At 62.2% G+C, this 57671-nt stretch carries 50 protein-coding genes, 1 pseudogene and 1 riboswitch (1 of these 52 running past the window's edge); of the genes and pseudogenes, 29 read left to right on the plus strand and 22 right to left on the minus strand.

Translation table 11 applies throughout. The features are described from left to right. The 7 genes and pseudogenes from QD408_RS13090 to QD408_RS13120 all read right to left on the minus strand — a co-directional run. Positions 1-529: pseudogene (locus QD408_RS13090) on the minus strand (hemagglutinin repeat-containing protein); the annotation flags it as partial. A gap of 53 nt (positions 530-582) precedes the next feature. After that, positions 583-1110, minus strand: coding sequence for an Imm42 family immunity protein (locus tag QD408_RS13095; RefSeq protein WP_414139584.1), 528 nt, complete (start codon positions 1108-1110; stop codon positions 583-585). 2 nt (positions 1111-1112) lie between these two features. Beyond that, positions 1113-8978: a hemagglutinin repeat-containing protein gene (locus QD408_RS13100; RefSeq protein WP_414139585.1), complete on the minus strand. Its 7866-nt coding sequence runs from the start codon at positions 8976-8978 to the stop codon at positions 1113-1115. Between the two features lie 99 nt (positions 8979-9077). After that, the gene (locus QD408_RS13105) at positions 9078-9629 is read right to left on the minus strand and encodes a hypothetical protein (protein WP_088683670.1); all 552 of its coding nucleotides are present in this window, start codon (positions 9627-9629) and stop codon (positions 9078-9080) included. A gap of 48 nt (positions 9630-9677) precedes the next feature. After that, positions 9678-11399 (minus strand): ShlB/FhaC/HecB family hemolysin secretion/activation protein, encoded by a 1722-nt coding sequence (locus QD408_RS13110; RefSeq protein ID WP_414139586.1) that lies wholly within the window; start codon positions 11397-11399, stop codon positions 9678-9680. 12 nt (positions 11400-11411) lie between these two features. Then, on the minus strand, positions 11412-12005 hold the full coding sequence (locus tag QD408_RS13115) for an invasion associated locus B family protein (protein ID WP_414139587.1): 594 nt from the start codon (positions 12003-12005) through the stop codon (positions 11412-11414). A gap of 163 nt (positions 12006-12168) precedes the next feature. Then, entirely contained in the window at positions 12169-12420 is a 252-nt protein-coding gene (locus tag QD408_RS13120) for a hypothetical protein (protein ID WP_414139588.1), read from the minus strand. A gap of 95 nt (positions 12421-12515) precedes the next feature. Here QD408_RS13120 and QD408_RS13125 point away from each other — a divergent pair, with 95 nt between their 5' ends. The 13 genes from QD408_RS13125 (at position 12516) to QD408_RS13185 (ending at position 25759) form a co-directional block, all read left to right on the plus strand. After that, the gene (locus QD408_RS13125; RefSeq protein WP_414139589.1) at positions 12516-14183 is read left to right on the plus strand and encodes a S8 family peptidase; all 1668 of its coding nucleotides are present in this window, start codon (positions 12516-12518) and stop codon (positions 14181-14183) included. A gap of 8 nt (positions 14184-14191) precedes the next feature. Further along, a complete protein-coding gene (locus QD408_RS13130) occupies positions 14192-15517 on the plus strand; it encodes a hypothetical protein (protein WP_414139590.1) in 1326 nt (441 codons plus the stop codon). A gap of 89 nt (positions 15518-15606) precedes the next feature. Then, positions 15607-15703, plus strand: a riboswitch (TPP riboswitch). Between the two features lie 48 nt (positions 15704-15751). Continuing rightward, positions 15752-16555 (plus strand): hydroxyethylthiazole kinase, encoded by an 804-nt coding sequence (thiM, locus tag QD408_RS13135; RefSeq protein ID WP_414139591.1) that lies wholly within the window; start codon positions 15752-15754, stop codon positions 16553-16555. Then, positions 16552-17187 carry a thiamine phosphate synthase gene (thiE, locus tag QD408_RS13140; RefSeq protein ID WP_414139592.1) on the plus strand — a complete coding sequence of 212 codons (636 nt, stop codon included), beginning with the start codon at positions 16552-16554 and terminating at the stop codon, positions 17185-17187. Before thiM ends, thiE begins: the two co-directional genes overlap by 4 nt. Beyond that, positions 17184-17993, plus strand: a complete 810-nt coding sequence (thiD, locus tag QD408_RS13145; protein WP_414139593.1) for a bifunctional hydroxymethylpyrimidine kinase/phosphomethylpyrimidine kinase — start codon at positions 17184-17186, stop codon at positions 17991-17993. Before thiE ends, thiD begins: the two co-directional genes overlap by 4 nt. Before the next feature lie 192 nt (positions 17994-18185). Beyond that, entirely contained in the window at positions 18186-18665 is a 480-nt protein-coding gene (locus tag QD408_RS13150) for a GNAT family N-acetyltransferase (protein ID WP_414139594.1), read from the plus strand. Positions 18666-18689: 24 nt separating this feature from the next. After that, complete coding sequence (locus QD408_RS13155; protein ID WP_414139595.1) at positions 18690-19712, plus strand: glycoside hydrolase family 3 N-terminal domain-containing protein; 1023 nt, start codon at positions 18690-18692, stop codon at positions 19710-19712. 43 nt (positions 19713-19755) lie between these two features. Then, complete coding sequence (locus QD408_RS13160) at positions 19756-21402, plus strand: ABC transporter substrate-binding protein (RefSeq protein ID WP_414139596.1); 1647 nt, start codon at positions 19756-19758, stop codon at positions 21400-21402. A 56-nt stretch (positions 21403-21458) separates the two neighbouring features. Then, positions 21459-22436, plus strand: a complete 978-nt coding sequence (locus QD408_RS13165) for an ABC transporter permease (RefSeq protein ID WP_414139597.1) — start codon at positions 21459-21461, stop codon at positions 22434-22436. Position 22437: 1 nt separating this feature from the next. Then, positions 22438-23316: an ABC transporter permease gene (locus QD408_RS13170; protein ID WP_414139598.1), complete on the plus strand. Its 879-nt coding sequence runs from the start codon at positions 22438-22440 to the stop codon at positions 23314-23316. Further along, positions 23313-24116: an ABC transporter ATP-binding protein gene (locus QD408_RS13175; protein ID WP_414139599.1), complete on the plus strand. Its 804-nt coding sequence runs from the start codon at positions 23313-23315 to the stop codon at positions 24114-24116. The genes QD408_RS13170 and QD408_RS13175 overlap by 4 nt, the downstream gene beginning before the upstream one ends. Next, the gene (locus tag QD408_RS13180; RefSeq protein WP_414139600.1) at positions 24113-25012 is read left to right on the plus strand and encodes an ABC transporter ATP-binding protein; all 900 of its coding nucleotides are present in this window, start codon (positions 24113-24115) and stop codon (positions 25010-25012) included. Before QD408_RS13175 ends, QD408_RS13180 begins: the two co-directional genes overlap by 4 nt. Positions 25013-25081: 69 nt before the next feature. Further along, positions 25082-25759: a spermidine synthase gene (locus QD408_RS13185; RefSeq protein ID WP_414139601.1), complete on the plus strand. Its 678-nt coding sequence runs from the start codon at positions 25082-25084 to the stop codon at positions 25757-25759. A 21-nt stretch (positions 25760-25780) separates the two neighbouring features. Here QD408_RS13185 and QD408_RS13190 read toward each other — a convergent pair whose 3' ends face one another. From QD408_RS13190 to QD408_RS13205, 4 genes are all read right to left on the minus strand, one after another. Then, the gene (locus QD408_RS13190; RefSeq protein WP_245313600.1) at positions 25781-26257 is read right to left on the minus strand and encodes a CatB-related O-acetyltransferase; all 477 of its coding nucleotides are present in this window, start codon (positions 26255-26257) and stop codon (positions 25781-25783) included. Positions 26258-26511: 254 nt separating this feature from the next. Further along, positions 26512-27306, minus strand: a complete 795-nt coding sequence (locus QD408_RS13195; RefSeq protein WP_414139602.1) for an HpcH/HpaI aldolase family protein — start codon at positions 27304-27306, stop codon at positions 26512-26514. 62 nt (positions 27307-27368) lie between these two features. After that, a complete protein-coding gene (locus QD408_RS13200; RefSeq protein ID WP_414139603.1) occupies positions 27369-27569 on the minus strand; it encodes a hypothetical protein in 201 nt (66 codons plus the stop codon). 91 nt (positions 27570-27660) lie between these two features. Continuing rightward, a complete protein-coding gene (locus QD408_RS13205) occupies positions 27661-28566 on the minus strand; it encodes a choline sulfate utilization transcriptional regulator (RefSeq protein ID WP_414139604.1) in 906 nt (301 codons plus the stop codon). Positions 28567-28661: 95 nt separating this feature from the next. Between QD408_RS13205 and betC the strand changes: the two genes are divergently transcribed. Beyond that, positions 28662-30176, plus strand: coding sequence for a choline-sulfatase (betC, locus tag QD408_RS13210; protein ID WP_088683690.1), 1515 nt, complete (start codon positions 28662-28664; stop codon positions 30174-30176). Positions 30177-30184: 8 nt separating this feature from the next. Here betC and QD408_RS13215 read toward each other — a convergent pair whose 3' ends face one another. Beyond that, the gene (locus tag QD408_RS13215; RefSeq protein ID WP_414139605.1) at positions 30185-31045 is read right to left on the minus strand and encodes a sugar phosphate isomerase/epimerase family protein; all 861 of its coding nucleotides are present in this window, start codon (positions 31043-31045) and stop codon (positions 30185-30187) included. Between the two features lie 66 nt (positions 31046-31111). After that, on the minus strand, positions 31112-32482 hold the full coding sequence (locus tag QD408_RS13220; RefSeq protein WP_414139606.1) for an amidase: 1371 nt from the start codon (positions 32480-32482) through the stop codon (positions 31112-31114). Positions 32483-32756: 274 nt separating this feature from the next. Between QD408_RS13220 and QD408_RS13225 the strand changes: the two genes are divergently transcribed. Together QD408_RS13225 and QD408_RS13230 are read left to right on the plus strand one after the other, a co-directional pair. Beyond that, positions 32757-33035 (plus strand): hypothetical protein, encoded by a 279-nt coding sequence (locus QD408_RS13225; RefSeq protein ID WP_414139683.1) that lies wholly within the window; start codon positions 32757-32759, stop codon positions 33033-33035. A gap of 103 nt (positions 33036-33138) precedes the next feature. After that, complete coding sequence (locus QD408_RS13230) at positions 33139-33576, plus strand: DUF1810 domain-containing protein (RefSeq protein ID WP_414139607.1); 438 nt, start codon at positions 33139-33141, stop codon at positions 33574-33576. Between the two features lie 37 nt (positions 33577-33613). Here QD408_RS13230 and QD408_RS13235 read toward each other — a convergent pair whose 3' ends face one another. Both QD408_RS13235 and QD408_RS13240 read right to left on the minus strand, forming a co-directional pair. Continuing rightward, a complete protein-coding gene (locus QD408_RS13235; RefSeq protein WP_414139608.1) occupies positions 33614-33802 on the minus strand; it encodes a hypothetical protein in 189 nt (62 codons plus the stop codon). Between the two features lie 69 nt (positions 33803-33871). Beyond that, complete coding sequence (locus QD408_RS13240) at positions 33872-34495, minus strand: TetR/AcrR family transcriptional regulator (RefSeq protein ID WP_414139609.1); 624 nt, start codon at positions 34493-34495, stop codon at positions 33872-33874. A 127-nt stretch (positions 34496-34622) separates the two neighbouring features. Here QD408_RS13240 and QD408_RS13245 point away from each other — a divergent pair, with 127 nt between their 5' ends. Further along, positions 34623-34838 carry a hypothetical protein gene (locus QD408_RS13245; RefSeq protein WP_414139610.1) on the plus strand — a complete coding sequence of 72 codons (216 nt, stop codon included), beginning with the start codon at positions 34623-34625 and terminating at the stop codon, positions 34836-34838. A 56-nt stretch (positions 34839-34894) separates the two neighbouring features. Here the strand turns inward: QD408_RS13245 and QD408_RS13250 are convergent, their stop codons facing one another. Beyond that, a complete protein-coding gene (locus QD408_RS13250; RefSeq protein WP_088683697.1) occupies positions 34895-35425 on the minus strand; it encodes a winged helix DNA-binding protein in 531 nt (176 codons plus the stop codon). 87 nt (positions 35426-35512) lie between these two features. On the opposite strand from QD408_RS13250, the gene QD408_RS13255 reads away from it, so the two are divergent. Continuing rightward, positions 35513-39121: a hydantoinase B/oxoprolinase family protein gene (locus QD408_RS13255; RefSeq protein WP_414139611.1), complete on the plus strand. Its 3609-nt coding sequence runs from the start codon at positions 35513-35515 to the stop codon at positions 39119-39121. 87 nt (positions 39122-39208) lie between these two features. On the opposite strand, the gene QD408_RS13260 is transcribed toward QD408_RS13255, so the two are convergent. Next, positions 39209-40066 (minus strand): SDR family oxidoreductase, encoded by an 858-nt coding sequence (locus QD408_RS13260; RefSeq protein WP_088683789.1) that lies wholly within the window; start codon positions 40064-40066, stop codon positions 39209-39211. A gap of 194 nt (positions 40067-40260) precedes the next feature. Here QD408_RS13260 and QD408_RS13265 point away from each other — a divergent pair, with 194 nt between their 5' ends. Continuing rightward, complete coding sequence (locus QD408_RS13265) at positions 40261-41109, plus strand: IclR family transcriptional regulator (RefSeq protein ID WP_088683699.1); 849 nt, start codon at positions 40261-40263, stop codon at positions 41107-41109. Between the two features lie 8 nt (positions 41110-41117). Here the strand turns inward: QD408_RS13265 and QD408_RS13270 are convergent, their stop codons facing one another. Both QD408_RS13270 and QD408_RS13275 read right to left on the minus strand, forming a co-directional pair. Then, positions 41118-42326 carry an amidohydrolase/deacetylase family metallohydrolase gene (locus QD408_RS13270; protein WP_414139612.1) on the minus strand — a complete coding sequence of 403 codons (1209 nt, stop codon included), beginning with the start codon at positions 42324-42326 and terminating at the stop codon, positions 41118-41120. A gap of 235 nt (positions 42327-42561) precedes the next feature. Beyond that, on the minus strand, positions 42562-43425 hold the full coding sequence (locus QD408_RS13275; RefSeq protein ID WP_414139613.1) for a sigma-70 family RNA polymerase sigma factor: 864 nt from the start codon (positions 43423-43425) through the stop codon (positions 42562-42564). 125 nt (positions 43426-43550) lie between these two features. On the opposite strand from QD408_RS13275, the gene QD408_RS13280 reads away from it, so the two are divergent. After that, complete coding sequence (locus QD408_RS13280; protein ID WP_414139684.1) at positions 43551-44009, plus strand: carboxymuconolactone decarboxylase family protein; 459 nt, start codon at positions 43551-43553, stop codon at positions 44007-44009. Between the two features lie 49 nt (positions 44010-44058). Here the strand turns inward: QD408_RS13280 and rhaI are convergent, their stop codons facing one another. Together rhaI and QD408_RS13290 are read right to left on the minus strand one after the other, a co-directional pair. After that, on the minus strand, positions 44059-45351 hold the full coding sequence (gene rhaI / locus QD408_RS13285; RefSeq protein ID WP_414139614.1) for an L-rhamnose catabolism isomerase: 1293 nt from the start codon (positions 45349-45351) through the stop codon (positions 44059-44061). Between the two features lie 195 nt (positions 45352-45546). Further along, positions 45547-47643: a bifunctional rhamnulose-1-phosphate aldolase/short-chain dehydrogenase gene (locus tag QD408_RS13290; protein ID WP_414139615.1), complete on the minus strand. Its 2097-nt coding sequence runs from the start codon at positions 47641-47643 to the stop codon at positions 45547-45549. 201 nt (positions 47644-47844) lie between these two features. Here QD408_RS13290 and QD408_RS13295 point away from each other — a divergent pair, with 201 nt between their 5' ends. The 9 genes from QD408_RS13295 (at position 47845) to QD408_RS13335 (ending at position 56868) form a co-directional block, all read left to right on the plus strand. Then, complete coding sequence (locus tag QD408_RS13295; RefSeq protein WP_088683704.1) at positions 47845-48657, plus strand: DeoR/GlpR family DNA-binding transcription regulator; 813 nt, start codon at positions 47845-47847, stop codon at positions 48655-48657. A 47-nt stretch (positions 48658-48704) separates the two neighbouring features. After that, positions 48705-49700: a rhamnose ABC transporter substrate-binding protein gene (rhaS, locus tag QD408_RS13300; RefSeq protein ID WP_088683705.1), complete on the plus strand. Its 996-nt coding sequence runs from the start codon at positions 48705-48707 to the stop codon at positions 49698-49700. 160 nt (positions 49701-49860) lie between these two features. After that, a complete protein-coding gene (locus QD408_RS13305; RefSeq protein ID WP_414139685.1) occupies positions 49861-51393 on the plus strand; it encodes a sugar ABC transporter ATP-binding protein in 1533 nt (510 codons plus the stop codon). Between the two features lie 10 nt (positions 51394-51403). Then, positions 51404-52393 (plus strand): ABC transporter permease, encoded by a 990-nt coding sequence (locus tag QD408_RS13310; RefSeq protein ID WP_088683791.1) that lies wholly within the window; start codon positions 51404-51406, stop codon positions 52391-52393. Then, complete coding sequence (locus QD408_RS13315) at positions 52390-53400, plus strand: ABC transporter permease (protein ID WP_414139616.1); 1011 nt, start codon at positions 52390-52392, stop codon at positions 53398-53400. The genes QD408_RS13310 and QD408_RS13315 overlap by 4 nt, the downstream gene beginning before the upstream one ends. After that, a complete protein-coding gene (gene rhaM / locus QD408_RS13320) occupies positions 53397-53717 on the plus strand; it encodes an L-rhamnose mutarotase (RefSeq protein ID WP_414139617.1) in 321 nt (106 codons plus the stop codon). The genes QD408_RS13315 and rhaM overlap by 4 nt, the downstream gene beginning before the upstream one ends. Next, entirely contained in the window at positions 53714-55093 is a 1380-nt protein-coding gene (locus tag QD408_RS13325) for an FGGY-family carbohydrate kinase (RefSeq protein ID WP_414139618.1), read from the plus strand. Before rhaM ends, QD408_RS13325 begins: the two co-directional genes overlap by 4 nt. 77 nt (positions 55094-55170) lie before the next feature. Then, positions 55171-55929 carry a fumarylacetoacetate hydrolase family protein gene (locus QD408_RS13330; RefSeq protein WP_414139619.1) on the plus strand — a complete coding sequence of 253 codons (759 nt, stop codon included), beginning with the start codon at positions 55171-55173 and terminating at the stop codon, positions 55927-55929. Between the two features lie 159 nt (positions 55930-56088). Beyond that, the gene (locus tag QD408_RS13335) at positions 56089-56868 is read left to right on the plus strand and encodes an ABC transporter ATP-binding protein (RefSeq protein ID WP_414139686.1); all 780 of its coding nucleotides are present in this window, start codon (positions 56089-56091) and stop codon (positions 56866-56868) included. A gap of 8 nt (positions 56869-56876) precedes the next feature. On the opposite strand, the gene mmsB is transcribed toward QD408_RS13335, so the two are convergent. Further along, positions 56877-57671, minus strand: the 3' portion of a protein-coding gene (mmsB, locus tag QD408_RS13340; protein WP_088683711.1) for a 3-hydroxyisobutyrate dehydrogenase. Its footprint extends 87 nt past the window's final position; only the last 795 of its 882 coding nucleotides appear in the window; the start codon falls outside the window, past its right edge; the stop codon is at positions 56877-56879.

A 57671-nucleotide genomic window follows, 5' to 3' on the forward strand; every position in this document is an offset into this window, starting at 1 on the left:
TGGAGAGGGTCCTGGTGTAGCCGGATTGGTTGTTGCGGGCGACATCGGTCGACACGACGGCCACCGAGCCCTTGTCGGCAATCACATCGAGCGTCGTGCCCGCCTTGGCGGAGCTGCCGATGACGTTGACATTGTCGGTGGCCTTGATCGTCAGAGCCTTGCCGCTGGCGATCTGGCTGCCGGTGGCATTTTGCTGACCTGCGTTTTCGACCTTGGCGGCAGCCAGCGTCACGTTTTGGCCGGTGAGCGTGGCGTCGCCTGTTGCATTGACCTTGACGCCCTTGAGAGCGAGATCGCCACTGCCGCTGGCGAGCTCCAGAGCGCCGCCGGCCGTCACGCCTGCATTGGTATTGACGACGTTCTGGTCACCAATCGTCATCGTCTGGGCGGCGAGCGTGATGCCGTTGGTGGCATTGAGCGCCGTGTCGCCGCGCGACAGGAACGTGCCGCTGCCCTGGATGGAGCTGCCGGAGACGGTAAGGCTGCCGGCCGACGCAATCAGGCCGGAATTGTCGAGATTGCCGACATCATTCGATCATGATCTAAAACAGACGACCTCTCGCAAAGTCGGCGCAACGCAGGTCAGCTTACCTCACCTTCCGACCGTTCCGCCGCATCATATATCTTATCAAGATAACCATATGCAGCGAGCGCCACTTTGTCGAACTCACCTATATCTAAAAGAAAATGCTTTAGTTCTTTTCTTTCCAGGTTAAAATATAAAATTTTTGACGCATATCTATTCTCTACCAAATATATCTCATAATTATCCATAACATCGACATGGACGGAAACATCAAACCGAGCAAATGGAAATTCTTCAGATATATAATTATATATTTCATCATCGTCATCTCTCAGCGCAGCTGAAATAACCGAAAACATCTTTTCAGTTGATAGCTTCATAAGCTCTGGGCATGCGCGCTGTCCCCTATCGCTATGGAGGTATCGCATTCGGAAAAGTATATCTCGCAATGAAGTGACTTCATTATAATTTCCTATAGATTCTCCTGCGATCCAATAACAAAAGCGTCCGTACATCCATAGGCCACCATGTTTCTCATTGAGTTCAACAGTTATTGCGAAGCGAGTCCTATCTCCGAACTCCATATCTATTCTCCTAGAAGCTTTCGAACGCTGTTTGGAACCTGTGAGGCAGAGATCGTCCCACTAAAATGGGCCGTTCCCGCGTTATCCGAGAAGTATCTATAATATCCACCATCACCTCGAGCATACCATGTTCCGAAATCAGCTCGGACCAGGGTTCTGTTTTCATAAGCAAATTTCGCATCGGGCGGCTCAGGTGTTTTACTTGGGTTGTATAGAGGAGAGTTTACGTCATGTGCGGCGTTTGCCTTGTACGGTGGCCTTATGCGGTTGTTGACTGCTTGAGGATGATAGGGATTGCCAATGAGGGCCGGACTTCCAATCACCCCTCCCGCGATGGCCATCGCGATCACAGCATTCATGTCGAGGCCGGTATCTTCCAACTTCTGGAATTTTTCTGAGAGCGTCGTTGAGGGGTCGTTCCAAATCGCCCATTGCTCTCGGTCCAGTTGCTTTTGGATCTGAGCTGCATCGTACGTTGCTTGAAGATAAGCGTTATAAGCCGCGCCGTTGGACCCGCCGTCAAGCTTAGCAATTGCGTTTAATAGCCAACCATTCTTTACCCAGCTTTCACCATCGTTGGGATGGTCGGTATAAGATGCAAAAGCGGCAGCTTTGATAACGTTCAATCGTTCCTCGGTGCCAAGCGAGTTAAGATAAGCGTAGATGGCGTCCTGGCAGGCTTGGTAAGTCTGGATGCCCAGATGGATAAACTCGCCGTTCTTCTGTCTGATGGTGCAATCTGTCAGGTAATCATCGGCATAGGCCGGCGTGAAGAAAAGGTCGAGAAGATTAAAGCCCTGCTTCTGCCCGCAGCCTACAAACTCTCCGCCGTTTACCAATGCGTCCACGCCAGCTTTGACATCGGCGATCTCCCCTGCCGTAAGCCGCTTGCCAAGAAGGTATCGGTCGATAAGTCCGCCTGGGGCAAACGCATTCTTGATGCCCTCTGCAAGCGCATTGACGCTTCTGGTTGAAAGGTAGATCTCCAGATCAATATGCCTATCACGTGTGATCTCATAGGCCTTACCAGGGTCTCGGTTGAGGTCAGCGAGTGGCGCGGTGGCGGCGGATTGCTCCAGTGCCGCCTGCTTTTCTTCGTTGCGGACGGTGATCGAGCCAGGGCCGACAGTGGCGCGGACGGTCTGGCGCGTATCGTCGAGCTGATACGTGCCTTCGAGGGTGTTATTTGCCGGCGGCGCACCGGGCAGTTCGTTGCCCGGAATCTCGATGCCGATTTGGGCACTGAAGCCCTCATAGCCCTTCTGTCCGAGGAAATCGCTGTAGGTCAGCGTATCGGTTGACAGCGACAGATCGCCGCTATCGGAAATGATCTTCCCCGCCTGTAAATCGGTATTGCCACTGACTTCGATGTCCATCTTACCAGTGGAGAGCAGACCGGATTGCTCGTTAATCCAGTTCGTTGCGCCCGAGCCGAGGCCCCCTCCGAACTGCAAGCCTGACAGCTGAGTGGTCAAAGGCAGAAAATTACCGCCTACCGCACCGCTCAAGGAGAACCCGGCGGAAGCAGAGCTGTTGGCGCTGCTGCCGGTATCCGGCGTAGAGATAATACTGAGATCACCTCCGACATCGGCCGTGATCGTGTCGCCGGAAACCACAGCGCCCTTGAGGGTCGTATCGTTGCCGGAACTGATCGTGATGTCGCCGCTACCGGCAACATGGCTGTTGACTTGTGTGACCGAAGTAGCATCGGATTTCGACGTTCCCGCGCCGGCGCCACCGGTGACACCTACGCCGACGCCTTGCAGGCCGATACCCGCGCTTACGCCGAAGCTGGCGTTTGCCGACTTGCTGTCGCTGCCCGTCTCGCTGGTCGCCTGGGCGCTTTCAAGCTTGATATCATGACCGGCTTTCAGCGTGATGTCGCCGATCTTGTCGTCGCCGACTACAGCAGCAACGCCGTAATCATMCCCCGCCGTTATCTGCGCGCCGTGCCCTGTTAGATCACCGGAAGTCGCTTCGATGGTGACCGAGCGCCCGGCCTCCACGCTGGTGACGACCGGTGTGGAGGTGGAAGCGGAGGCGCTGCTCTTTTCGTAGTTGAAGCCTGCTGTCAACGAGACAGAAGCGATGCTGCCGCCGTCCTTGACGATACCGGAAAGCTGCTGGAGGGCATCATAGGCCTTGAGCGAGGCGAAGGCGGCGTTGGCTGCGGTGTAGCCGTCCGAAATACCGGCGATCTTCTGTGCAGCGCCGGCAATGCTCTGGGCTGCACTGACCAGCCCTGTCGAAACCGACAGCGTCACACCGGCAAAGAACTGCTCATGCACACTCTCGTAGTTTGACTTGTCCTCAGCGCTCAGCAGGTTGACATCGCGCTCGGCAGTGATCGCTACATCGCGATCGGCGGAGACGTCGGCGGCCTGCAGGTTGGCGTCGCGGCCGGCCTTGATCGTCAAGTCGTTGCCGGCGGAAAGCGTGGCCATCGCGTTGGTCTGCGAGCCTTGCTTCGTCGTATCGGAAACCGACGACACGCCGATGCCGACCGAGAAGCCGCCGCTGCTCGAACCAAAGGAAATGCCGAAGCCGGAGCGTTTTTCCTTTTCCTCGGACGAGGCGCTTTCGGCGCCCGGCGTTATGTTGACATCGCGGGCGGCGTCGAGCGTGATGTTGTTGTCGGCGTAGATTTGCGAGCCGAGGATGTTGACGTCGGTATCGCGCGACTTGAGCGCCACGTCCGCTCCGGCCGACAGCACCGATGCCACGTTGAGTTCCGAGGCCTGCTTGCCGCTCTTCTGCTCCTTGCCCCAGAGCGAGATGAAGCCGTCACCGGAGCCGACGAAGAGGCCCGATTCCTTGCGCGTGACTTCAAGCTTGTGCGTCTCCTGTGCGCCGATGATCGAAACGCTGTCGCCCTCGACGGAAATCGAGCCGTCGGCATTGGCGCTGGAACCCGCGATCACTGCCGCGCCACCAGCGTTCAGGCTGATGTTGCCGGATGCGCCGAGTTCAGAGCCAACGGTGGTCTCGTCATAGCTCTTGTGGCTGGACGAACCCTTGGATAGGAAGCCGCTGCGCGAGCCCTTGTCGTCCTTGGCGCTGGTATCCATTCCGGAGGCGATGATCAGGTCGCCCTTGGTGGTGATGTTCAGATCGGCATCATGGTCCTCGTCGCCGGCTATCACCTTCGAGGCCGAGATGACCGTGTCCTTGCCGGAGGTGATGTCGACGCCGCCAGCGCCGCTGATCGATGAGCCGACGGCTGTCGTCGTTTCGAGATGGGTGGTCGTCTTCTCGCTCTTGCCGAGGAAACCGCCTTTGGTGCTGAGCCTGGTGTCGAGGGTCGCGGTGTCGGTGGCCTCGGCGATCGTCACGTCGCCGTCGGCCTTGAGAGCGAGCTTGCCGTCGGCKGMAAGCTTGCTGCCGACGATGTTGAGGTCGTGATCGCCGCTGCCGTTGCCCGCCGTCACCGAGAGGTCGCCGCCGGCCGATATCTCCGAGCCGACATGGGTGATCGACGAGGCGGACTTCTTGCCGAAGGTGGATGCGGAATGCTCCTGCGCGGCYGTGATGTTGATATCGTCGCCGGCGGTGAGCGCGACATTGCCGCCGGCCTTGACGGAGGAGCCGGAGAGCARGATGTCGTCGTCGGCCTTGATGGTCGCATTCGTGCCGGCGGAAAGCTGCGATTGCTGCTGGTCGGTGGAGAGGGTCCTGGTGTAGCCGGATTGGTTGTTGCGGGCGACATCGGTCGACACGACGGCCACCGAGCCCTTGTCGGCRATCACATCGAGCGTCGTGCCCGCCTTGGCGGAGCTGCCGATGACGTTGACATTGTCGGTGGCCTCGATCGTCAGAGCCTTGCCGCTGGCGATCTGGCTGCCGGTGGCATTTTGCTGACCTGCGTTTTCGACCTTGGCGGCAGCCAGCGTCACATTCTTGCCGGTGAGCGTGGCGTCGCCTGTTGCATTGACCTTGACGCCCTTGAGAGCGAGATCGCCGCTGCCGCCGGCGAGCTGCAGAGCGCCGCCCGCAGTCACACCTGCATTGGTATTGACGACGTTCCGGCCGCCGATCGTCATCGTCTGGGCGGCGAGCGTGATGCCGTTGGTGGCATTGAGCGCCGTGTCGCCGCGCGACAGGAACGTGCCGCTGCCCTGGATGGAGCCGCCGGAGACGGTAAGGCTGCCATTGGATGCGATCAGGCCGGAATTGGCGAGATTGCCGACCGTCATGTTGACCGAGCCGCCCGCCATGGCGGCGCCGGCGCCGGTCAGCTTCTGCCGGTCGGCGGCGGCGACGTAGACGACAGGCGCCAGCACCTGGACGCCGTTGACGGTCTGCCACTGATAGAGGACGATCGACTTGGTCAGCGCCGCCGCCTGCTCAGGCGTGAGGCCTTGGCCGACGGCCAGGTGGTGATCCTTGGCATAGGTGGCACCGTTGTCGAGCAGCGCCTTCATCTGCTCGATGGCGCTGCCGCCGGCGATGAAGGTGCTTCTGCCGAGCCCCTCGCCGACGAGCTGCCGCAACTGCGTGTCGATCAGCTGGTTCTCGAAATAGGCGTCGCCGAGGAACGGCACCGTCGTCTCCGGCTGATAGCCGATTTGATCCATGAAATAGCCGGAGCCATAGAACTTGCCGACATCGAGGTAGGCTGCGCGGGTTTCGAACAGGAAGGTCTGGTGGGCTATGCTGCCGCCGAAGCCGCCGGAATCCGGATTGGTCGGGGGCGAAAGGGCGGCACTGCCGAGCCCCGAATTGACGTTGAACAGCGCGCCGCCGGCCGTCAGGCCGGTGAGCGCCGACAGCGGATCGCCGGGATTGCTTGCGGCGGTGACGCTGGCGCCACCGGCCATCGAGCCGGCCGCCGATGTGTTGCTGACGCTGCCGAAATCGACGGAGAGCGCGCCGCCGGCCTTGATGTTGGCCGATACGCCGCCGATCGCCTCGACGGAGCTGACGATCGTCGAGCCGTTGGCGATGTTCTTCGAGGGATTGGCGGTGCCGTTGGCATTATAGGCGGTGCAGGCGCCCTGGGCATGGCAGGTCGTCGTCGTCGTGCGGAAAAGGCTGACGCCGGTGTTGGTCAGCGTCGAGCCCTCCAGCGTCGCGTCGCCGCCGGCCTCGATCGAGCTGTAGGAATTGGTCAGATTCGTGGCGTCGATGGTGAGGTCGCGGCTCGCCCGGATCGTCGCTTCCGGGCTCAGCGTGCCGACCAACCGGTCCTCGTAGACCGACTGGCTGAGATTGGACGACCAGTCCCACGTGTAGGTCGTGCTTTCGTCCGAGCCGCTGAAATTGACCTCGTCGACGATGAAATAGCGCGAGGGATTGTTTGGATCGACGACGGGATTGCCGTTCGCATCCCTCGGCACGCGGTCCCTGATCCAGTCGATGATCGGGCCGACCTTCTCGGGTCCGTCGGCCGAAATCCAGGTCCACGCATGATAGACGGTGCCGTCGGCGAGCGTCGCCTTCGACCAGAGCAGCGGTTCATAATCCTGCCACAAGGCCGGATCGACGCCAGCATAGAGCTGGTACATGTTCTGATCTGCGGTCTCGAGATAACCGAAGGGCAGGCCGGCAGCGACGGGATTCAGCGTGAAGCCGCTGACGATGCCCGAGGAGACCAGCGTCGCGGTCGTCCATTGCGGCGTGACGGCCCGCTGATTGGTCAGATTGCTGGTCAGGATGGACATGTCGTTTCCAGCCTGGATCAGCCCGGAAACATTGGTGACCGCCGCATTTCTCTGTAACGCCGTCACCCCGGCAATCGTAAGATCGTTGCCTGATAAGATGGCGCCCTGATTGTTTGTGAGCACGCCGCCGACGAACAGGCTGGCGTCTTGGCCGGCATAGGTAAGCCCCGTGGCGCTGTTGGTGAAATCGCCGGAAATGTTGAAGGTGAGATCGCGGCCGGCGGCCAATTGCCCGGCATTGGTCAGCGACGGCAGCGTCAGGGTCAGGTCGTTGGCGGCGAGCAGCGCCGTGCCGGCCGAGGTGGAGAGGCCGTTGGCGTTGATGTCGATGTCGCCGGAACCGCCGGCATCGGTAATGGCATTGATCCTGGTGCCGCTGAGATCGGCAGCACCTGAGAGATTGAGAGTGAGCCCCCCGAGAGTGATGCTGTTATTGCTGAGATTGGCGCTATCGGCGTTGAGCGTCAGCGTGCCGCCGGCGGCGATGTTGCCGGCGGCGCCGTTGGAGAGATCGATGGCGGTGGTGGTGAGCGTCAGGTTGCCGGCAGCGCTGGTGGGATTGCCGTAGCTGATCTGGCCGCCCGAGGCCGTGAGCGCTGCGCTGCCGAGGCTCTGCATTTGGGCATAGGCGAGATTCTGGCTGGCATCGGCCGAAAGATCGCCGCTGCTCAGCAGTGCATTGGAAACGGTGATCGAACCATTTGTGGCGGCAAGGCTCATGTCGCCCGCCGGCTGCAGCACCAGTGCGGCATTGGCGGATTGGGCGGTGGCGGCGAGATCGACGCCGGAGGCGATCGTGGCAGCAGCGATCGAGCGGCCCGAGGCCGTGACGTTGCCCTCAGCCAGGACATCGCCCGATATGGCGATGTCGGCGCCGGCGGATAGCGTGAGATTGTTGCCGCTGACAAGCGAGGCCGCGGCGATCGAGCCTGACGTCGCCGTGATCGCCAGCGCATCGGCGCTTTTTACCGCACCGGCAATCTGGATGTCGCCCGAGGTGGCGGACAGGGCGAGCGCATCTCCGGCCATGACGCTGCCGGCCGCAATACCGGCTGACGACGTCATCTGGACGCTGGCGGCGCTGTTCACCTCGCCTGCGACACTCAACAACCCGCTGCCGCTGGACAGCAGGATATCGTCATCGGCGGCAACCGTATCGAGGGTTATGCCCTGGTCCGCCTGAACGGCGACCTTTGCCTTCGACGTGACCTTGGAAGCCGTCACCTTCGCCTTCGAGGAGATCGAAACGCCCTGCTGGCCGGAGACGTTGCCGAGCGAGATCTTGCCATCGGCCGACAGAGACAGTTCGCCCGCATTGGCAGCCAGATTGCCGCTCATGCGCACGCCGGCGCCCTGCTCGGTGACGACGATCTTGATGCGGCCGGCCTGCATGGCACCGAGCGCCGTGCCGTCGATCGCATATTCCGGCGTGCCCGACGTCGCCGCGAGCGGCGTGGCATTACCGGTGGCATAATTGAACTGATTGCGGCCGGCCGTGACGCGAAGATCCTTGCCATAGACAGGACCGTTGACGTGGACGGCGCGCGAGACGATGTCGAAGAGATCGACCGCACCAGGCCCGGCGGCGAAATTGCCGCCGTTCGGTCCGATGGTGACGTCGCCGCCATTGACGGTAAAGCCGTTGAGCTTGCCGTCGGCGCCGATATCGGGCGCACCCGTGGTCAGCGTCGCATGCGGCGTGTTGATGAAGCCGCAGCCGTCGCAGGTGATACCGTTCGGGTTGGCGATGATCACGTCGGCTTTCCCGCCGAACACCTCGATCGCGCCGTTCAATGCCGAGCGGTTGCCGCTGATCACCTCGTTGAGGATGACCGATGCCGGACCGGATGAGTTGAGATTGGCATTGCCGGGTGTTACGCCGCCAAGATTGGAGTTGCCGATCTCGCCCTTGAAGTTGTTGAGGATGAGGCCCGGTGTGCCGACGTTGAAATTGTCGTATTTGTTATGAGAGAGGCCCTGGCTGTTCGGCGTGACGATGTCGATGAGCGGCACGCCGTTCGGCGCGGTGCCGACACCCGGCTGGTTGGCGGCGGGCACCGTGCTTGCCGAGACCGACTGGGCATTGGCAAGCATCGGCTGGAAGACCAGCAGCGCGCTGAGTACGACGGCAAGCGATCGATTGGCAAGCCTGCCGAGTCGGCAGCCAAGACCCCTTGTTTCAGAACCAGGACCGGTTTTCTCACGCATCGTTTTGTCTTTCCAAACGCACAACTGGTTTTGTGTCTCGACATCCATCGCGGCTCGGCGCCGCGTTGACTGCGGCGGCGCCGAACCTCATCGCAGGGCTTATTTCTGGGTGAGCCAGGTTTTGACGTTGCGCGCGAAGGACTTGGACAGGCGCTGCGCCATGACATCAGGCGCTCCCGATGTTGTCGCCGCGTTGATTGCGACGGCGACAATCACGCCGTAGCCGCTCCCGCGCATGGAGAGGTCTTCGCCGTGGATGTTTTGCGCTTGGGCAATCAGTTGTCCTGTCTGGGCGTCCTCCAATCGGACTGTCCCGTCGATCATGCTGTCATGGCCGCCGATGATCCTGGCCTGCTTGGTGGTAACATCGAAAACGTGCAGCGTCACGACCAACCTGCCGCGCGTGGGACCGCCCGGCAGACCCACCAATTCCTTGTTCATCGTCGCTTGAAGGGTTCGGATCGCATCCGCCACCTGCTGATCGGGCTTGTCCCCGAAACCAAACGTCTTGACGTCGGGAGCCATCTCGATTCGGATTTCACGGACCGAAGTTCGCTGAAGAGCAGCGATCAGCCGAGGATCGGTTGTCGTGACGCAGGACGCCAGGGTCGCCGCCAGAAGAAGAAGGGTCAAAAAACGCACGATACGCATTAAAAACTCCGGAATTCTCTTAAAAATCAGGTTGATAGTTGTTGTTCGTCACCACCGCATCGACGTGCTCGCGTAAAACAGGCCGTCGGCCCCGTTGTCGACGCTGCCGGCCATGAGGTGCGAATAGCCGATGTCGAGATTGACGGTGCCGCCGACCGCGCGGGCGCCGACCGTCCAGCTGGCGAGGTCGCCGCCTGTTATGTCGAACCGCTTCTGCGCGTAGACGTGGCCATAGTCGAAGCCGAGATAGGGGCGGAGTTCGCCGAACAGCTTCGCGACCGCGCCGCCGCTTTCGTTGGATTTGGTTCGCCAGACGATCTCGTTGTGAGTGAATATGCCGTTATTGCCGAAGAGTACGCTTTCGCGCATGCCGCGGACATTGCTGTAGCCGCCAAGCGAGATCTGCTCGGCGCCGAGCAGATTGTCCGGCGAATATTGGCCGCTGACGAGCGAGGTCAGCTCGAACTGCCGGCTGGCGGCCTCGAATGGCTGCGTCACGCTGATCGTGGCGTTGAACTTCGAAAATCGCGGGTCCGCGTCCCCTGCCCCCGGCTCTCCGGCCTTGACGGCGTCGAAAAGGCCGAGCCCCCTGTCATAGCTGGCGTCGAACACCCAGATGCCGCCGAACATGCGCCGCGAATGGGAAATGCCGAGATCGCCGACCGTATAGCGGCGGCTGCCGACTTCGATCAGGTTGCCGAGCAGGAAGTTGTTCGTCTGCTTGTAGGTCAGGCTGCTGCGGACGGTGGTGATCGAATCCTTGTCGCGCAAGATGACACGGTCGATGCCGAGACCCACCTGCCCCGAATTGCCGGATGTATCGAGCGATGAGAAGTTTCCTTCGACCGCACTTTCATACTGGTACCAGGAACCGTTCAGCGAGACGGTGGAGTAGCCGTAGGGAATGCTGACACTGCCGGAATAGCTGTTGCCAAATCCCCTGCCGTCATCGTCCCAGGGATAGTCAGGGCCGCTATGTTCGTATGAAAAATTCCACTGATCGTTGATATCGAGCAGATCGTCGAAACCGAGCGACGCCGAGCTTCTGGAAAAGCCGGTGCTTTCCTGCCCCATGTTGTTGTTGCCGAGGGAGACGTGCCAGGGCCTGCCCTGACGGTTTTCGATGTTCAGGATGGATGTTCCGTCCTTGGGGCCGGGCAGCATGGCAGACTTGGCGTCATTGGCCTGCAGCCGGTTCATCTGGTCGAGCCCCTGCTCGATATCGCGGATATTGACGACCCGGCCGATCAGGCCTGGAAAGGCCGTCGCCAGCGAGCCGCTGCCGGATATTTTCTTGCCGTTGAGATAGATATCGGACAGCGTGCCTTCGACGACGAGCAGGCGGAGGACCCTCGTCTTGCGGATATCCTGCTGCGGCACATAGGCCCGCGAGGTCACATAGCCATGATCGATATAGAGGTGCGTGACGTCCTTGAGGACGGCGTTGATCTCGGCGAGGCCGACGCATCGATTGCCGTAAGGCGCCGTCACCTTGCCGAGTTCGCTCGGCGACAGCAGGTTCGCCCCGTCGATCTCGACGCGCGTGATGTCGAAGCAGGCGCCCTTTCCCTGGCCGGCGGGCAATGGGCCGTTTTCCGTCTCCTCGCTACCGTCGGGCGTTGCCTGGCGAAGGGCATCCAGCCGCTGCTTTTGCGCCTGCTCTTCCTGGCGGCGCGTGAAATCATCGGCGGGCGACTGCGCGTAAGCGGGGGCGGCACCCAGCAGGAGGGTGGCGCCAGCGGCCAAGACGTATCGAATTTCCATTGTCATTTTGAAATTCGATTACCTGCTGGCTGTGGACTGAAGTTCATCGAGGGCCGTCTTCAGCCCTTTCAGCGAAAAGCGGATATTGACGTCCTGGCCGTTCATCAGCCGCACCAGCCCTTCGGCGGTCGCGCCCTTCTTCAGCACCGCCGCCGTCTTCGTATCCAGTGCCTGCTGCGCCCAGCATCCGGCCTCGTTGCAGTTGCGGTAGTCGAGTTTGGCGACCGGCTTGCCGTCGGCCTTGATCGACAGGCCCGAAGGCAGGAAGACGTTGAGGGGCAGAAGGGCGGTCAGCATCAGCCGCGGCTTGCCCTTCTCGCCCTTGTTCCGGGGATCGGCCGGCGCAGCCGATATCGCCAGCGTCAGCACATTGACGTTCTTGCCGTCCTTGGCGACTTGCGCAACCTGCGCGACCTCGCATGCCTCGGCGCCCGCAGCGCCGGTGCAGCGGTAATACCAGTCATCGAATTTCTGGGACTTCATAGCTGGCGCCGGCTGTCCTGCCGGGCCGGGAGATTGCGCGAGGCATGGATTGGCGCCGGCCATCAATATCAGAGCGGGGACGATGATACGGAAGCCCCGTTTTATGCCGCTTTTCGAAAATCTGCTCATTGAAAATGCAACTTCAGGAAGATTTTATTCACGTGTAAAGCCATATCGCTACAATCGATCGGATGGTCAACCTTGACGTGTCAGGACGGTAAAGTTTGTGTTAGAGATTTACTTCGTGTTCCAAGACATCAAATGACCCTACCCAAAGCCTTTCAGCAAGAAATCACCCATGAATTCTGGCAGGTCCGAATAAAGTTGACCGTAGAGACAATAAAACGACACGCAACTTACGCGAAGCTGTTGCAACACCCTCTTGAATTGAAAATTTATTTGATAAACGGATAGGACGAACAATCGGTGCAATCCAGAATATAAAGACGCCCTTCCGAAAGGTCAGCCCGCCCTCTTTCAAGAAGAAAGCCTCTTCGGCCAATACACCCACCCCGCTGGACATTACGCATGCCGCAATACGCATGCGGTTATGTCCGCAAATATAGAGGTGTATTCCAGAAATACATTGCACCCACGGTTGCTACTGGTATTCTTTCGAAAAAAGGAGAGGACAGCCGCATGGCGAAACGGCAACGACCGGCCCAGCCCCCGACAGAGCCCGAGGACAGCATTCGGGAAAACCTGGTCAAGACACGAATCGGGGGTGACCTCTCGTCCTTCATGAAAGGCGATCCGGACAACCCCAAGAAAGCCGGCAAGGCTGCGGAGCGTTTCGATGTCGTCATCGAATTCAACCGCGATTTTCCAGGCGGCGTCACGGCGGCGCGGCAGCTCTTGTTCGAAGCGTATCTGCTGCATCTCAACAGGATCGGCGCGACCGACGAGAGCAACAATTTGCGCCGCTTCGGCATGGCGCCGCCGCTCGGCATGCCTGCGATCTCCGAGGACAGCAAGCTCGATCTTTCGCAGATTTTCTCGAAAGGCAGCAGGATCGCCGCCAAATCGCTCTGGACCGACAGCTATGTTTTCGCCACCCTGACCCGGGAAGCCATCGGCCGGCTATCGACCTGGACGATGCCGAGGAGCGATGATGAAAAGACCAAAAGCGAAGGCAAGCAGAGGGATATTCCGCTCGTCTACAAGATCTGGCACGACCACGAGATCTATCGTTGCGTCTATGAATCAGTCCGGACGATCAAAGGCGACGCGGCGCAGGCTTCCTTCGCGGCCAGTGGAAAAGGCATCGTCTGGGCCGTGGCCGACACCGGCATCGACGAGACCCATCCGCATTTCTCGACGCTGAAGACGCTCGAACTGCCTGACGGACTCAGTCACTGGGACTTTACGTCGGACAATCCCGATCCGGCATCGGCGCCGAAGACCGCGCTGACCGACACCGCCGGCCACGGAACCCATGTCGCCGGCATCATCGCAGGCCGGACATCCCTCTCGGAAGCCCCGAAGACGAGCGGAATCAAGAAAATCTCGGTCACTTCGGAAATACGCAAAGAGGACGACACGAAGTCCAAGGTCACGGAGGAGCATCAGGGCGTGATCTCCGGCATGGCGCCGCATTGCAAGCTGATGAGCCTGAAAGTGCTCGTCAACGACAAGCAAGGCAGGCTCAGCAATTTGCTGGCCGCGATCAACTACGTCCAGCGCTCGAACGATTACGGGCGCAACATCAAGATCCATGGGCTCAACCTGAGCCTCGGCTATCCCTTCAACCCGGTATGGTTCGCCGCCGGGCAAAGCCCGCTCTGCGTCGAGGTCAACAGGCTGGTGCGCTCGGGCGTCTGCGTGGTGGTCGCGGCCGGCAATGCCGGCTATGGCACGGTGATGCAATTTTCCGGAGCCCCGGAACGCGCCGCCCATAGCGGCACGATCATGGATCCCGGCAATGCGGCGCTCGCCGTCACGGTCGGCTCGACCCATCGCGACATGCCGCATACCTACGGCGTCTCCTATTTCTCCTCGAAGGGGCCGACCGCCGACGGGCGCATGAAGCCGGATCTCGTCGCGCCCGGCGAGCGCATCGTCTCCTGCGCGCTTCCTGACGCTGCCAAACCGAACGAGGCGCCGTTCCGGGAGGATACCGGCACCAGCATGGCGACGCCGCATGTTTCCGGCGCGATCGCCGCTTTCCTGTCGGTCCGGCGTGAATTTCTCGGCCAGCCGGAACGCGTGAAGGAAATCTTCGTCGGCGCGGCGACCGATCTCAAACGGCGGCCGGAGTTTCAGGGCGCCGGCCTGCTCGATCTGATGCGAACGCTGCAAGCTGTGTAGGAGGACACATGGACACGCTTGGACCCTCGCCATTCCTATGGCTCGAATTCGACAAGGACGGTGCGATCGATGCCGCGCTGACGAAAAAGCTCGCCGCGCTGCTCAACCAGCCCGATATTACCGATCTGATCGTGATGTCGCATGGCTGGAAGAACACCAAGGACGATGCCCGCACGCTCTACGGAACGCTCTGGGCAAACGCCTGCAAGAAGCTTGCGTCCGACAAGGCGCGCCGCACCGTCGTCGCCGGCATCGTCTGGCCGGCCAAGGCCTACCGCACCGATTTCGACGAACGGACGCTGGTGACGGCGGGCGGTGGCGCCCAGGCAGCGGACGGGGCGGCGGCCCCGGTCCAGGATCTCGACGAAAAGGCTTTCAAGAAAGTCCTGGCCGATTTCGAGGATCTCTTCGGGCCGGACGGCTCTGACACATCGGAACAGGCACGGGCCGCAGCCGAGACCCTCGATGAAACGACGTCGCTTTTCCTCGTCAGAAAAGGCAGGGAGGCGATCGGCTCGCCCCAATCCGACACGGAACTCAAGGCGGATGCCGAACCGATCGCACTGGCGACTGCGGATGCCACCAGCGCCAAGGTGCTGATGGAGGGCCTCGTCCCGCCACCGACGTTCAATCTGGAAAGCTCGGTCGGTGAAGCGCAAGGCCTCGGCGACATCGTCTCGGGCCTGATCTCCGGTCCGCGGGCAGCGGTAGCACGCTTCCTGAACCAGCTCACCTATTACGAAATGAAGAAACGCGCCGGCATCGTCGGGGAGGCATTGACCAAAAGCGTGCTCTCGAAGCTCGCACCGCAGCAACCGATCCGGCTGCATCTGGTCGGCCACAGCTTTGGCGCCCGGCTGGTCTCGGCGGCGGCAAACGGGCTCGCGCCCGTGCCGAAGCTGGAATTCTTCTCGCTCACTTTGCTGCAGGGCGCCTTTTCACACAATGGTTTCGCCAAAGAGATCAAGCCGGGTCTTGCCGGCGCCTTTCCCAATGTGGTGGGCAAACCGACCGGCCCGATCTGCATCACCCACACCCACAACGATCTCGCCTGCACGCTCGCCTATGCTCTGGCTTCGCGCCTTTCGCGCGATATCGCCAAGAGCATCGGCGATGCCGACGACGAGTTCGGTGCGATGGGGGCGAACGGTCCGCAGCACCTGAAGGCCGGCCAGGCCGTCGAGGACGATACGGATGCCGTCTTCGCCCCGAAATCCGGCAAGGTGAACACTTTCCTGGCGGACAAATACATCATCAAGACGGCCGCATCGGATGCCCATAACAATGTCACGAACGAAGAGGTCGGACGGCTGCTGGCAAAGATCGTCGGCTGACCGTCTTTCGTGAATTGGCCGCATCGCAGAGTTCGCGGAATTGTCATTTTCGGGATGACATGCGCGCCGTTCTCTGCAAGAACAAACCCGATGAGAGACAGGGGCGTCCGTCGGCAGACGGGCTGAGAAGCACCCTTCGAACCTGAACCGGATCATGCCGGCGGAGGGAGTCGCTCGGGGTTGGGCTTTGCCCGCATGAACCGCCCCGTGCCTGCCCCGCCTGAAAGGGGCACTATGCAGATGAAGACCACGTCGGGAGCCATGTTGAAGGCGATGCGCGAGAAACCGCCGCTCGTTCAGTGCATCACCAATTACGTCGCCATGAACATCGCCGCAAACGTCCTGCTGGCATCAGGCGCCTCGCCGGCCATGGTGCATGCCGCGGAAGAAGCCGGTGAATTCGCCGGCATCGCCAATGCACTCACCATCAATATCGGCACGCTCTCGACGCAATGGATCGAAGGCATGCGGGCGGCTGCGAAAGCCGCCAACGCAGCCGGCAAACCCTGGGTGCTCGATCCGGTCGCCCATTACGCCACGGCCTTCCGCCGCGGGGCGGTGGCCGACCTTCTGGCACTCCGCCCGACGATCATCCGCGGCAACGCCTCCGAGATCATTTCGCTTGCCGGCGGAGAAAGCCGCGGCCAGGGCGTCGACAGCCGCGATCCGGTCGAACAGGCAGAGGATTCGGCACGGCGGCTGGCGGAGCGACAGCAGGCGATCGTCGCCGTCACCGGCGCCGTGGATTTCGTGACAGATGGGAAAAGAGCCGTGCGCGTCGCAGGCGGATCGGCCCTGATGCCGCAGGTCACGGCACTCGGCTGCTCGCTCACCTGCCTCGTGGGCGCCTTTGCCGCGACCGCGCCTGAAGATCTCTTCGGCGCGACTGTCGCCGCCCTCGCGACCTTCGCCGTCGCCGGCGAAGATGCGGCGCTGGGTGCTGCCGGCCCCGGCTCCTTCTCCTGGCGCTTCCTCGATGCGCTGGCGGCGATCGACGCCGAAACGCTCGATGCCAGGGCAAGGGTATCGGTCGCATGAAGCGCTTCGACCTTTCGCTCTATCTGGTCCTCGATCCCGATCTCTGCGCCGGGATCGGCATGATCGAGACGGCGCGCCTTGCCGTTGCAAGCGGCGTGACGATGGTGCAACTGCGCGACAAACATGCCGGCACGGCCAGAATGATCGAGACCGGCCGCGCCTTGAAACAGACGCTTGCGGGAAGCGGCGCGCTGCTCGTCGTCAATGACGATGTCGAGGCGGCGATCGCCATCGGCGCGGACGGTCTGCATATCGGCCAGGAGGACATGGACGCGCGCAAGGCACGAACGATGATCGGCCCGGACATGATCCTCGGCCTCTCGGTCGAGACCGCCCAGCTTGCCGGCGCCGTCGATCCCGGTCTCGTCGATTATACCGGCGTCGGACCTGTCTTTGCGACGCCGACCAAGGCTGACCACAAGCAGCCGATCGGCTTCGATGGCCTAGCGATGCTGGTGAAGGCCTCGCCGGTGCCGTCGGTCGCCATTGGCGGCCTCAAGGCGGAGCATGTGGCCGAAGTGTTTACAGCCGGCGCCAAGGGGCTTGCCGTCGTCTCCGCCATCTGCGGCACCGCAGATCCCGAAGCCGCCACGCGCCGCATCGCCGCAGAAATTCGAAAGGTGCGTCCATGATCCGCAACGTTCTCTCCATCGCCGGTTCCGATCCCTCGGGCGGCGCCGGCATCCAGGCCGATCTCAAGGCTTTTTCCGCCCGCGGCGTCTATGGCATGGCGGTGCTGACCGCGCTGACGGCGCAGAACACGCAAGGCGTCAGCGGCGTGCATCTGGTGCCGCCGCAATTCGTCGCCGACCAGATCAATGCCGTCTTTGCCGATGTACGCGTCGACGCCGTCAAGATCGGCATGATCGCCAATGCCGGGATCGCCGAAGCCGTCGCCGCAGCCCTTGCCGACCGGCGCGGCATTCCCATCGTCATCGACCCGGTGATGATCGCCAAGGGCGGCGCTGCCCTGCTCGCGCCGGAGGCCGTTGACGTGCTGACGGGCCAGCTGCTGCCGCTCGCAACGCTCCTGACCCCGAACCTGCCCGAAGCCGCGGCCCTGTTGCACCAGCCGGTTGCGACCAATCGCGACGAGATGGCGGCGCAAGCCGAACAGCTGCGCGCGCTCGGCCCCGCCGCCGTGCTGGTCAAGGGCGGCCATCTCGACAGCAACGAAAGCCCGGACGTGCTTGCCACGGCCGGCGGCTTGCACTGGTTCGAAGCCCGACGCGTGCCAACCAAGAATACGCACGGCACAGGCTGCACGCTCTCCAGCGCGCTGGCCGCCGAGCTTGCCAAAGGCGCCTCGGCGCAGCAGTCGGTCGCCATCGCGAAGGATTATCTCGCCGACGCGGTCGCCGCCGCCGGCAGCCTCACCGTCGGTTCCGGCCACGGCCCGGTGCAGCATTTTCATGCGCTTTGGAAAGAAGGCGCGTAAGCGCTCACATCAGCGAACACGTTGCAAACCGAAACGGCCCGGTCCTACCGGGCCGTTTTTGCATTTGACCTCTACTCCACGTGAAGCCGCTCACATTTAAAATCCCTGTTGACAAGCTCGGCCGGATGGCCAAATCTATAACACTAAAAGGGGATACATTCCGCAATAACGGAATATTAGGAGGAGCGACAGGTGCCAGACCTGCTTGTGAGCTTGTATTCTGCCGAGCTCGCCGACCTGAAACAGAAGGCCGATCACGTCGGCGTCTCCGTCCGTCCGGCCCTCCCGCCGGAGCTGCATCTCGTGGTCGGCTGGGTTCGCGAACAGTTCAGTGAGAACTGGGCAAGCGAAGTTATGGTTGCCTTCTCCCGCCAGCCCGTTGCCTGCCTCATCGCCGCCGAAGGCGGCAAGCTCTTGGGCTTTGCCTGCTATGACACGACGGCGCGCGGCTTCTTCGGCCCCACCGGCGTCGATCCGCAAGCGCGCGGCAAGGGCATTGGGCTCGCGCTCTTTTCCGCCTGCCTTCAGACCATGAAAACAACAGGCCACGCCTACGCCTTCATCGGCGATGCCGGCCCGGTCGATTTCTACGCCAAGACGGCAGGCGCGATCCCCATCCCCGCCCCCGACAAGGGCATTTACGAAGGCATGCTCAGAAGCGCGCCGAAATGACCATCTGATACCGGAGTTACAGAATTGTCCTCGACCCCGCTCGCCCTTTTCGTCGGCCTCCCGAACCCCACGATTTCGGATGATGAATTCGCCCTCTTCCGCGAAACCAATCCGCTCGGCCTCTTCGTCGGCCGGCGCAATCAGCGCGAGCCGGAGCAGACAAGGCACCTGATCGACCGCTTCCGCGAAGCCGTCGGCCGCGACGACGCGCCTGTCTTCACCGACCAGGAAGGAGGCCGCGTCCAGCATCTCGACGCCGGCCCCTGGCCGCTCTTCCGCAGCTTCGGCCAGTTCGCCGAACTGGCGCGCCGCGATTTCGATCTCGGCAAGAAAGCGCTGCGCCTTTCCTCCCAGGCCATGGGCGCGATGATGACGGAGCTCGGCCTTTCCAGCGGTTGCTCGCCCGTTCTCGATCTCGTCTTCGAGACGACGAGCGCGGTCATCGGCGCCCGCTCCTTCGGCCCCGATCCCGATTTCATCGCCGCCCTCGGCCGCGAGGTGGTCGACGGCTTGCTCGAGACCGGCAATATGCCCGTCATGAAGCACATTCCCGGCCACGGCCGCGCCACGCTCGACTCCCACAAGGAGCGTCCGGTGGTCGATGCCAGCCGCGAAACGCTCGTCGCCACCGATTTCAAACCCTTCGTCGCGCTGAAGGATACACCCTGGGCGATGGTCGCCCATGTCGTCTATTCGGCCTACGACGCCGAGCTGCCGGCGTCGATCTCGCCTGTCATGCACGACGTAATCCGCAAGGAGATGGGTTACGAGGGCGTGCTGATCTCCGACTGCATCTTCATGGAATCGCTCGCCGGCACGCTGCCGGAGCGCGTCAGACAAGTGCTCGATGCCGGCTTCGACATCGCCCTCCACAGCCATGGCGACGTCAGGGAAAGCGAAGCCGCCGCCAAGGCCGCCCGCCCGCTGACGGATGCAGCCCTGAAGCGGATCGCCGCCGGCAAAGCCCGCCTCGGCACTCTCAAGATCGATTATCGCGCCGCCCATGCCGAGGTCGAAGACATGTTTGCAAGCGCGCCGGCCGCCTGACCGGCAGATCATTTTTCACGCATAAGAAAAAGGGGAATGGAACATGAAAAAATATCTTCTTGCAGCCGCAGCACTCACACTGCTTTCGGGATCCGCCATGGCGCAGACGATCCTGACCGCGAATATCGAACCGGCGACCACCTGGGTTCGCAACTTCAACCCGTTCAACCAGACCTCGTCGCGCCAATCGACACTCGACTTCATCTACGAGCCGCTTGTTATTTTCAACCGCTTCGACAGCAACAAGCCGGTCTATCGCCTGGCCGAAAGCTTCAAGCTCTCCGACGACCTGAAGAGCATCGAATTCAAGCTGCGACCGAACCTCAAATGGTCGGACGGTAAGCCGCTGACCGCAGCCGACGTCAAGTTCACCTATGACTATCTGAAGAAATTCCCGGCGCTCGATTTCGTCAGCATCTGGACCTTCGTTACCGACGTCCAGGCCGTCGACGGCCAGACGGTGCGCTTCACGCTCGCCAATCCGAGCTCGCTTGCCGCCGAGCAGATCTCGCAGCTGCCGATCGTTCCCGAGCATGTCTGGAAGGATGTCACTGATCCCGTCACCTTCGCCAACGAGAGCCCGGTCGGCAGCGGCCCGCTGACGGAAGTGCCGCGCTTCACCGGCCAGACCTACGACCAGTGCCGCAACCCGAACTACTGGGACAACGCGCATCTGAAGGTCGATTGTATTCGCTTCCCGCAGCTTGCCGACAACAACCAGATCCTGACGGCGACCGCCGACGGCACGCTCGACTGGGGCGTCTCCTTCATTCCCGATATCGACAATGTCTATGTCTCGAAGGACCCGGCGCATTTTCACTACTGGTATTCGCCGAGCAGCATGGTCGCCTTCCTGTTCAACTTGGAAACGGCGAACGAGAACAACAAGAAGGCCTTCGACGACGTGAAGTTCCGCCGCGCCATCGGCATGGCGCTCGACCGCAAGACGATGATCGACGTCGCCGGCTACGGCTATCCGACACTCAACGAAGACCCCGGCCTGATGGGCGAGCTCTACAAGAGCTGGGCGGACCCTTCCATCAAGGCCGACTTCGGCAAATACGCGACCTATGACGCCGACGCCGCCAAGGCGCTGCTCGACGAGGCCGGCTACAAGGACAAGGACGGCGACGGCTTCCGCGACAATCCCGACGGCAGCAAGATCTCCTTCTCGATCATCGTCCCGAACTCCTGGACGGACTGGGTCGACACGGTCAACATCGCCGTCGAAGGCATGCAGGCGGTCGGCATCGACGCCAAGATCGAAACGCCTGAAGAAGCCGTCTGGACCGGCAACCTCATCAACGGCACCTTCGATGCGGCGATCAACAGCCTGCCGGCATCGGCCTCGCCCTACTATCCCTACAAGCGCGCCTTCAGCGCTTCGGACAAGGGCAAGACCCGCTTCACCGCGCAGCGCTGGTTCAACCCCGAGGTCGAGAAACTCGTCACCGAGTTCACCCAGACCGCCGACCTTGCCAAGCAGAAGGACGCGATGAACAAGGCGCAGCGCATCGTCGCCGAAAACATGCCCATGATCCCGGTCTTCAACAATCCGAACTGGTATCAGTACAACACCAAGCGCTTCACCGGCTGGTCGACCAAGGAAAATCCCTTCGTCAATCCATCGATCTCGCGCACCAATCCGGCGCGCCTGCTGAACCTTCTGGCTCTCGAGCCTGTGAAGTAAGCATCATGGCCTTGGGAGCGGTTGTGAAACACCGCTCCCGTCACGACGGAGTTCCCATGGCTTTCCTGCTTCGCCGCCTCGTCTTTTACATGGCAGCCTTCATCGCGGCCGCGACGATCAACTTCTTCCTGCCCCGCCTGATGCCGGGCGATCCCGTGCAGATCATGTTTTCGAGCGCCGGCACAGAGTTGCCGCCGGAAAGCCTGCAGGCGTTGAAGCTCACCTTCGGTTTCGTCGACGGCCCGCTCTGGCAGCAGTATCTCACCTATCTCGGCAGCATCTTCACCGGCGATCTCGGCCGCTCGATCAAATATTTCCCGCTGCCCGTCACCTCGGTGCTCGGCCATGCCCTCGTCTGGACCGTCGGCCTGATGGGAACGGCGACGATCGTGAGCTTCGCGCTCGGCACCTTCCTCGGCATCCTCGCCGCCTGGCGGCGCGGCAGCAGGTTCGATGTCGTCGTCTCCGTCGGCGCGATCTTCGCAACCTCGGTACCCGCCGTGGTGACGTCGCTGATCGTGCTCTTCATCTTCGGCTTCACGCTCGGCTGGTTTCCGAACGGCTATGCCGCCGATCCCTCGCTCGATCCGGCCTTCAGCCTGCAGTATATCGGCAGCGTCGCCTATCACGGCATCCTGCCGATGGTCACGCTCTGCACGGTGCTGATCGGCGGCTTCACCGTCACCATGCGCAACAACATGATCAACCTGCTCGGCGAGGATTATATCGTCATGGCCCGCGCCAAGGGCCTTTCCGACCGGCATGTGATGCTCTGGTATGCGGCGCGCAACGCCCTGCTGCCGACCGTCTCCAGCCTTGCGATCGCGATCGGCACCATCCTCGGCGGCTCGCTGGTGACTGAAGTGGTCTACAACTATCCCGGCCTCGGCAACATTCTCTACCAGGCGATCCTCGCCCGCGATTACCCCGTCATCCAGGGCCAGCTCCTGATCATGACCGCGACCATGCTGATCGCCAATTTCATCGTCGACGTCAGCTATATCTTCCTCGATCCGCGGCTGAAGGGAGCATGAGATGAGAACCCTGCTTCGAAACCGCAAGGCGCTGATCGGCCTCGTCATCATCGCCTTCATCGTCATCGTCGCGATCGCGGCGCCGCTGCTGACGCAATATGATCCAGCCGCCCGCACCGGCAGGCCGCATCAGCCGCCGTCGCTCGACCATATTCTCGGCACCACCCGCATCGGCCAGGACGTCTTCGCCCGTCTGCTTTACGGCGCGCGCACCTCGCTCGCCGTCGGCTTCGGCGCCGGCCTGCTGATCACCTTCGTCGGCACCGCGCTCGGCATCATCTCCGGCTATCGCGGCGGCAAGACAGACGAGATCATCAGCTTCTTCACCAACATGGTGCTCGTCGTTCCCAACCTGCCGCTGCTCTTGGTGCTCGCCGCCTTCATCGGCCAGGCAAGCCCCGTCGTCATCGCCCTCATCCTCGGAGCCACCTCCTGGGCTTGGGGCGCACGCGTCACCCGCGCCGAAACGCTCTTCGTCAAGCACAAGGATTTCGTCAAATCGGCCGAGATGATGGGCGAGCCGCAATGGCGCATCATGACATTCGAGATCTTCCCCAACGTGATTTCAATCGTCGGCATCAACTTCATCGGCAGCGTCATCTTCGCCATCATCACCGAAGCGACGCTGGAATTCCTCGGGCTCGGCGACCCCAAAGCAATCTCCTGGGGCACGATGCTCTATAATGCGCAGAAGGCTTCGGCGCTTTCGGTCGGCGCCTGGTGGGATATCCTCACGCCCTGCTTCGCGCTCGCCTTTCTCGGCATAGGCATGTCGCTGCTCAACTTCGCCGTTGACGAGATCGCCAATCCGCGGCTGCGCACCGGCAATCACCTGAAGCGCTGGTCGCTGCTCGTCCGTTCCGGGGAGGGCCGCCTTTGACGCAGCCGCTGCTCTCGGTGAGGAACCTCACCATCGACTATATCGGCGAGGAGAAGGATTTCCGCGCCGTCGACGACGTCAGCTTCGATGTCGCGCCGGGCGAAGTCTTCGGCCTTGCCGGCGAATCCGGCTGCGGCAAGAGCACCATCGCCTTTGCCATCAGCCGCCTGCACAAGCCGCCGGCGCTGATCCGCAAGGAGAGCCGCATCCTGCTCGACGGCCGCGACGTGCTCGGCCTCGACCGGCAGGCGCTCAGCGCCTTCCGCTGGCGCGAGGTCGCCATGGTCTTCCAGAGCGCCATGAATTCGCTGAATCCGGTGCTGCGCATCGAGACGCAATTTTATGACGTGCTGCGCACGCATAAGAACATGAGCCGCGTGCAAGCCCGCGAGCGCACCGCCGAAATGCTGAAGCTCGTCGACATCGCGCCGGATCGCATGCGCGACTATCCGCACCAGTTTTCCGGCGGCATGCGCCAGCGCATCGTCATCGCCATCTGCATGGCGCTCGACCCGAAGCTCGTCGTCATGGACGAACCGACGACGGCGCTCGATGTCGTCGTCCAGCGCGAGATCCTCCAGCGCATCAACGAGCTGCGCCGCAGCTTCGGCTTCTCCGTTCTGTTCATCACCCACGATCTCGGACTGATGGTGCAGTTCTGCGATCGCATCGGCATCATGATCGGCGGCAGGCTCGTCGAGCAGAACGATGCCGGCGCGATCTACAAGACGCCGCAGCATGACTACACGAAAAAGCTCTGGGCCTCCTTCCCCTCGCTTCATGGAGGCGTGCTGCTATGAGCGAAACCATCCTCGCCCTCGAGAAGGTGACGAAGACTTTCGGCCACGGCACATCGGCCGTCCACGCCGCTCGCTCCATCTCCTTTTCGCTGCGGGCCGGCCGGGCGCTGGCGCTCGTCGGCGAATCCGGCAGCGGCAAGACCACCTGCGCCCGCATGGCGATGCGCGAATATCAGCCGACCTCAGGGCAGATCCTTTACAAGGGCCGCCCGGTTGAAGACGCCAAGACGGATGAGATCGCCCGCTACCGCCGTTCGGTGCAGATGATCTTCCAGGACCCCTTCGCCTCGCTGAACCCGGCGCACACGATCGCTCACCACCTCAAGCGTCCGCTGAAGCTGCATCGCCCCGACATTAAGGGGGCTGATATTGAATCCACGGTGCGCGAACTCCTGCAGCGCGTCCGACTCGATCCCGATCTCGTCGCGCCGAAATATCCGCATGAGCTCTCCGGCGGCCAGCGCCAGCGCGTCAACATCGCTCGCGCGCTCGCCGTCAAGCCGGAAGTGATCGTGGCGGACGAGCCGACCTCGATGCTCGACGTTTCGGTGCGCCTCGGCGTACTGAATCTGCTGAACGAGATGAAGCAGGAGATGAATCTCGGGCTGCTCTACATCACCCATGATATCGCCACCGCCCGTTACGTCGCCGAGGATATCGCCGTGATGTATTCCGGCCAGATCGTCGAATGGGGCAGCACCGCGGAGGTGATCGACAATCCGCTGCATCCCTATACCAGGCTGCTGCTCTCCGCCGTGCCCGATCCCGATGTCCGCTTCGAAGACCCGAAAGCCCGGCTGAGGCCCGAGGAAGTGGAGGATATCCGCCGCCGTTCGGCCGCGCCGCAGGACGATATCGTCGAAGTGGAGCGGGATCATTTCATCCGCGTAGTCTGAGGCCCGCTTGCTGGCCTCGTACTTCGCCCTATGCTAGGGGACGGTTCCTTTCATATGAGGCGAACCGCCATGCTGCCCTGGATCCAGCTCGATTCCGCAACCATTCCCGGCGAAGACGGTGAACTCAGGCTGAAGCAGCGCGGCAGTGAATTCTCGATCATGCTCGGCGCCAACGAGTTGATGAACAGCCGCCTCAGCGGCTCGGAGGAAGCGCTCGCGACCCTTTCCTGGGAGCGGATCAAGGCACACCCGAAACCGAGGGTGCTGATCGGCGGCCTCGGCATGGGCTTTACCTTGCGTGCCGCCCTCGCCGTCCTTCCCGAAGATGCCGGCGTCACCGTCGCCGAACTCGTGCCCGCCGTCGTCGCCTGGGCGCGCGGACCGATGGCCGAGGTCTTCAAGGGCTGTCTCGACGATCCCCGCGTCGGCATCCATCAGGGCGATGTCGGCGAGGCGATCCGTGCCGGCAAGGCTGCCTATGACGCGATCCTGCTCGATGTCGATAACGGCCCGGACGGGCTGACCCGTAAATCCAATGACCGGCTCTATGATTTTAACGGCCTTCGCGCCGCCCGCGATGCGCTTCGCCCCGGCGGCGTGCTCGCCGTCTGGTCATCCGGCCCGGACCCCGATTTCACGCGCCGTCTCAGGGACAGCGGCTTTTCCGTCGACGTCGTCAACACCCGCGCCAACCGCAAGCGCGGCGCCCGACATGTGATCTGGCTGGCCGTCAAATCGGCCCGCTGACGAATAACCCGGGAAAGCCGTTCAGGCAGCGTCCGTCTGCGGTTCGCCGTCGGCGCCATGCCCCCGGAATGCCCGCAGCATGAGGTCGAGAAGCTCCTTGGTGGGCTCGCTGCAGAAGAGGATCTCGGAAATCTCCTTGACGCTCTCATCCGGCAGCTCCCACCACCTGAGCTGCATCATGAGATCGCGGATTTCGGGATTGAAGCGATATCTGATGTGCTTGGCCGGATTGCCGCCGACGATCTCGAAAGGCTCGACATCCTTGTAAACATGTGAGCGGGCGGCGATGACCGCGCCGTCGCCGATGGTAACGCCCGAAAGGATGGTGGCTCCGAAGCCGATCCAGACATCGTTGCCGACAACGACGTCGCCCTTCGTACCGCTCGGCTGCTTGATCCCTTCGCCGCCGAGTTGCGACAGAAATTTCGCATGTCCGAAAGGATAGGTCGTGAAGCAATTGGTCTTATGCTCGCCGCCAAGCAGGATATTCACGTCCATAGCCACGGAGCAGAACCTGCCAACCCGTAATGACGCGCCCTGGTCGTAGGTAAAGATCCGGGTCCCCAAAACGCCGTAGGAATACTTTCCGATATACACGCGGCTCGCCCCAAATTCGAGTACGCGGTCCTCAGCTTCTGCATCATTCATAGACGGTCCCTCAATTGCCGGAGATTATGCCGGGCAAAGCTTTCGCGAAGCTTGGGTGACGCAACAAATGCGTGTCCAGGAACCGCGCAATGAGGAGCGTTCAATCAACTCCCCGAGGCGATCCTGCGGGCGGCATTGATGGCCCGGCGGGCGCCGGCGCGCAGTTGCACGGTCTCGGCGCCGGCGATGACCAGGTCGAAACCGAATTTCAGCAGTTCGCCGGCCCGCTCGCCGTCGCCGGCATAGGCACAGGCGAACTTGCCGTGGGCGCGGCAGCGGGAAACGGCATGCTGCATGGCGCTGTCGATTTCGGCGGCGTTCGGCGCCACCTGATCGCCGTTCGACAGCGCAATCGAAAGGTCTGCGGGGCCGACGAAGATGCCGTCGATACCGGTCACGCCGAGAATGCCGTCGATCGCGTCGAGAGCGGCGCGGGTTTCGACCATGGCGATGGCGACGGTGAGTTCGTTGGCGTTCTTGAGATAGGCATCGGCCGACAGGCCCATATGGTTCAGCGCCAATGACGGCCCCCAGCTGCGCTCGCCGAGGGGCGGATATTTCGTGGTCCTGACGAGCGCTCTCGCATCTTCGGCCGAATTGATCATCGGCGCGATGATACCGGAAGCACCGGCATCGAGCAGCCGCGAAGCGGAGGCGAAATCGCCGACGGGAATGCGCGCGATGGCCGGCTTGCCGGCAAGACGCGTCTGGGCGACGGCATTTGCCGCCGACTGCATGTCCCACATGCCATGCTGCATATCCAGCACGACGGCATCGAAAGCTTCCTGCGCCAGATGGTTGACGAGCATGGCGTCGGGGATGCCGACCCAGGCGGAGATCATGCCGCCCTGGTGCTTCCTGATCCGGTCCGCAAAGCCATCGATTTCAGCTGCGCTCATGCCATTCTCCTCATTTCGACAGGCCGTCAACGGCCGGATTGCCGCCAAGCGGCGGCAGCAATTCACCCTCTCCGGCGCAGCCGCGAGAGGATGATCATCACGACGATGCCCGCCGCCGCAAGGACGGCGCCCCAGAGCATCCAGATCGGCTGGGCGATCATGAAACTGGACGCCGGATAGGGAAAATAGCCGCTTCCCTGCCCGATCCAGATCAGGCCGAGCAGGACCATAAGCAGTCCGATGACATATCCGATCGTTCGCATGCTTCAGCCACCTTCTCCATGGATTCGATCCCACAATGTCGATCGGCATCGCCGATGACAAGGCTTCTCCCGAGGAGAAATGCAACCGCCGCTAACCGTTTCTCTTCACCTCATCCGATAGCCAGGCGCTGAGCTTCTCACTGTGGACATTCGGGGATCGCGGCGGCACCAGCCAGTAACCGCGGTCGCGCGCCTCCAGCGGCGGGCCGGCTTCGACAAGCATGCGCGCCGAAAGAAGCGTATCGACGAGGCCCATCCAGCCGATCGCCACGCCCTGCTCACTCAGAGCGGCCTGAACAACCAATGAATAGGTGTTGAAACTGATATCGCCGCGGTTGGCATTGATGTTCCGCACGATGGAGAATTCGGCAAAATAACTGCGCCAATCGAACCAGGGCGACGGCATCGGCGCGTCGAGATGGATGAGCCTCGCCCCGCCAAGCTGTCCCGCGTCGCGGAAAGGGCCGTTGCGGTCGAGAAAACCCTGCGTGCAGACGGGCACGACCCTCTCGGGCAGCAGAAGCGTGCCGACGGCGCCGAATTCCGCCCGCGTGCCGAAAACCACCGCGACATCGGCCTCGTCGCGAAATCCGGCCGCAAGCCTCTGGGTCGCGACGATCTGTATATCCGTCTCCGGGTGCAGAAGACGAAAGCTCTCCATGCGCGGGATCAGCCAAAGCGCCGAGAAAGCATAATCGGTTCTCAGTCTGACGACCGGCCTTTGGGCTTCGGCGCGGAAACTGCGGGCGAGCGCATCGATGTCGCCGACCGCCTTGGCGGCCACGTCGAGAAGCCGCTCGCCTTCCGCGGTCAGTTCGACACCGCGATGCTGGCGGCGCAGCAGGCTGACGCCGAACTGCTCTTCCAGCCGGCGGATCTGATAGCTGACGGCAGGCTGGGTCAGTCCGAGAAGCGTCGCAGCCGCCGAAAAGCTCCCGAGCCTGGCGATCTCGACGAAGAGGCGCATCCATCCGAGCTCAGGCGGGCGCTCTGGCATAAAAATCCTTTTGGGCAAACATCAAAAAAAGCTGTCTTTACAGCTGAGATGATAGGCGTTTCAATCAAATCTTCAAATAGCAAAAGGTAATTCCCATGGCGCGCCCGAATATCCTCATCCTGATGGTGGATCAGTTGAACGGCACCCTCTTTCCCGATGGCCCCGCCGACTTTCTTCACGCGCCGCACCTGAAATCGCTGGCAGAGCGCTCGGTACGCTTCGCCAATACCTACACGGCAAGCCCGCTCTGCGCCCCGGCGCGCGCCTCCTTCATGTCCGGGCAATTGCCGAGCCGGACGCGCGTCTATGACAATGCGGCGGAATTTGCCTCCGATATCCCGACCTATGCCCACCATCTGCGCGCAGCCGGATACCAGACGGCGCTATCAGGCAAGATGCACTTCGTCGGCCCCGACCAGCTTCACGGCTTCGAGGAACGCCTGACGACAGACATCTATCCGGCCGATTTCGGCTGGACACCCGACTATACCAAGCCCGGCGAACGCATCGACTGGTGGTATCACAATCTCGGCTCGGTCACCGGCGCCGGCGTGGCCGAAATCACCAACCAGATGGAATATGACGACGAGGTCGCCTATCACGCCACTCGCAAGCTCTTCGATCTCTCGCGCGGCCAGGATGAGCGCCCCTGGTGCCTGACCGTCAGCTTTACCCATCCGCACGATCCCTATGTCGCGCGCCGCAAATTCTGGGATCTCTATGAGGATTGCCCGGCCCTTGATCCGGCGGTCGCGCCGATCGCCTTCGATGAGCAGGACCCGCACTCGCAGCGCCTGATGAAGGCCTGCGACCACGAGGCCTTCGACATCAGCCGCGAGCAAATCAGGCGGGCAAGACGAGGCTACTTCGCCAATATCTCCTATGTCGACGAAAAGATCGGCGAGATTCTCGACGTCCTGCAACGGAGCCGCATGGCCGAAAACACGATCGTCCTCTTCGTGTCCGACCATGGCGACATGCTCGGCGATCGCGGCCTCTGGTTCAAGATGAACTTCTTCGAAGGATCGGCCCGCGTTCCGCTGATGATCTCAGTTCCCGGCTGGACACCGAAACGCATCGATCAGTCTGTCTCCACGCTAGACGTGACGCCGACGCTGGCTGCCCTTGCCGGGATCGATATCGCCTCGCTGAAGCCGTGGACGGAGGGCTGGGATCTCGCAGCGCTTGCCGCAGGCACAGGCAGCCGCGGTCCGGTACCGATGGAATATGCGGCGGAAGGCTCCGAAGCGCCGCTCGTCTGCATCCGGGACGGCCGTTACAAGCTCTCCCTCTGCGAGAAAGACCCGCCGATGCTGTTCGACCTCGAGGCCGACCCCCATGAACTCGACAATCTGGCGGAAAATCCGGCGCATGCCGATGTCCTCGCAAGACTTGTCGAACAGGCCAGCCGGCGCTGGAACCTTGCCGATTTCGACGCAGCCGTGCGCGAAAGCCAGGCGCGCCGCTGGGTGGTTTACGCCGCGCTTCGCAATGGCGCCTATTATCCCTGGGATTACCAGCCGCTGCAGAAAGCCTCGGAGCGTTACATGCGCAACCACATGGACCTGAATGTGCTGGAGGAAAGCCAGAGGTTCCCGCGTCAGGAATGATCTTCTGACTAAGCCGACCTCAGCGCCGGCGCCTCGCGCAGGAAATCCTCGATGAACTGCTTTTGCAGCAGGATGCCGTCCCATTCGTCGGGGAAAAACGGCGAGTCGTAAATCAGCGTGAAAGGACCGGCGTAACCGGCCTTCTCGCACATCTCCAGGCACTTGCGGTAATCGTCGGCATCGAGGCCGGCAGCGCCGTAATCGGCCTTGGCGTGGCAAATTTCAGCGCGGCGCATGATGTCGGCGAGGCCCTGATATTTCGCCGGCGCCGCCCAATTGCCGAGATCGCCGTTGAGCCCGACCTTGCCGTCCAGTTTGTCCAGCAGCCAGTTCATTTCGACCGGCGATGGCAACAGGTCGAACCAGTTCTCGACGACGACCCGCACGCCACTGCCTTCCGCCCTTTCAGCCAGCCAGCCAAGGTGGCGGGCGGCGCGCGCAAGGTTTTCCTCCGTCGGCTTCTGCTTGCCGGCGATGACACGCATCCTCTGCGCCCCGAGGGTGGCAGCGATGCCGATCCACTGCGCCATCCATTCGACGTCGCGTTCGGCGGTTTCGGGATGGCTGGGATCGCCGTCTTCGACGAGCAGTGTCTGGAACAGCACGTTCGACGCCGCCATCGCATCACGCAATTCATGAAGGTAAGCGGCATCGAGGCTCGGCAGATGGAAGGAACAGACCTCCAGCCGATGGATGCGTCGCGCCGCGAGCGCCGCCGGCAGGTCGATCAGCGCCGCCGCACCCGGTCCATAAGGCTCTTTCGGCGCGGCACTTTTATCGAGATCGGGACTATAGCCATGGACGGCGCCGAGCAGCCGATGCAGCGACCATGTCGAAACCGCAAAGCGTCCGTTCTGCAAAACCTGCATGTACCGTCCTCCAGGATTTCCTCACGCCATCAATGGCAACAAAAGCCCGGTGGTTCAATTGCCAATTCAAGCAAAATCGCCGCGGATGACCGCCTCGGCCGCAAGGCCAATCCCGAGCAGCGTCTCGTCGCGACGGGCGGTTGCAGAAAGCAGCAGGCCGACCGGCATGCCTGCTGCACCCGTGCCGCAAGGAATGGAAACACCGCACCAGTCGAGAAAATTGCCGAGCGCGGTGTTGCGCAGCGTCTTGTTATTCGTCGCAAAGAACAGTTCGTCATCCCCTTCCAGCGGCGCGATCGGCGGGGCGACATGGGCAACGGTGGGAAAGGCGATCAGCCGGTCACCGACAAGGCGCTCGGTATCGGCGATGAGGCGGCTGCGCGCCTCTAGGATCGCGAGGTAATCAGGCAAAGTCGTCTTGCTTCCCAAGCGGGTGCGCATGACGACGCGGTGATCCATTCTGTCTGCCTCCGGTCCCGCCAAACGCGCGTGGTGAAGCGCAAAAGCTTCCGCCGTTACCAGCGGACCATATTTCGTCATGAGATCGAATATTTCATCGAAAGCCGGAATAATGGCGCGGGAAACACGGGCGCCTGCCTTCTCAAGACGTTCCAAGGCCGCTTCGAAGACACTCACCACACCCGGTTCAGCGCCATCGAAGACGATATTGTCAGGCACGAGCAGTTCCAGCCCCTGTAGCGGACGCTCGACGATATTAGGCGCCGTCAGGCCCCGCATGGCCGCATCGATCCAGACCGCATCCCTGACGGTGCGGCAGAGCGGTCCCAGCGAATCCAGGCTCTTAGCCAAGGGATAGACACCCCCCATCGCATAGCGGCCGCGGGTCGCCTTATAGCCGACGATGCCGTTGAAGGCGGCGGGGATGCGCACCGAGCCGCCGGTATCCGTACCCATCGCGACCGGCACCAGACCGGCTGCGACGGCAACACCCGCGCCCGAGGAGGAGCCGCCCGGAATGCGCGGGAGATCGGCGCTTCGCGGATTGACCGGCGTGCCGTAATGCGGGTTGATGCCGAGGCCGGAAAAGGCGAACTCGCTCATATTGGTGCGGCCGACGGCGACCATGCCCGCTTGCCGGAGAAGAGCGACGACAGCCGCGTCGCGCCTGGCCGGAGCGTCCGTGGCCAAGACGACGGAACCCGCCGTGGTCGCAAGACCCTCAATGTCGAAAAGATCCTTCCAGGCGATCGGGACACCATCCAGCAATCCGAGCGAGCGCCCTTCCCGCAGACGCTTGGAGGAAGCGTGCGCCTCCTCCATCGCCCGGTTTTCGGTGAGCACGGTAAAGACGGATTTGTCGGAATAATCGGCGATGGATTCGAACACCGCCTCGGCCACATCGACCGGATCGGCCGCACCGCCTTGAATGAGGACGGAAAGCTGCGCGACCGACATTGCGCCGAAAGATTTGCTCATGGGACGATCCAGAAGAAAGACGATCCATTCGACTACCCCGGATCATTCCGGCGAGCCAGAGGTTCACGATATTTTGCATTTATTAGGACGATTTTTTGAACACTGAGTTTGCAGATTGCCCCTTCAATTGCCACGATCGAAGACACACATGCTGCTCGCGTGTGGAGTGGGATTCGGCATGAGGGTGAGACTTTGCTCTTTGAGAACCGCTCCGCATGCGTTGCAGGAGTAAACTGAAATGTCAGATTGTGAAACTTTAAGCCGCCGCCAGGATATGGTCACCCTTCACGCGAAAGAGGATGAAACCATCGGCCTGGGCGAGCGCGACTATGCAGAACATGTCAGCGCCCAGAAACTTTCGGGCTTCGAACGTCTTGTCGTGGTCGGGGCACTTGTCGTCTTGAGCTTTGCAGGTTTCGCTGCATACTCGTCGAGCGATACCGATCCGATGACGACATCGGCCATTGCGGCTGCACCAGGCGACAGCGCGCCGCATCATCAGCCTTACGGCCATTGCCGTGACAGCAGCCCCTACGCTGAAAGGGTTTGCTGATAGGAGAGCCAGCTCGCCGGGCAATCGGTTTGCCCGGCAAAACCAGTTTGCCGGGCATGGAGACCTTGGCCCTGGATGCATTGATGCAGAAAGGAAAAGGACCATGGCCGGTGATGTCGATTACAATCTCCACCGCTTTATCGACGCGCAGAACGGCGTCTACGAAAAAGCGCTTGCGGAGCTGAGAGCCGGACGCAAGACCTCTCATTGGATGTGGTTCATCTTCCCGCAGATATCAGGTCTCGGCACCTCTCTGATGGCCGAAAAATATGCGATCCGCTCGGCCGAGGAAGCCGCCGCCTATCTCGCCGATCCCATTCTCTCCAGCCGGCTATCTCGCTGTGTCGAAGCGATCCTGTCCGTCAAAGGCCGGACCGCCCACGAGATCCTCGGCTCGCCCGACGATCTGAAACTCCGTTCTTCAATGACCTTGTTTGCCGCGATCAGCGACCATGGCTCGCCCTTCCACCGGGTAATCGAGCATTTCTATCAGGGGAAATTCGATGAGCGGACAATGGAAATCCTCAGCGCCGGCGACTAGAGACCAGCGCAACGTCCATACCTTTGCTTGACGTGCTTTAGCGGCCCGGCCTGCTTTCCAGCGCGGCGATTTCCTCTGAAATCTCGCTCAGACGCTGGCGCAGATCGCTGTCGGTGCCGTCATCCACCTCTTCTTCGCCGAAGCAATAGCGCGCGTCGTGGAGCTCCAGCTTGGCTTCGAGTTCCGCGCGTCTGGCATACAGGCGCTTGAGATAGACATAGTTCATCTCTCTGCCTCCACATCGCTCTCCCGTGACGGAAGAACGGCGCCCAAGCAGTAAGGTTCCCGAGACGGCTCAGGCGAAGGAAGCGATCGCCGCCCTGCAGGCCTTGGCGAAGTGGCCGCAGCAACCGTCTGCGCCCATGGCCTGGCGGCTGACGCGCGCGCCTTCGAGGAGCAGCGTCAGCGTATCGGCAAGAAGCTGGGGTTCGCGCGCACCGGCCGCCGAACAGAGCGCGACCAGGCGATCGCGCTGCTCGGCCTTGTGGCGCTCGATCATCTCATGGGCGGGATGCCCCTCGCCCTTCAGTTCGATGGCGGCGTTGGCGAGATCGCAGCCGGCGGGCTCGCCGTTCAGACATTGCGCCCGCATCTCCACCCAGGCATCGAGCTGAGCACGGGGGTTGCCGGGATACGCCGCCTCCAGATCGCGCCAGATCGCGCTCGCCTTTTCGGAGACGCGCCGCAGCGTTTCGCAGACCAGTTCGTCCTTCGAGCCGAAGTGCCGGTAGAGCGTCATCTTGTTGGTCAGGGCCGCGTCGGCGATGGCATCGACGCCGATGCCGCGAATGCCGCGCTCGCGGAAAAGCTCCAAGGCCGTCGAGACGATGCGCTCCCGCGGCGGGATGCGATCTTCGGGAACGGCTGCGGCGATTTCATTCGAAGTTTCGGATTTTTTTGCGGACGAAGTCCTTGACATCAATGTGACCGATCGGTAACAACTGTATTGTTACTTACCGGTAACACCACACACCGCGAAAGTCAACGCCGAGGGTATGGCGGCGGATGTGGAACACGGGCGACCGCCCACGAAAGGAGGACAAGCCATGAGAAAGACCAGAGACGACCTGACGATATCCGAAGCCCTTCGCGACCCCCTGATCGCCATGGTGTTGCGCGCCGACGGCGTGCAGCTTGAAGACTTCAAGCAACTCCTGGAGACGGCCGCGGGTAAACGCGAACCGCGCCCGACGCCGGTGGGCAAGATGATCGGAGCGCTTGCGGGCCGCGCCAATCTGCCGGCCATGCCCTGCTTCGGCTGACCAGACCACCTGAACATTTCGGGGGATCTCTCCCTGCCCCCGGTCAAGGGCTGCCGTCATAAAGAGGCGGCGGCCCTTGCTGCTTGATCGTAGTGGCCGGAAAGCGCCCTGAGTGTGGCCGCCACCGCCGATGTCGTAGCCGGATCAAGCCCCAGCCCTTTCATCGATTCCACCAGCAGCGCTTCGCGCACCGTCCGGTATTTCAGACAGGTTTCAAAACCTTTGTCGGTGGCGGTGATCAGTTTCTCCTTGCCCGCCCGCGCGCTTTTCACGAGACCGCGCTTTTCCAGCTTCTTGAGCGCATAAATCACCAGATGCGTATCCTCGACGCCGAGAACGCTGCAGAGATCGCCGAGCCGTTTCGGCCGCTGCCGGTGCGCCACCGAATGCAGCACCAGCACATCGATCGCCGCACAACCGGGCTCGCCCGCCGCCGTCATGCAGCGCACCATCCAGCGATCGAAGGCATTGCCGGCCAGAATGAGGCCGAATTCCAGCTCCGAAAGAGCGGGAAGCGCGCCGTCGGCCAGATGTGCGGAAGAGACGATCGGTCCGATTTCCTGTTGTCTTCCGCGCCGATCTGCCATGTCCAACCTCCAGCTTTCGAGAGAGAAAACGTTGACATTTTATCGATAAATCGTCAATAAATTTTCAGTTCAATAGGAGGCCGGACGATGAGCGGGCAGTGGGATTTCTGGATCGATCGCGGCGGCACCTTCACCGATATCGTCGCCCGGCGGCCTGACGGTTCGCTCCTCGCCCACAAACTGCTCTCGGAAAATCCGGAAGCCTATCGCGATCCCGCCGTGCACGGCATTCGTGAACTCCTCGGCCTGAAGCCTGACGAAGCGATCCCCTCCGATCGCATCGGCGCGGTGAAGATGGGAACGACGGTCGCCACCAACGCGCTTCTGGAACGCAAGGGCGACCCCACCCTGCTGGTAACGACGAAGGGCTTCCGCGATGCGCTGGAGATCGGCTACCAGGCCCGCGCCGATATCTTCGCCAAGAAGATCGTCAAGCCGGAGCTGCTTTATGCCGATGTCATCGAGGCCGATGAGCGCGTGCTGGCGGATGGCACGGTGGAACATTCGCTTGACGAGGATGACCTGCGACAAGCGCTTGAAGCCGCCTACGCCGAGGGCCTGCGCGCCGTCGCCATCGTCTTCATGCATGCCTACCGCTATCCCGGACACGAGCAGCGGGCGGCCGCCATCGCGAGAGCGATAGGCTTCACGCAGATATCTCCTTCGCATGTCGTTTCGCCGCTGATCAAGCTCGTCGGACGCGGCGACACCGCCGTCGTCGACGCCTATCTGTCTCCGGTTCTCCGGCGCTATGTCGATCAGGTCGCAGCCGAACTCGGCGCTGGCGACGGGCAAGGCCCGAAGCTGATGTTCATGCAGTCCTCCGGCGGGCTGACCGATGCGCACCTCTTCCAGGGCAAGGACGCGATCCTTTCCGGCCCTGCCGGCGGCGTGGTCGGCGCGGTCGAAGTCTCGCACATTGCCGGTTTCAACCGAATGATCGGCTTCGACATGGGCGGCACCTCGACCGACGTTTCGCATTACGACGGTGAATTGGAACGCGCTTTCGAGACGGAGGTTGCCGGCGTGCGCATGCGCGCGCCGATGATGAAAATCCACACCGTCGCAGCCGGCGGCGGCTCTATCCTGAGTTATGACGGCTCACGCTTCCGCGTCGGCCCGGAATCGGCCGGCGCCACGCCCGGCCCGAAATCCTATCGCCGCGGCGGCCCGCTCGCCGTGACCGACGCAAACATCATGACCGGCAAGCTGCTGCCCGAATTCTTCCCCGCAATCTTCGGGCCGGAGCAGGACCAGCCGCTCGATGCCGAGGCGGTGCGTGCCGCCTTTGCCGAGATGGCGCAGGCGATCGGCGGCACTAGGAGCGCGGAGGATGTCGCCGACGGCTTCCTCGCCATCGCCGTCGAAAACATGGCGAATGCCATCAAGAAGATCTCCGTCCAGCGCGGTTATGACGTTTCCGACTATGCGCTCACCTGTTTCGGCGGCGCCGGCGGCCAGCATGCCTGCCTCGTCGCCGACAGCCTCGGCATGAAAACAGTGCTGATCCACCCCTTCTCCGGCATCCTCTCGGCCTATGGCATGGGCCTCGCCGATATCCGCGCGACGCGCCAGCGCGCGGTGCTGACGGAACTTGCCGAAGCGTTGACGACGATCGGCGGCATCAGGAGCGAACTGGAGCGGGAGGTCCGCGAGGAACTGACGCTGCAGGGCGTCGAGCCCGCCGATACGGAAATCGTCACCCGGCTGCATCTGCAATACAAAGGCACCGACACGGCCCTGCCTGTTACCTTCGGGCCGCAGGACGAGATGGCGCAAGCCTTCGCTCTCGCCCACAAGAAGCAGTTCGGCTTCATCTTCGAAGACCGGCCTGTTGTCGTCGACTCCATCGAAGTCGAGGGTATCGGCGGCGGTGCCGACATCGAGGAAACGGAAATAAAGGCGGAAGCCTTCCGGCCGGAAGCACTTCGTACCACCCGCTTCTATTCCGGCGGAACATGGCATGAGGCCGGCATCTTCAAGCGCGATGCGCTGAAACAAGGCGCCGTCCTCAAGGGGCCTGCCCTCATCATCGAACCGCACCAGACGATCGTCGTCGAGCCCGGCTGGCAGGCAAGGCTCACCGGTCTCGACCATATCGTCCTTACCCGAGAGATCGCGCTTTCCCGCAACGCCGCGATCGGCACCAACGCCGATCCGGTCATGCTCGAAGTGTTCAACAATCTGTTCATGGCGATCGCCGAGCAGATGGGCGTGACGCTGCAGAACACCGCCCATTCGGTGAATATCAAGGAGCGGCTCGATTTTTCCTGCGCCGTCTTCGACCGTACCGGCGCGCTCGTCGCCAATGCACCGCACATGCCGGTGCATCTCGGCTCGATGGACCGCTCCGTCGAAACGATCATCCGCCTGAACGAAGGCCGTATCCGCCCGGGTGACGTCTTCGCGCTCAACGCGCCTTACAATGGCGGCACGCACCTGCCCGACATCACGGTCGTCACCCCCGTCTTCGACGACGCGGGAGAGACCATCCTGTTTTACGTCGCCTCGCGCGGCCATCACGCCGATATCGGCGGCAAGGCGCCGGGCTCGATGACGCCGCGGGCGACGAAGGTCGACGAGGAAGGCGTGCTGATCGATAATTTCCTCCTGGTCGATAAAGGGCATTTCCGCGAAGCCGAATTCGCGGCCATGCTGAAGGACCATCCCTACCCTGCCCGCAACCCGGGCCAGAACCTTGCCGACGTCAAGGCGCAGATCGCCGCCAATGAAAAAGGCGTGCAGGAACTGCGCAAAATGGTCACCCATTTCGGGCTCGATGTCGTCGAAGCCTATATGGGCCATGTGCAGGATAACGCCGAGGAGAGCGTCCGCAGGGTGATCGCCCGCCTCAGCGACAGCGAATTCACCTATCCCACAGACCAGGGCGCCGTGATCAAGGTGAAGATCACCGTCGACAGGAAGGCGCGTGAGGCGACGGTCGATTTCACCGGCACGAGCGCGCAGCAGCCGACCAATTTCAATGCGCCGGAACCGGTGACGCGCGCCGCCGTGCTCTATGTCTTCCGCGTCATGGTCGAGCAGCCGATCCCGATGAATGCCGGCTGCCTGCGGCCGATCCGGATCATCGTGCCGGACGGTTCGATGCTGCGCCCGGCCTATCCGGCCGCCGTCGTCGCCGGCAATGTCGAGACCAGCCAGCATGTGACGAATGCGTTGTTCGGGGCGCTCGGCACGCTGGCGGCAGCGCAGGGCTCGATGAACAACCTGACCTTCGGCAACGCCACCTACCAATATTACGAGACGATCTGCGCCGGCGGCCCCGCCGGCCTGCTGAACGACGGCACCGGCTTCAGCGGCGCCGATGGCGTGCACACGCATATGACCAATTCGCGCCTGACCGACCCGGAGGTGCTGGAATTCCGGTTTCCCGTCGTGCTGGAAGATTTCCACGTTCGTCGTGGCTCCGGCGGCAAGGGGCAATATAGCTCCGGCGGCGGAACCGAGCGGACGATCCGTTTTCGTGAGACGATGGATTGCAGCATCCTCTCCTCGCATCGCGCGATCCGGCCTTTCGGCCTCTTCGGCGGGGAGGATGGTCAACTGGGGAAAACCGAGATCCGTCGGGCGGATGGCAAGCTCGAAAAGCTGGAAGGCTGCGATCAGGCGGTGCTCGCCGCCGGCGACGCCGTGATCGTTACGACGCCGACCGGCGGTGGCTACGGCAAACCCTAAACCACATCGAATCGAATTTCGTCAGGTGACGTGCTTTAGCTCCCCGTTTTCATGTCGTTCGGAACCGCCAATTCCGGGCGACATGTATCAGAGGATCGGCTTGCCGCCCGTGACCGCGATTGTCGTGCCGGAGACATAGCTCGACAAGGGATCGGCCAGCATCACATAGGCTGTCGCAAGCTCGGCCGGCTGGCCCGGCCGCTTCATCGGCACCTGCTTGCCGAAATTGCTGACGCTGTCTTCGGGAAGCGTCGAAGGAATGAGCGGCGTCCAGATCGGCCCCGGCGCCACCGCATTGGCGCGGATGCCTTTCTCCGCCAAAAGCTGGGCGAGGCCGGCGGTGAAATTCTGGATCGCACCCTTGGTCGTCGCATAGGCAAGCAGCGTCGGGTTCGGACTGTCCGAATTGATCGAAGCCGTATTGATGATGGCGCTGCCCGGCTTCATATGAGGGACGGCAGCCTTGGTCAGGTAGAACATCGCATGGATATTGACCTTGAAGGTCAGTTCCCACTCCTCATCGCTGATCTCGTCGATGCTCTTGAAGCTCGCCTGATGGGCAGCGTTGTTGACGAGGATGTCGATACCACCGAATTCCCTAACCGCCGTCTCGACGATCTGCCGGCATAGAGCCGGATCCTGGATATCGCCGCTGACGAGAATGGCCTTGCGCCCGGCCTGCTCGACGAGCCGCTTCGTCTCATCGGCGTCCTCGTCCTCGTCAAGATAGGAAATCACCAGATCGGCGCCTTCCCGGGCATAGGCGATTGCCACTGCCCGGCCGATGCCGCTGTCGCCGCCGGTAATGATCGCCCGCTTGCCTTTCAAGCGGTCGGAACCACGATAGCTCTTCTCGCCGTGATCGGGAATGGGGTCCATCTGCGCGGTAAAACCCGGCATTGGTTGCTTCTGGGACGGGAAAGGCGGTGTCGGATAGTTCGTCATCGTGACCTCCTGGGTTCAGAGGCAAACTCAGGCTGCGGCTCGTTGTTCCAAGTTTATGGTGGAGTTGTTGCCGTGCAGTCGCACCCCCTGACACGGTCCCGCCGTCACATCCGCCTTACGATCACCCTACAAGATGTTGCGATTTGCCACAGCGACCGCTATGCCATAGTAATGTAACATGATCGCAGTTTTTCATGAGGTGCGCGGAATTGGACGGAAAGACATCACCCGAAGCTTACTCCGAAGATGAAGGCCTTGCCGGCGAAGCCGGCGGCAAGGGCGCTCGCCGCGCGCGCGTCAGCGGCATCGACCGGGCGCTTCAGGTGATCGACCATCTCTATGAGACCGGATCGCCCGCCGGCGTCTATGCCATTGCCAAGGCGGTGAAGGCGCCGCTTTCGACCGTTTACGTCATCGTCGACGATCTCGTCGAAAAGAACATGCTGACGCGCCAGACGGACGGTTCGATCTGGCTCGGGGCGCGGCTCTATCATTATGGCCTTGCCTATGCCCGGTCGCTGGATTTCATGAGCATCGCCACCCACGAAATGCATGATCTCTGTCGCCAGGCCGGCGAAACGGTGCAGGTCTGCGGCCGCGACGGCGATTTCATGCTGGTGCTTGCGATGGCCGATGGCCCGAGCCACTTCCAGGTGGCCTCCCGCGTCGGCACCCGCGTGCCGCTGAACTGGACGGCGTCGGGCCGCCTGCTCGTCGGCCACCTGCCCGAAGAGGAGCGCATCGAGCTCTTCAAGCGCTGCGCCCGTTCATCCCCGACCGGCCGGGCCGAGATCGATCCGGGCACGCTGTCGGAAGCAGCCGGCAAAGCCTTCGAGTCGCGCCTGTCGATCCAGGCCGGTGAATCGGATTATGCGGTCGCCTGCATCGCCTCGCCGATCTGCGACCGCGACGGCCAGTGCGTCGCCACTATTTCCATCGTGCTGCCCGAACAGAAAGCCTTCTCCGACGAGAACCATTATACGGCGCATGTCCGCAGTTCGGCGGAACGGATCGAAAAGCTGATGGGCTGGCGCAACCGCTAAAGGCGCTTCTACCGGTAGGAATAGCCGTGGCTGTGGCGCACGAGCTTGCGCGCTCGCGGCACATAGCGGCTGGCCGCGAAAGCCTCGGCGCCGATGACCGCGTAGCGCGGCTCGAACAGTTTGGTGAGAACCGAGACGTCGCCGTTCGAATCCGTCGCCTCGACTTCGGAATCGATGAGGTCGAAAATGGTGAATTCGGCTTGCGCGCCCACCGAAAGCCGGTTCTCCATCGCCAGCTTGATGACGGATGCCGGCGCATGGGTGACGGCTTCCACCACCTTGTCGAAAGGCATGCCGACACTGAGCAGCTTCGACATAGTCGTGGCCAGATCCCAGACCGGGAAGTTCATCGAATGGCCGTGCAGGTCGGTCGAGATCGAGAATGGCAGAAGGCCGCGCGCGATTGCCGCCTCGGCCACCTTGAAGGAGAAGGAAGCGCCGCCGTGGCCGATGTCGAGGCGGATGCCCTCGGAGGCGCAGCGCTCGGCGAGATAGAAGAGATCTTCGTCTTCCATGATGCTCGAACCGGCCTTGCCGTTGAAGCAGTGGGTGACGACGTCGCCGGGTCCGAGAATCTCCAACACTTCGTCATAAAGCGCCGGCGGCTCGCCGACATGCACCATCATCGGCACTTTCAGGATCTTGGCGATCTTCTTGCCGAGCTTGACCGGGGTAACGCCCCAGGAGCCGGTGATGACGTGGCTCGCGCGCACCTTGATGCCGACGATGTGCTCGCTGTTTGCGGCATAGACTTCGAGAATGCGGTCGAGATCGATATCTCTGATATCCCTGAGTTCGGCGACCCGGTTGCAGGCAACCAGGCCGATCGAGCCGAGGTTCAGGAAGGCCTTGATGCGCTCGCGCGAGGGCTCGATGATATATTCCCGGAAGCCATGGAAGTTCGCCTCCCCGGCAGAGCCGGCATCGACCAGCGTGGTCACGCCACGCTCGACGCCGCATTCGGACGGGCGAATGGAAATATCCGTGCCGCCATGCCAGATATGCACATGCAGGTCGATCCAGCCCGGAGACATGAAGGCGCCGTTGCCGTCGATGCGGGTCACGTCCTGCTGAACACCGAGCGAAGGACCGATCTCGGCGATCCTGCCGTCGCCGCCGATGAGGATGTCCACCGTCCCGTCCGGCGTACCGGCGCCGAAAGCCATGGGCCTGACATTGGCGAGCAGCAGCGGTTTCTTCGCCTGGTCCCCGGACATGATTGCATTCCTTTCGAAGTCTTGGATATGAATCGTTCCGCGCCCGGCGGCGATCCGTCTGCTTGTTGTTGTGGAGGATGATGGAAATCGTACCGCTTTCGGCTATTCCATAATTATACTACACAAATCTTTATAGTAGAATATAAGCAGCGACGTCTCTGTCAAGAAAAATGACGTATGATGACTATGCGATAACACGGCGGGCACGCCGGAAGCGCGCCCTCCCGCAGAGCATTTAAAAGACCGAATAGTCCACGCGCGCGAGATGGTCCGGATCGGCGAAGGCGTCGATCGCCAGGATCTTGCCATCGGCGATGGTGAGCGCCACGACGACACGCAGCTCTCCTTCGATACGCACGATATAGCCGACTTCGCCATCGACGAGAGCGGCTTCCGCCGCCCGTGCCCGGCCCTTGAAGAGCTCTGCAACACCTGGAGCACCGCGAATCTCGCCGATATTTCCAAATCCAGCCGCCGTCGCATCCGGCCGAAAGACCACGTCGGGGGCGAGAACGGCAACAAGCGCTTCCAGATCGCCGTTGCGCGATGCGGTGAGGAATGCCTCCGCAATCGTCCGCTTGCGGTCGAAATCGACATCCGGCGTCTCGTCCGTGCCCTGCACCCGGCGACGGGCACGGCTTGCAAGCTGCCGGGCTGCGGCGGACGACCGGCCGATGATCGGAGCGATTTCGTCGAAGGGCAGATCGAACATGTCGTGCAGCACGAAGGCGACGCGCTCGGCGGGCGCCAGCGTCTGCAGCACGACGAGCAGCGCCAGGCCGACCGAATCGGCAAAGGCTGCCTCGCGTTCCGGATCTTTCGCCGGATCGGCAATCCCGTCATGGGTGGGCAGTTCCAGCGGCTCCTCGCGCCGTGTCTTGCGTGAGCGCAGCATGTCCAGGCAGATGCGCGCCACGACAGTCGTCAGCCAACCGCCGAGATTGCCGACACCGGCCGCGTCGGTGCGGCTCAGCCGCAGCCAGGCCTCCTGAACGGCATCTTCAGCCTCGCTGCGCGAGCCGAGCATGCGATAGGCGACCGCCTTCAGATGCGCCCTGTTCGCCTCGAATTCATCGGCCAACCATTTTTTCTCGTTCATCCGTCACATTCCTTCGCTGCGTTCCGTCAAGATCATGACGAATGAAACCCGGCCGATGTGACAGCGCCGGCGATCGTCAAACTGTAAACGCATCAAGGAGGCTTAGTATGCAGGAAAAATTGGTCATGCAGGAGAGAATGGGAAATCCCGCCCTCATCCTTCCCGCCGCCATGCAGGCGCTCAATGCACTCAGCAGGGTGCCGGCCGAAACAGGCCTTTCGCCGAAGCTGCTCGAACTCGTCAATCTGCGCGCCAGCCAGATCAACGGCTGCAGCGTCTGCATCGACGGCCATTGGCGCATTGCCCGCAAACACGGTGAGACGGATGAGCGGCTCTTTGCCGTCGCCGGCTGGCGCGATGCCCCCTATTATAGCGATGCCGAACGCGCCGCCCTCGCCTTGACCGAGGCGGTGACCCGCACCAGCGACCGCGCCGACCCGGTGCCGGACGAGATCTGGGACGAAGCGACACGGCATTATGACGGCAGGAGCCTTGCCGCACTCGTCATCGCCATCGCCAATATCAATGTCTGGAACCGGCTGAACATCGCCACCCGTCAGATCGCGGGCCAGTGGAAGCCATAGGCGGCGATTGCCGGCAGCGTTTCACCCGCGCTGCCGGCAACCATGCTTCTCAAATGATACCGCCGCCGCCGGCCACGGAAGCAGGACGCTCGGCCGCCACTTGTCTGCGGTAGCCGCTGGCGCGGTAGGCGGCGATCGGATCGATCGCCCCGCCGGCCCGGCGGCGGGCCTCGGCGAGGATCGGCTCGACGTCGGCGCGGTAGGCGCGCTTCAGCGTTTCGGATGCCATCAGCGCGTCATTGTCCTGCTGATAGCCGTCGAGCGCCTTGCGGTCGACGAGCAGCGCCTGGGCATAGGCGCGGCGGATTTCGTTGGCGCTGTTGATCAGGCTTTCGATCGGGTCGGTGACATTATGCGACTGGTCGATCATGTGGGCCGGGTTGAAATCGTTGACGCCGCGCTGTTCGGCATCGACAAGCTCGTTGAAGACCAGAAACAGCCGGTAAGGATCGATCGCGCCGGCGTCGAGATCGTCATCGCCATATTTCGAATCGTTGAAGTGGAAGCCGCCGAGCTTTCCGAACTGGATCAGGCGGGCGACGATCATCTCGATATTGGTGTTCGGCGCATGGTGGCCGAGATCGACGAGGCAATGGGCCTTGGGGCCGAGCGTCTGGGCGATCAGGTAGTTGGTGCCCCAGTCCTGAACGATCGTCGAATAGAAGGCCGGCTCGTACATCTTGTGCTCGGAGAACAGCTTCCAATCGTCGGGCAGAGCCTTGTAAATATCAGCCATCGAGGCGAGGTAACGCTCGAATGCCTTGGTGAAATTGCTCTGGCCGGGGAAGTTCGAGCCGTCGCCGATCCAGACCGTCAGCGCCTTGGAGCCGATCGCCTTGCCGATCTCGATGCATTCGAGATTGTGCTCCACCGCCTGGGCGCGTGTCGCCGCGTCCGTGTGGCTGAGCGAGCCGTATTTGTAGGAGTGAGCCTGTCCCGGCGCGTCGGAGAAGGTGTTCGAATTCATCGCGTCGAAGCCGAGGCCGAGCGCATCAGCTTTGGCCTTCAACTCCCGCGCATCCGCCTTGTCCCAGGGAATATGCAGGGAGACATTCGGCGTTGTCTGCGTCAGCTGGTTGATGACGGCGCAATCGTCGAGCTTGTCGAAAATGCCGCGCGGTTCGCCAGTGCCGGGAAAGCGGGCAAAACGCGTGCCGCCGGTGCCGACGCCCCAGGAGGGAACGGCGACGAAGAATTCGGCGACCCTGCGGGTGATTGCCTCTATATCGACGCCGCGACGGTCAAGGGTGGCGCCGAGCGCCTCGTAATCGGCTTTCAGTGCGGTTGCCCGCTTGTCGTTTTCACTCGCGACCAGATCCTGCGCGATCCTGAACTCGGCCATGTCTTCCTCCCACATCTATAATTGTTCCCCTTCTCCCCAGCGGGGAGAAGGTGGCCCGAAGCGTCGGATGAGGGGGCGACACGGCACGACACCAATAGTTCTTCGCTTCCCGCTCAGAACACGCGTCGCTTCGCTCAGCGTCCCCCTCATCTGCCTGCCGGCATCTTCTCCCCGCCGGGGAGAAGAGACCAAGCCTTACCGCGTAAAGCTCTGCACATTGCCGGCGTCGACGTTGATGATGTTGCCGGTCGATTTTGCCGAAAGGTCCGATGCGAGGAAGTAGATCGCCTCGGCGATATCTTCCGGGAACACGTTGAGCTTCAGCATCGAACGCTTGCGGTAATGTTCCTCGAGATCATCCACCTCGATCTTCGAGGAGGCTGCGCGCTGTTCGCGCCACTCGCCGCTCCAGATCTTCGAGCCGCGCAGCACCGCATCCGGGTTGACGGTGTTGACACGGATGCCGGCATCCGCGCCTTCCAGCGCCAGGCAGCGGGCGAGATGGATTTCGGCGGCCTTCGCCGTGCAATAGGCAGAAGCATTCGGCGAGGCGGCAAGTCCGTTCTTCGAGGCAACGAAGACGATGTTGCCACCGAGCGCCTGACGTCGGAACAGGCGGAAGGCCTCACGCGAGACGAGGAAATAGCCGGTCGCCAGAATATCGATATTGCGGTTCCACGTCGAAAGCTCGGTGGCTTCGATCGGTGCGGAGGAGGCAATGCCGGCATTCGAAACGAGGATATCGATGCCGCCGAATTCGACCGAAGCTTCCGCGAAGGAGGCGATCACCGCATCTTCCTTGGTGACGTCGAGCCGGACGCTGCGCACGGCATCGGCGCCGTATTTCTTGATGAAATCGGCTTCCGTGCCTTCGAGCGCCGCCTGGTCGATATCGGCAAGCACGACGCAGGCGCCCTCGCCGACGAGGCGGGCAGCCGTTGCGCGGCCGATACCGCCGGCGCCGCCGGTGACGAAGGCGACCTTGCCGGCAAGGCTCTTCGGCTTCGGCATGCGCTGGAGCTTCGCCTCTTCGAGCAGCCAGTATTCGATGTCGAAGGCTTCCTGCTCCGGCAGGCCCTGATATTCCGAGACCGTCGAAGCGCCGCGCATGACGTTGATGGCATTGACGTAGAATTCGCTGGCGATGCGGGCCGTCGCCTTGTCACGGGCAAAGGACAGCATGCCGACGCCGGGAACGAGGAAGATGACCGGATTGGCGTCGCGCATGGCGGGCGAATTGTCATGCTTGCAGTCGTTGTAATAGCGGGCGTAGTCGGCGCGGTAATCTTCCAGCGCCTTGTCGAGACCGGCAACGATCGCATCGACATCCGGCTTGGCCGGGTCGAAATCGACGATCAGCGGGCGGATCTTGGTGCGCAGGAAATGGTCCGGGCAGCTGGTGCCGAGCGCGCCGAGCGGACGCAGTTCCTTGGAATTGACGAATTCCAGAACCGCGTCCTGATCGTCGAAATGGCCGAGCTTGCGTTCCTGCTTGCCGATGCGGCCGCGAATCTCCGGCATCAGGCGGGCGGCGATGGCGCGACGTTCGGCAACCGGCAGGCTCTGCACGACCGCGCCACCGAAGATCGTCTTGCCTTCGGTCTGGCCGGCAAACCACTCGATCGCCTTGTTGATGATATCGAGCGTCAGCTCGTAGCAGGCCTTGGCGTCGTTTGCCCAGGTGAAGAGACCATGGCTTTCGAGCACGACACCCCTAGCGTTCGGGTTCGCCGTGACGAAGGCTTCGAGATCGAGGCCGAGCTGGAAGCCCGGACGGCGCCAGGGCAGCCAGCCGATCTCGTCACCGAAGATCTGCTTGGTCAGCTCCCTGGAATTCTTCGACGCGGCGATCGCGATGATCGCGTCGGGATGCATGTGGTCGACATGGGTGAAAGGCACGAAGCCGTGCAGCGGCGTGTCGATCGAGGCGGCGCGGGCATTCAGGTTGAAGGTGCAGTGCGGCAGAAAGCCGACCATGCGGTCTTCATCTTCGACACCCTTATAGATGCCCTTCAGCGCTTCCAGCTTGTCCTGATAGAGCGTGGCGAAACCGTCGAGCTTGATGGTGCCGACATCGCCGCCCGAGCCCTTGACCCAGAGCACTTTCACCTTCTCGCCGGTCAGCGGATCGGTTTCCATCACCTTCGCCGAGGTGTTGCCGCCGCCGTAATTGGTGATGCGCTTGTCGGCGCCGAGCAGATTGGAGCGATAGAGAAGCTTGCCGGGCTCATCGAGGCCTGCCGCGTAACCATCATCCCACCGGTTTTCCAGAAGCCGGACGTTCGCCGCCATGTCATCCTCCCATATGAAATCATCATCGGGACGCGAGGTTCGCGCCCCTTTTCGATGACCGGTATCGCTCATCAAAATGGAGTTTGTCAATCGAAAACGATCAAATTCGATTATTGTGCAGCGCAATATGAAAATTTATGATCGTTTGTGATTGACAGCTTTTAACGGATACGAAATAAATACGACAAGAGGAGGAACCCAATGCACGAACGTGAACGCCATCGCATTATCTTAAGCGCCGTTCAGGAGAAGTCCGTGGTCACGATCCAGGACATTTCCGAACTGACGGAAGCTTCTGAGGCGACGATCCGGCGCGATATCGCGGCTCTTCATGTGCAGGGCAAGATCCGGCGCGTCCGCGGCGGCGCGGAAGCGGTGCACCCGCCGCAGCTCGGCAATCTCGCCGGCCGGCCCTTCCGGGTTTCAGAATCAGTCAACATCGATAAAAAGCGCGCAATTGCGCGCGCAGCCGTCGATCTCTGCGAGGCGGGCGACGCCATCATCATCAATGGCGGCACCACCACCTTCCAGATGGTGCATTACATGGCCGGCCACCGCATGCAGGTCATGACCAACTCTTTTGCCATCGCCGAACATCTGGTGAAGCATTCCAAGAATACGGTGACGGTGCCGGGCGGCGCGATCTATCGCGAGCAGAGCCTGATCCTGTCGCCTTTCGATAATGACGCGATCCGCAATTTTTATGCGCGGCGCATGTTCATCGGCGCGCAGGGCGTCGGCCCGCTCGGCATCATGGAGGCGGACGCGCTCATCATCCAGAGCGAGCAGAAGCTGATGCACCAGGCCGACGAACTCGTCGTCATGGCCGATTCAAGCAAATTCAATCGCCGGTCGAGCCTCATTCTCTGCGCGCTCGACCGCGTTTCTGCGATCATCACCGATGACGGGATTTCGGAAGAGGCGACTCGCATGGTCGAGAACGCCGGCGTCCGGCTCATCGTCGCGAACCCGGTGGCGCAGCTTGCGAAGGAGGATTCCTCGTCGGTCGCATGAAGCGCCGCCGAGGTGTGGAAGTCTAATCTTAATGGGAGGAAAGTGACATGAAATTCGCGAAAACACTGGCACTCGGCGCAGCGCTCGCCGTCGCCATGATGGCCGGCACTGCCAGCGCCAAGGACATCAAGATCGGCCTCGTCGTGAAGTCGCTCGGCAACGGCTTCTTCGACGCCGCCAACAAGGGCGCACAGGAAGCCGCCAAGGAACTCGGCGGCGTAGAGGTCATCTACACCGGCCCGACGTCGACGACGGCCGAAGGCCAGATCGAAGTCATCAACTCGCTGATCGCCCAGGGCGTCGATGCCATCGCCGTTTCGGCCAACGATCCCGACGCGCTCGTTCCGGCGCTGAAGAAGGCGGCTCAGCGCGGCATCAAGGTGATCTCCTGGGATTCGGGCGTAGCACCGGAAGGCCGCATCCTGCAGCTCAACCCGTCGTCCAACGAGCTGATCGGCAAGATGTGCCTGACGCTCGTCAAGGATCACCTGGAAGGCGGCAAGGGCGACTTCGCCATCCTGTCGGCCACGACCACTTCGACCAACCAGAACATCTGGATCGACCAGATGAAGAAGCAGCTCAAGGATTTCGCCGGTCTCAATCTCGTCACCACGGTTTACGGCGACGACCTCTCCGACAAGTCCTATCGTGAAGCCGAAGGCCTGCTGAAGTCCAACCCGAACGTCAAGGTCATCGTCGCTCCGACGACGGTCGGCGTTCTCGCCGCTTCGAAGGTCGTCGAAGACAAGGGCCTCGTCGGCAAGGTCTACGTCACCGGTCTCGGCCTGCCGTCCGAAATGGCCGGCGCGATCAAGTCGGGCGCCACGAAGGAATTCGCCATCTGGAACCCGATCGACCTCGGCTACTCCGCCACCCAGATCGCCTATCGCCTCGTCAAGGGCGAAACCGACGGCAAGCCGGGCAGCGAAATCGAAGCCGGCCGCATGGGCAAGATCAAGGTCGGCGACAACGGCGAAGCCGCCATGGCCGATCCCTTCGTCTACAATGCTTCGAACATCGACCAGTTCTCCAAGGTCTTCTGATCGTTAAGACCCCCTCTGGCCTGCCGGCCATCTCCCCCACAAGGGGGGAGATAATCTGAAGCAACGCCCCCGCCCATCGCGAGCCTCGGTATCGCGATGGGTCAAGCCCCTCCCCCTTGTGGGGAGGGGTTGGGGAGGGGTTCTCAAGGTGAAACGAATAATGCACGCCGCAACGCAAAAGCACGATGTCAGCCCCATGCCCGATGCGCCCGCCATTCTGGAAATGCGCGGCATCTCCCAGATCTTTCCTGGCGTGAAAGCGCTCGACAATGTCAGCATTGCCCTTCACCCCGGCACGGTGACGGCGCTGATCGGCGAAAACGGCGCCGGCAAATCGACGCTCGTCAAGATCCTGACCGGCATCTACAGGCCGAACGAAGGTGAGATCCTGGTCGACGGCCGGACAGTGACCTTCGCCAGCGCCCAGGCCGCGATCGATGCAGGCGTCACCGCCATCCATCAGGAAACCGTGCTGTTCGACGAGCTGACGGTTGCCGAAAACATCTTCCTCGGCCATGCGCCGCGCACGCGCTTTCGCACCATCGACTGGCAGGTGATGAACACCCGCTCGAAGACGCTGCTGACGGCACTTGAAAGCAATATCGATCCGACGATCCGGCTGAAGGACCTCTCGATCGCGCAACGCCATCTCGTGGCAATCGCCCGCGCTTTGTCGATCGAGGCCCGCATCGTCATCATGGACGAACCGACCGCCGCTCTTTCCCGCAAGGAGATCGACGATCTCTTCCGCATCATCAAGGGTCTGAAGGAACAGGGCAAGGCGATCCTGTTCATCAGCCACAAGTTCGACGAGCTTTACGAGATCGCCGACGATTTCGTCGTCTTCCGCGACGGCCGCGCCGTCGGCCAGGGCCGGCTCAAGGAGACGCCGCAGGACGAGATCGTCCGCATGATGGTCGGCCGCGATGTCGAAAACGCCTTTCCGAAGATCGACGTGGCGATCGGCGCTCCGGTGCTCGAAGTCGAAAAATACAGCCACCGCACCGAATTCCGCGATATCTCGCTGACCCTGCGCAAGGGCGAGATCCTCGGCATCTACGGCCTGATCGGCGCCGGGCGTTCGGAACTCGCGCAATCGCTCTTCGGCATCACCAGGCCGCTCTCCGGCCGGCTGACGCTCGAAGGCCGGGAAATTTCGATCAACTCGCCGTATGATGCGATCCGCGCCGGCATCGTCTACGTGCCGGAAGAGCGCGGCCGCCACGGCCTGGCGCTGCCGATGCCGATCTACCAGAACATGACGCTGCCGTCGCTGGCGCGCACCTCGCGCAAGGGCTTCCTGCAGGCCGCGGAAGAATTCGCGCTCGCCCGCAAATATGCCGAGCGGCTGGATCTGCGCGCCGCCGCCCTCTCCGTTCCGGTCGGCACGCTGTCGGGCGGCAACCAGCAGAAGGTCGTCATCGGCAAGTGGCTCGCCACCATGCCCAAGGTCATCATTCTCGATGAACCCACAAAGGGCATCGACATCGGCTCGAAGGCTGCCGTCCACGGCTTCATCAGCGAACTCGCGGCCGAGGGCCTCTCCATCATCATGATCTCTTCCGAACTGCCCGAAATCATCGGCATGTCGGACCGCGTGCTGGTGATGAAGGAAGGCCTGTCGGCCGGGCTCTTCGAGCGCGATCAGCTTTCGCCGGAAGCGCTGGTGCGCGCGGCGACCGGAAATGCATGAGGTGACGAGCATGATGAGACTGATCAGAAAACGCGAAACGCTGCTCTTCGCCATCATCGTGGTGATGATCGTCGTCTTCTCGACGCGGGCCGCCGATTTCGCCACACCGGATAATCTCGCCGGCATCTTCAACGACACCGCAATCCTCATCATCCTGGCGCTCGCCCAGATGACTGTCATCCTGACGAAATCGATCGATCTCTCGGTTGCCGCCAATCTCGCCTTTACCGGCATGGCGATCGCGATGATGAATGCCGCCTTTCCCGGCCTGCCGCTGATCGTGCTGATCCTTGCCGCGGTCGTGATCGGCGCGGCCCTCGGCACCATCAACGGCTTCCTCGTCTGGCGCCTCGAAATCCCACCGATCGTCGTGACCCTCGGCACGCTCACCATCTATCGCGGCATGGCCTTCGTGCTCTCCGGCGGCGCCTGGGTAAACGCGCACCAGATGACGCCGACCTTCCTCGCCGTTCCCCGCACGCCGATCCTCGGACTGCCGGTGCTGAGCTGGGTCGCGATCATCATCGTCGCGCTGATGTACATGCTGCTGCGCTACAGCCAGTTCGGCCGCTCGGCCTATGCGACCGGCGGCAACCCGACGGCTGCCGTCTATGCCGGCATCGATACCGGCAAGACGAAATTCCTTGCCTTCGTGCTCTCGGGCGCTTTGGCCGGCCTTTCCAGCTATCTCTGGGTCTCGCGTTATGCCGTCGCCTATGTCGATATCGCCAACGGCTTCGAACTCGACAGCGTCGCGGCCTGCGTGATCGGCGGCATTTCCATTGCCGGCGGCGTCGGCTCGGTCGCCGGTACGGTGCTCGGCGCGCTGTTCCTCGGGGTCATCAAGAACGCGCTGCCGGTCATCGGCATTTCACCCTTCACGCAGATGGCGATATCAGGCACCGTCATCATCCTTGCCGTCGTCTTCAACGCACGGCGCGAGCGCAATCGAGGCCGCATCATCCTGCGTGACCGCGCGGCAGCGGAGGTCGCAGCATGAGCGCAGTTTCCTCAACACCCGAAAAACGGGTCATTCCCGATCGCCTCGGCACGCCGTTCAGGCGCATCATTTCGAGCTGGGAAGTGCTGCTCTTCGGTGTGGCCGTCCTGATCTTCATCTTCAATTCCGTGGCCTCGCCTTACTTCCTCGATGCCTGGAACCTCTCGGACGCGACCTTCAACTTCACCGAAAAGGCGATGATCGCCTTCGCCATGGCGCTGCTCGTCATCTCGGGCGAGATCGACCTCTCAGTCGCCGCGATCATCGCGCTCGCCTCGACGGCGATGGGCGCGGCAGCGCAGCTTGGCATCGGCACACCGGGATTGGTGCTGATCGGCATCGGCACCGGCCTTGCCTGCGGCATCTTCAACGGTGTGCTCGTCTCGGTGCTGAAACTGCCGTCGATCGTCGTTACCATCGGCACGATGAGCCTGTTCCGCGGCATTTCCTATATCGTGCTCGGCGATCAGGCCTACGGTAAGTACCCGGCCGATTTTGCCTATTTCGGTCAGGGCTACGTGTTCTGGGTCTTTTCCTTCGAATTCGTCCTGTTCATCGTGCTCGCGATCCTCTTCGCCATCCTGCTGCATGCGACGAATTTCGGCCGGCAGGTCTATGCGATCGGCAACAATGATTTCGCCGCCCGCTTCTCCGGCATTCCGGTCGAGCGCGTCAAATTCATTCTCTTCCTGCTGACCGGTGTCATGAGCGGCGTTGCCGCCGTCTGCCTGACCTCGCGCCTCGGCTCGACTCGGCCGTCGATCGCTCAGGGGTGGGAACTCGAAGTCGTCACCATGGTCGTGCTCGGCGGCATCTCGATCCTCGGCGGCTCCGGCAGGATCGGCGGCGTCGTCATCGCCGCCTTCGTCATGGGCCTCGTCACCTTCGGCCTCGGCCTGTTGAACGTGCCCGGCATCGTCATGTCGATCTTCATCGGCCTGCTTCTGATCATCACCATCGCGATCCCGATCATCGCCCGCCGCATCAAGCTCATGAGCTCCCGATGACCTTGGAAAAACACGCCTTCAAGATGCAGCTCAATCCCGGCATGGAAGCCGAATATCGCAAGCGGCACGACGAGATCTGGCCGGAACTGGTCGATCTCCTGCACCAGTCGGGCGCCAGCGACTATTCCATCCATCTCGACCGTCAGACCAACACGCTATTCGGCGTGCTGACGCGGCCTGTCGATCACACGATGGCGAGCCTGCCGGAGCATCCGGTCATGAAGAAATGGTGGGCTCATATGGCCGATATCATGGCGACCAATCCGGACAATTCGCCTGTTCAAAGCGACCTCGTCACGCTCTTCCATATGCCATGACCACCAGCTCCTATCGCCGCATCGCCGTTCTCGACATCGGCAAGACCAATGCCAAGGTCGTCGTGCTCGACAGCGGGACGGGCGCCGAGATCGCCGTTCTGAAGCGGCCGAACATCACGATCAAGACCGGCCCCTACCCGCATTACGATATCGAGGCGCTCTGGTCCTTCGCGCTCGATGCGCTGAAGCGCCTTGCGCGGGAGCCCGGCTTTGATGCCATTTCGATCACCACCCATGGCGCCGCCGCTGCACTGCTCGGCCGGGACGGGACACTCGCCATGCCCGTCATCGACTACGAACATGAATATCCGCAGGAGATCCGCGACGCCTACACCGGGCTGCGTCCTTCCTTCGACGAAACCTTCTCGCCGCGCCTTGCGATGGGTCTCAATGTCGGCGCGCAGCTGCATTACCAGAAAACAGCCTTTCCCGAGGAATTCGCTGAGGTCACTGAGATCGTAACCTATGCGCAATATTGGGCGGCGCGGCTGACCGGCGTCGTCGCCAACGAACTGACGTCGCTCGGCTGCCACACCGACCTCTGGAACCCAAAAACATCAAGCTATTCCTCATTGGTCGACAAGCTCGGCATCCGCGACCTGATGGCGCCGATCCGCTCCGCCTTCGATGCGCTCGGTCCTGTTCGGCCTGATATCGTCGCCGAACTCGGCCTTGCCGCACCTGTGCCTGTCTATTGCGGCATTCACGATTCCAACGCCTCGCTGCTGCCGCATCTCGTCCATCGCCAGGCGCCCTTCGCCGTCGTCTCCACAGGCACATGGGCCATCAATTTCGGCGTCGGCGGCGATCTCGATCACCTCGATGCGAAACGCGATGCGCTCGCCAATGTCGATGCCTATGGCCGCGCCGTCCCCTCCTCGCGTTTCATGGGCGGGCGGGAATTCGAGATCCTTTCCGCTGAGATCGGCCCCGTGAACGACGAAGCCGCCTGGGCAGCGATCGGTGCTGTGATCGGCAAGGGCACGATGCTGCTGCCCAACATTGCGCCCGGCTCCGGACCCTTCCCGGGAAAGGTAGGTCGTTGGATCGGCGCCGAGAAAGCAAGCCGCGAGGCGCGTCATGCCGCCGCCTGCCTCTACCTGGCGCTGATGACCGACGCCTGCCTCGCACTGATCGGCGCCAAAGGCCCTATCATCGTCGAAGGACCTTTTGCTTTGAACGAGACCTATCTCAAGGTACTTGCAGCACTTACCGGCCGCGAGGTTCTGGCGCTTCCCGGCTCGACCGGCACCAGCCAGGGTGCGGCGCTGCTCACCGGCATCCGGCCGGTCTCCGGTGCCGAGAGGCACTTTGCACCGGCCGATATCCCGGGATTGGCCGCCTATCGCGACCGCTGGTACGCGGCGATGGAATAGGAGTCTTTCCAAGAACGGCCTTGTTCGCCCCGGCCTTGCGGTTAGTGTGCACCTCGAACATCATTCGAGGAGATAGCATGACAGAGATATTCGATCCGCGCGGCCTCGCATCCACGCTTCACCGCCTGCGCCAATCCGGCAGGCAGGAGGCAACGAGCACGTTCGCGCTGCCGGCCGATCTGCATCAGGCGATGGAGGCGCAGAATTTCCTCGCCGCCGCGGACGACATTTCCAGCAACGCCTGGAAGGTGACCGTCTCGCCGGAGGGCCAAGCAGTCACCGGCCCGCTGCATCCCTATGCCGAAGCCGTCTCCGGCGCTGATATTCCATGGTATCCGGGGCTGAAATTCGAAACCGAGATTGCCGTGCGCCTCGGCAAGGATCTGCCGATCCGCGCGGGTAAGCCGTACAGCCGCGCCGAAGTGGTCGAGGCGATCTCCTCCGTCTATCTCGGCGCCGAGCTGCTGGTCAGCGCCATTAGGGAAAGCGGCGGCGTGTCCTTTCTGCTGTTTGTCGCCGACCGCCTCGGCAATAGCGGCTATGTCCTCGGCCCACAGATCGACAGGAACCTCGTCGATACCGCCCCCGGCACGTCGCTCAAGGTCATCCATGCCGGCCGCACCATCTATGACGGTCCCGCGCAGCATCCGAAGGGCGACGTTCTCACCTGGCTCGTCGACTACGCCAATGACGGGCTGCGCCCCGAAGCATCGCTGAAGACGGGCGCGCTCGTCACGACGGGCACGTTGAGCGGCGCGATCGAACTGACCGAACCTGGCGAGATCGATATCCTGCTCGGCGACAGCAGACTGAATTTTTCGGTGTCGAAGGCATGATTGGCGCCTGTTCTGCCTGCGGCCGCCGCCATGCCCGCACGGCCGCCTTCAAGCTCGGCAGAAAATGTTAAGTTGACAATCCAGGTTTAGTTTTGCAGGAACCGGGTGCGGGAGGGAGGCTTGCCTTTTGAACCTGCAGCGCCGAACCTGGAGCAGACCATGCCTTCGCCTTTCCTTGCCCTGTCGGAAATCGACTATGCCATCGGGCCGAAACCCGTGCTGTCCGGCATCGATCTGACGCTCGAGCATGGCCGCATCTACGGCCTGGTGGGGCCGAACGGCTCCGGCAAGAGCACGCTTTTGAAGATCGTCGCCCGCCAGATCGCACCGAAATCCGGTGCCATCGCTTTCGACGGCAGATCGGCGGCGGACTGGGGTGCCCGGGAATTTGCCCGGCACGTCGCCTACATGCCGCAGTTCACCCCGGCGACCGACGGCATGACCGTTCGGGAACTGATCGCGCTCGGCCGCTTCCCCTGGCATGGCACGCTCGGCCGCTTCACAGCGGCGGACCGCAGCAAGGTAGAGGAGGCAATCACCCGTACCGAGCTTGAGAATTTTGCCGATCGTCTCGTCGCCAACATGTCCGGCGGCGAGCGTCAGCGCGCCTGGATCGCCATGATGCTCGCCCAAGATGCCCGCTGCCTCTTGCTCGACGAACCGACATCGGCGCTCGACCTCGCCCATCAGGCAAGCGTCCTCTCCCTGGTGCAGGAACTCAGCCACGAACGCGGGCTGACCGTCATTATCGTGCTACACGATATCAACCTCGCCGCGCGTTACTGCGATGCGATCATCGCGCTCAACCGCGGCCGGATCACCGCCGAAGGCACGCCCGCCGAGATCATGCAGGCCGACAAGCTGCGATCGATTTTCGGCGTCGGCATGGGCGTCTTCCCGCATCCGGTTCGAAACGAGCCGGTCAGCTATCTCCTGTAGGCCACCGCCTAAACCTTCTCACGGAACATCTCGATGATGGCGGAAAAATCCCTTCCGCCATTGCCCTGCTTTTCGAACAGCGCGAAAAGCTGGGCCGCTTCCGCACCCATCGGCGTGGACGCACCGCTCGCCAGCGCCGCCTCCTGCGAGAGTCTCAGATCCTTCAGCATCAGCGCCGCGGCAAAACCCGGCTTGTAACCGTTGTTGGCAGGCGAGGTCGGCACCGGCCCGGGCACCGGGCAATAGGTATTGATCGCCCAGCATTGGCCCGACGAGGTGGAGGCGACGTCGAACAGCGCCTGATGCGAAAGGCCGAGTTTCTCGGCGAGCACGAAGCCTTCGCAGACGCCGATCATCGAAATGCCGAGGATCATGTTGTTGCAGATCTTGGCCGCCTGGCCGGCGCCCGCCTCGCCGCAATGGACGATCTTCTTGCCCATCGCCTCCAGGATCGGCTTCGCCCGGGCGAAGGCCTCGTCCGAGCCGCCCGCCATGAAGGTCAACGTGCCTGCGGTCGCCCCGCCGGTGCCGCCGGAGACGGGCGCGTCGAGCGACGGGCAGCCTGCGGCCTTGGCCATCTCATGCGCCTTGCGGCTGCTTTCGACATCGATTGTGGAGCAATCGATGACAAGCGTGTCCTGCGCCGCGGTCTGCAGGATGTCCGTCCAGGCCGTCAGCACGTGTTTGCCCTGCGGCAGCATAGTGATGACGATTTCGGCGTCCTTCACCGCCTGGCTGGCATGGCTCGCCGGCTTGACGCCGCTCGCCTCGGCCGCCTTCAGCACGGGAGCGGCGAGATCGAA

This window comes from Rhizobium sp. BR 249 (assembly GCF_047445895.1).
GTDB lineage: Bacteria > Pseudomonadota > Alphaproteobacteria > Rhizobiales > Rhizobiaceae > Rhizobium.

Coding starts and splice junctions, on each gene's coding strand:
- QD408_RS13170 (WP_414139598.1), top strand. CDS start 22,438: ATGAGAACCCTGCTTCGAAACCGCAAGGCGCTGATCGGCCTCGTCATC.
- QD408_RS13225 (WP_414139683.1), top strand. CDS start 32,757: ATGGTCACCCTTCACGCGAAAGAGGATGAAACCATCGGCCTGGGCGAG.
- rhaM (WP_414139617.1), top strand. CDS start 53,397: ATGACCTTGGAAAAACACGCCTTCAAGATGCAGCTCAATCCCGGCATG.
- QD408_RS13260 (WP_088683789.1), bottom strand. CDS start 40,066: ATGACGAACTATCCGACACCGCCTTTCCCGTCCCAGAAGCAACCAATG.
- QD408_RS13275 (WP_414139613.1), bottom strand. CDS start 43,425: ATGAACGAGAAAAAATGGTTGGCCGATGAATTCGAGGCGAACAGGGCG.
- QD408_RS13310 (WP_088683791.1), top strand. CDS start 51,404: ATGATGAGACTGATCAGAAAACGCGAAACGCTGCTCTTCGCCATCATC.
- thiE (WP_414139592.1), top strand. CDS start 16,552: ATGAAGCGCTTCGACCTTTCGCTCTATCTGGTCCTCGATCCCGATCTC.
- QD408_RS13270 (WP_414139612.1), bottom strand. CDS start 42,326: ATGTCCGGGGACCAGGCGAAGAAACCGCTGCTGCTCGCCAATGTCAGG.
- QD408_RS13125 (WP_414139589.1), top strand. CDS start 12,516: ATGGCGAAACGGCAACGACCGGCCCAGCCCCCGACAGAGCCCGAGGAC.
- QD408_RS13180 (WP_414139600.1), top strand. CDS start 24,113: ATGAGCGAAACCATCCTCGCCCTCGAGAAGGTGACGAAGACTTTCGGC.
- QD408_RS13250 (WP_088683697.1), bottom strand. CDS start 35,425: ATGGCAGATCGGCGCGGAAGACAACAGGAAATCGGACCGATCGTCTCT.
- QD408_RS13295 (WP_088683704.1), top strand. CDS start 47,845: ATGCACGAACGTGAACGCCATCGCATTATCTTAAGCGCCGTTCAGGAG.
- QD408_RS13245 (WP_414139610.1), top strand. CDS start 34,623: ATGAGAAAGACCAGAGACGACCTGACGATATCCGAAGCCCTTCGCGAC.
- QD408_RS13335 (WP_414139686.1), top strand. CDS start 56,089: ATGCCTTCGCCTTTCCTTGCCCTGTCGGAAATCGACTATGCCATCGGG.
- QD408_RS13220 (WP_414139606.1), bottom strand. CDS start 32,482: ATGAGCAAATCTTTCGGCGCAATGTCGGTCGCGCAGCTTTCCGTCCTC.
- QD408_RS13215 (WP_414139605.1), bottom strand. CDS start 31,045: ATGCAGGTTTTGCAGAACGGACGCTTTGCGGTTTCGACATGGTCGCTG.
- QD408_RS13255 (WP_414139611.1), top strand. CDS start 35,513: ATGAGCGGGCAGTGGGATTTCTGGATCGATCGCGGCGGCACCTTCACC.
- QD408_RS13165 (WP_414139597.1), top strand. CDS start 21,459: ATGGCTTTCCTGCTTCGCCGCCTCGTCTTTTACATGGCAGCCTTCATC.
- thiM (WP_414139591.1), top strand. CDS start 15,752: ATGCAGATGAAGACCACGTCGGGAGCCATGTTGAAGGCGATGCGCGAG.
- QD408_RS13115 (WP_414139587.1), bottom strand. CDS start 12,005: ATGAGCAGATTTTCGAAAAGCGGCATAAAACGGGGCTTCCGTATCATC.
- QD408_RS13235 (WP_414139608.1), bottom strand. CDS start 33,802: ATGAACTATGTCTATCTCAAGCGCCTGTATGCCAGACGCGCGGAACTC.
- QD408_RS13160 (WP_414139596.1), top strand. CDS start 19,756: ATGAAAAAATATCTTCTTGCAGCCGCAGCACTCACACTGCTTTCGGGA.
- QD408_RS13265 (WP_088683699.1), top strand. CDS start 40,261: ATGAGGTGCGCGGAATTGGACGGAAAGACATCACCCGAAGCTTACTCC.
- rhaI (WP_414139614.1), bottom strand. CDS start 45,351: ATGGCCGAGTTCAGGATCGCGCAGGATCTGGTCGCGAGTGAAAACGAC.
- QD408_RS13290 (WP_414139615.1), bottom strand. CDS start 47,643: ATGGCGGCGAACGTCCGGCTTCTGGAAAACCGGTGGGATGATGGTTAC.
- thiD (WP_414139593.1), top strand. CDS start 17,184: ATGATCCGCAACGTTCTCTCCATCGCCGGTTCCGATCCCTCGGGCGGC.
- betC (WP_088683690.1), top strand. CDS start 28,662: ATGGCGCGCCCGAATATCCTCATCCTGATGGTGGATCAGTTGAACGGC.
- QD408_RS13200 (WP_414139603.1), bottom strand. CDS start 27,569: ATGCGAACGATCGGATATGTCATCGGACTGCTTATGGTCCTGCTCGGC.
- QD408_RS13130 (WP_414139590.1), top strand. CDS start 14,192: ATGGACACGCTTGGACCCTCGCCATTCCTATGGCTCGAATTCGACAAG.
- QD408_RS13105 (WP_088683670.1), bottom strand. CDS start 9,629: ATGCGTATCGTGCGTTTTTTGACCCTTCTTCTTCTGGCGGCGACCCTG.
- QD408_RS13190 (WP_245313600.1), bottom strand. CDS start 26,257: ATGGACGTGAATATCCTGCTTGGCGGCGAGCATAAGACCAATTGCTTC.
- QD408_RS13305 (WP_414139685.1), top strand. CDS start 49,861: ATGCACGCCGCAACGCAAAAGCACGATGTCAGCCCCATGCCCGATGCG.
- QD408_RS13095 (WP_414139584.1), bottom strand. CDS start 1,110: ATGGAGTTCGGAGATAGGACTCGCTTCGCAATAACTGTTGAACTCAAT.
- QD408_RS13315 (WP_414139616.1), top strand. CDS start 52,390: ATGAGCGCAGTTTCCTCAACACCCGAAAAACGGGTCATTCCCGATCGC.
- QD408_RS13325 (WP_414139618.1), top strand. CDS start 53,714: ATGACCACCAGCTCCTATCGCCGCATCGCCGTTCTCGACATCGGCAAG.
- QD408_RS13185 (WP_414139601.1), top strand. CDS start 25,082: ATGCTGCCCTGGATCCAGCTCGATTCCGCAACCATTCCCGGCGAAGAC.
- QD408_RS13280 (WP_414139684.1), top strand. CDS start 43,551: ATGCAGGAGAGAATGGGAAATCCCGCCCTCATCCTTCCCGCCGCCATG.
- rhaS (WP_088683705.1), top strand. CDS start 48,705: ATGAAATTCGCGAAAACACTGGCACTCGGCGCAGCGCTCGCCGTCGCC.
- QD408_RS13240 (WP_414139609.1), bottom strand. CDS start 34,495: ATGTCAAGGACTTCGTCCGCAAAAAAATCCGAAACTTCGAATGAAATC.
- QD408_RS13330 (WP_414139619.1), top strand. CDS start 55,171: ATGACAGAGATATTCGATCCGCGCGGCCTCGCATCCACGCTTCACCGC.
- QD408_RS13120 (WP_414139588.1), bottom strand. CDS start 12,420: ATGCGTATTGCGGCATGCGTAATGTCCAGCGGGGTGGGTGTATTGGCC.
- QD408_RS13205 (WP_414139604.1), bottom strand. CDS start 28,566: ATGCCAGAGCGCCCGCCTGAGCTCGGATGGATGCGCCTCTTCGTCGAG.
- QD408_RS13230 (WP_414139607.1), top strand. CDS start 33,139: ATGGCCGGTGATGTCGATTACAATCTCCACCGCTTTATCGACGCGCAG.
- QD408_RS13110 (WP_414139586.1), bottom strand. CDS start 11,399: ATGACAATGGAAATTCGATACGTCTTGGCCGCTGGCGCCACCCTCCTG.
- QD408_RS13195 (WP_414139602.1), bottom strand. CDS start 27,306: ATGAGCGCAGCTGAAATCGATGGCTTTGCGGACCGGATCAGGAAGCAC.